General features: G+C 64.0%; 46 protein-coding genes and 2 pseudogenes (1 of these 48 only partly in view). 21 read left to right on the plus strand and 27 right to left on the minus strand.

Translation table 11 applies throughout. The features are described from left to right. From AC1DMS_RS25415 to AC1DMS_RS25440, 6 genes are all read left to right on the plus strand, one after another. On the plus strand, positions 1-99 hold the 3' end of the coding sequence (locus AC1DMS_RS25415) for an amidohydrolase (protein ID WP_015865930.1). It extends 1,251 nt beyond the left edge of the window; only the last 99 of its 1,350 coding nucleotides appear in the window; the start codon falls outside the window, past its left edge; it ends in the stop codon at positions 97-99. Between the two features lie 278 nt (positions 100-377). After that, the gene (locus AC1DMS_RS25420; RefSeq protein ID WP_015865929.1) at positions 378-1,616 is read left to right on the plus strand and encodes a serine hydrolase domain-containing protein; all 1,239 of its coding nucleotides are present in this window, start codon (positions 378-380) and stop codon (positions 1,614-1,616) included. Between the two features lie 51 nt (positions 1,617-1,667). Then, positions 1,668-2,498, plus strand: coding sequence for an alpha/beta fold hydrolase (locus AC1DMS_RS25425; RefSeq protein ID WP_436042075.1), 831 nt, complete (start codon positions 1,668-1,670; stop codon positions 2,496-2,498). Positions 2,499-2,597: 99 nt separating this feature from the next. Next, the gene (locus AC1DMS_RS25430) at positions 2,598-3,575 is read left to right on the plus strand and encodes a LysR family transcriptional regulator (protein WP_015865927.1); all 978 of its coding nucleotides are present in this window, start codon (positions 2,598-2,600) and stop codon (positions 3,573-3,575) included. Positions 3,576-3,805: 230 nt separating this feature from the next. After that, a complete protein-coding gene (locus tag AC1DMS_RS25435) occupies positions 3,806-4,378 on the plus strand; it encodes a carboxymuconolactone decarboxylase family protein (RefSeq protein ID WP_015865926.1) in 573 nt (190 codons plus the stop codon). After that, positions 4,378-5,235, plus strand: coding sequence for an amidohydrolase family protein (locus tag AC1DMS_RS25440; RefSeq protein WP_015865925.1), 858 nt, complete (start codon positions 4,378-4,380; stop codon positions 5,233-5,235). The genes AC1DMS_RS25435 and AC1DMS_RS25440 overlap by 1 nt, the downstream gene beginning before the upstream one ends. Before the next feature lie 32 nt (positions 5,236-5,267). Here the strand turns inward: AC1DMS_RS25440 and AC1DMS_RS25445 are convergent, their stop codons facing one another. Genes AC1DMS_RS25445 through AC1DMS_RS25455 form a run of 3 tightly spaced genes read right to left on the minus strand, consistent with a single transcriptional unit; the run spans position 5,268 to position 8,204 of the window. Further along, positions 5,268-5,873 (minus strand): glutathione S-transferase family protein, encoded by a 606-nt coding sequence (locus tag AC1DMS_RS25445; protein WP_015865924.1) that lies wholly within the window; start codon positions 5,871-5,873, stop codon positions 5,268-5,270. 48 nt (positions 5,874-5,921) lie between these two features. Further along, positions 5,922-6,905, minus strand: coding sequence for a Bug family tripartite tricarboxylate transporter substrate binding protein (locus AC1DMS_RS25450; protein WP_015865923.1), 984 nt, complete (start codon positions 6,903-6,905; stop codon positions 5,922-5,924). Positions 6,906-6,935: 30 nt separating this feature from the next. Next, complete coding sequence (locus tag AC1DMS_RS25455; RefSeq protein WP_015865922.1) at positions 6,936-8,204, minus strand: CaiB/BaiF CoA transferase family protein; 1,269 nt, start codon at positions 8,202-8,204, stop codon at positions 6,936-6,938. 323 nt (positions 8,205-8,527) lie between these two features. On the opposite strand from AC1DMS_RS25455, the gene AC1DMS_RS25460 reads away from it, so the two are divergent. After that, positions 8,528-9,325, plus strand: coding sequence for an enoyl-CoA hydratase/isomerase family protein (locus tag AC1DMS_RS25460; protein ID WP_436045208.1), 798 nt, complete (start codon positions 8,528-8,530; stop codon positions 9,323-9,325). A 374-nt stretch (positions 9,326-9,699) separates the two neighbouring features. Here the strand turns inward: AC1DMS_RS25460 and AC1DMS_RS25465 are convergent, their stop codons facing one another. Further along, entirely contained in the window at positions 9,700-10,356 is a 657-nt protein-coding gene (locus tag AC1DMS_RS25465; protein ID WP_015865920.1) for a TetR/AcrR family transcriptional regulator, read from the minus strand. A 202-nt stretch (positions 10,357-10,558) separates the two neighbouring features. On the opposite strand from AC1DMS_RS25465, the gene AC1DMS_RS25470 reads away from it, so the two are divergent. After that, the gene (locus tag AC1DMS_RS25470) at positions 10,559-10,912 is read left to right on the plus strand and encodes a hypothetical protein (RefSeq protein WP_167313248.1); all 354 of its coding nucleotides are present in this window, start codon (positions 10,559-10,561) and stop codon (positions 10,910-10,912) included. A 44-nt stretch (positions 10,913-10,956) separates the two neighbouring features. Here AC1DMS_RS25470 and AC1DMS_RS25475 read toward each other — a convergent pair whose 3' ends face one another. Genes AC1DMS_RS25475 through AC1DMS_RS25485 form a run of 3 tightly spaced genes read right to left on the minus strand, consistent with a single transcriptional unit; the run spans position 10,957 to position 15,172 of the window. Further along, complete coding sequence (locus tag AC1DMS_RS25475; RefSeq protein ID WP_015865919.1) at positions 10,957-13,041, minus strand: 3-hydroxyacyl-CoA dehydrogenase NAD-binding domain-containing protein; 2,085 nt, start codon at positions 13,039-13,041, stop codon at positions 10,957-10,959. Between the two features lie 5 nt (positions 13,042-13,046). Continuing rightward, on the minus strand, positions 13,047-14,252 hold the full coding sequence (locus AC1DMS_RS25480) for an acetyl-CoA C-acetyltransferase (protein ID WP_015865918.1): 1,206 nt from the start codon (positions 14,250-14,252) through the stop codon (positions 13,047-13,049). Positions 14,253-14,269: 17 nt separating this feature from the next. After that, positions 14,270-15,172 (minus strand): crotonase/enoyl-CoA hydratase family protein, encoded by a 903-nt coding sequence (locus tag AC1DMS_RS25485; protein ID WP_041945796.1) that lies wholly within the window; start codon positions 15,170-15,172, stop codon positions 14,270-14,272. A 504-nt stretch (positions 15,173-15,676) separates the two neighbouring features. Here AC1DMS_RS25485 and AC1DMS_RS25490 point away from each other — a divergent pair. Both AC1DMS_RS25490 and AC1DMS_RS25495 read left to right on the plus strand, forming a co-directional pair. Then, on the plus strand, positions 15,677-17,314 hold the full coding sequence (locus AC1DMS_RS25490) for an AMP-binding protein (protein WP_015865916.1): 1,638 nt from the start codon (positions 15,677-15,679) through the stop codon (positions 17,312-17,314). A gap of 37 nt (positions 17,315-17,351) precedes the next feature. Further along, positions 17,352-18,584, plus strand: a complete 1,233-nt coding sequence (locus AC1DMS_RS25495; RefSeq protein WP_015865915.1) for a branched-chain amino acid ABC transporter substrate-binding protein — start codon at positions 17,352-17,354, stop codon at positions 18,582-18,584. A gap of 132 nt (positions 18,585-18,716) precedes the next feature. On the opposite strand, the gene AC1DMS_RS25500 is transcribed toward AC1DMS_RS25495, so the two are convergent. Together AC1DMS_RS25500 and AC1DMS_RS25505 are read right to left on the minus strand one after the other, a co-directional pair. Next, positions 18,717-19,091 carry an FAD-dependent oxidoreductase gene (locus AC1DMS_RS25500; protein WP_080515788.1) on the minus strand — a complete coding sequence of 125 codons (375 nt, stop codon included), beginning with the start codon at positions 19,089-19,091 and terminating at the stop codon, positions 18,717-18,719. Positions 19,092-19,208: 117 nt separating this feature from the next. Then, on the minus strand, positions 19,209-19,523 hold the full coding sequence (locus AC1DMS_RS25505; protein WP_015865914.1) for a MoaF-related domain-containing protein: 315 nt from the start codon (positions 19,521-19,523) through the stop codon (positions 19,209-19,211). 274 nt (positions 19,524-19,797) lie between these two features. On the opposite strand from AC1DMS_RS25505, the gene AC1DMS_RS25510 reads away from it, so the two are divergent. Further along, positions 19,798-20,715, plus strand: a complete 918-nt coding sequence (locus AC1DMS_RS25510) for a LysR family transcriptional regulator (protein ID WP_015865912.1) — start codon at positions 19,798-19,800, stop codon at positions 20,713-20,715. An 89-nt stretch (positions 20,716-20,804) separates the two neighbouring features. Here AC1DMS_RS25510 and AC1DMS_RS25515 read toward each other — a convergent pair whose 3' ends face one another. Next, a complete protein-coding gene (locus tag AC1DMS_RS25515) occupies positions 20,805-21,155 on the minus strand; it encodes a hypothetical protein (RefSeq protein ID WP_015865911.1) in 351 nt (116 codons plus the stop codon). A gap of 79 nt (positions 21,156-21,234) precedes the next feature. Here AC1DMS_RS25515 and AC1DMS_RS25520 point away from each other — a divergent pair, with 79 nt between their 5' ends. Continuing rightward, positions 21,235-21,522: a hypothetical protein gene (locus AC1DMS_RS25520; protein ID WP_041945794.1), complete on the plus strand. Its 288-nt coding sequence runs from the start codon at positions 21,235-21,237 to the stop codon at positions 21,520-21,522. 6 nt (positions 21,523-21,528) lie between these two features. Here AC1DMS_RS25520 and AC1DMS_RS25525 read toward each other — a convergent pair whose 3' ends face one another. After that, entirely contained in the window at positions 21,529-21,936 is a 408-nt protein-coding gene (locus AC1DMS_RS25525) for a hypothetical protein (protein WP_015865909.1), read from the minus strand. A 31-nt stretch (positions 21,937-21,967) separates the two neighbouring features. Next, positions 21,968-22,444 (minus strand): hypothetical protein, encoded by a 477-nt coding sequence (locus AC1DMS_RS25530; RefSeq protein ID WP_478081921.1) that lies wholly within the window; start codon positions 22,442-22,444, stop codon positions 21,968-21,970. On the opposite strand from AC1DMS_RS25530, the gene AC1DMS_RS25535 reads away from it, so the two are divergent. Together AC1DMS_RS25535 and AC1DMS_RS25540 are read left to right on the plus strand one after the other, a co-directional pair. Then, positions 22,443-22,643, plus strand: a complete 201-nt coding sequence (locus AC1DMS_RS25535; RefSeq protein ID WP_015865907.1) for a hypothetical protein — start codon at positions 22,443-22,445, stop codon at positions 22,641-22,643. The genes AC1DMS_RS25530 and AC1DMS_RS25535 overlap by 2 nt on opposite strands. A gap of 21 nt (positions 22,644-22,664) precedes the next feature. Further along, on the plus strand, positions 22,665-23,105 hold the full coding sequence (locus AC1DMS_RS25540; RefSeq protein ID WP_015865906.1) for a helix-turn-helix domain-containing protein: 441 nt from the start codon (positions 22,665-22,667) through the stop codon (positions 23,103-23,105). Between the two features lie 337 nt (positions 23,106-23,442). Here AC1DMS_RS25540 and AC1DMS_RS25545 read toward each other — a convergent pair whose 3' ends face one another. Then, complete coding sequence (locus AC1DMS_RS25545) at positions 23,443-24,147, minus strand: hypothetical protein (RefSeq protein WP_015865905.1); 705 nt, start codon at positions 24,145-24,147, stop codon at positions 23,443-23,445. Continuing rightward, a complete protein-coding gene (locus AC1DMS_RS25550; RefSeq protein ID WP_015865904.1) occupies positions 24,140-24,742 on the minus strand; it encodes a hypothetical protein in 603 nt (200 codons plus the stop codon). Before AC1DMS_RS25550 ends, AC1DMS_RS25545 begins: the two co-directional genes overlap by 8 nt. Positions 24,743-24,886: 144 nt before the next feature. Between AC1DMS_RS25550 and AC1DMS_RS25555 the strand changes: the two genes are divergently transcribed. From AC1DMS_RS25555 to AC1DMS_RS25565, 3 genes and pseudogenes are all read left to right on the plus strand, one after another. After that, entirely contained in the window at positions 24,887-25,405 is a 519-nt protein-coding gene (locus tag AC1DMS_RS25555; RefSeq protein WP_015865903.1) for a hypothetical protein, read from the plus strand. Continuing rightward, the gene (locus AC1DMS_RS25560) at positions 25,402-25,806 is read left to right on the plus strand and encodes a hypothetical protein (RefSeq protein WP_015865902.1); all 405 of its coding nucleotides are present in this window, start codon (positions 25,402-25,404) and stop codon (positions 25,804-25,806) included. The genes AC1DMS_RS25555 and AC1DMS_RS25560 overlap by 4 nt, the downstream gene beginning before the upstream one ends. 198 nt (positions 25,807-26,004) lie before the next feature. After that, a pseudogene (locus tag AC1DMS_RS25565) lies at positions 26,005-26,250 on the plus strand (pyridine nucleotide-disulfide oxidoreductase); the annotation flags it as partial. Between the two features lie 18 nt (positions 26,251-26,268). On the opposite strand, the gene AC1DMS_RS25570 reads toward AC1DMS_RS25565, so the two are convergent. The 4 genes and pseudogenes from AC1DMS_RS25570 to AC1DMS_RS25585 form a co-directional block, all read right to left on the minus strand. Further along, the gene (locus tag AC1DMS_RS25570; protein WP_015865901.1) at positions 26,269-29,355 is read right to left on the minus strand and encodes a TrlF family AAA-like ATPase; all 3,087 of its coding nucleotides are present in this window, start codon (positions 29,353-29,355) and stop codon (positions 26,269-26,271) included. 190 nt (positions 29,356-29,545) lie between these two features. Next, a complete protein-coding gene (locus tag AC1DMS_RS25575) occupies positions 29,546-29,731 on the minus strand; it encodes a helix-turn-helix domain-containing protein (RefSeq protein ID WP_041945792.1) in 186 nt (61 codons plus the stop codon). 89 nt (positions 29,732-29,820) lie between these two features. Further along, positions 29,821-30,021 (minus strand): annotated as a pseudogene (locus AC1DMS_RS25580) (AAA-type ATPase lid domain-containing protein); the annotation flags it as partial. Beyond that, positions 30,018-30,677 carry a hypothetical protein gene (locus AC1DMS_RS25585; RefSeq protein ID WP_150106892.1) on the minus strand — a complete coding sequence of 220 codons (660 nt, stop codon included), beginning with the start codon at positions 30,675-30,677 and terminating at the stop codon, positions 30,018-30,020. The gene AC1DMS_RS25585 and the pseudogene AC1DMS_RS25580, both read right to left, overlap by 4 nt. Before the next feature lie 764 nt (positions 30,678-31,441). Between AC1DMS_RS25585 and istA the strand changes: the two genes are divergently transcribed. The 4 genes from istA (at position 31,442) to AC1DMS_RS25605 (ending at position 35,566) form a co-directional block, all read left to right on the plus strand. Continuing rightward, positions 31,442-32,983 (plus strand): IS21 family transposase, encoded by a 1,542-nt coding sequence (istA, locus tag AC1DMS_RS25590; RefSeq protein WP_015865898.1) that lies wholly within the window; start codon positions 31,442-31,444, stop codon positions 32,981-32,983. Further along, entirely contained in the window at positions 32,980-33,729 is a 750-nt protein-coding gene (gene istB, locus AC1DMS_RS25595; RefSeq protein ID WP_015865897.1) for an IS21-like element helper ATPase IstB, read from the plus strand. The genes istA and istB overlap by 4 nt, the downstream gene beginning before the upstream one ends. Positions 33,730-34,421: 692 nt before the next feature. Next, a complete protein-coding gene (locus tag AC1DMS_RS25600) occupies positions 34,422-34,913 on the plus strand; it encodes a helix-turn-helix domain-containing protein (protein WP_026284050.1) in 492 nt (163 codons plus the stop codon). After that, positions 34,910-35,566, plus strand: coding sequence for a nucleotidyl transferase AbiEii/AbiGii toxin family protein (locus AC1DMS_RS25605; RefSeq protein WP_015865895.1), 657 nt, complete (start codon positions 34,910-34,912; stop codon positions 35,564-35,566). Before AC1DMS_RS25600 ends, AC1DMS_RS25605 begins: the two co-directional genes overlap by 4 nt. Positions 35,567-35,917: 351 nt before the next feature. Here AC1DMS_RS25605 and AC1DMS_RS25610 read toward each other — a convergent pair whose 3' ends face one another. From AC1DMS_RS25610 to AC1DMS_RS25650, 9 genes are all read right to left on the minus strand, one after another. Then, positions 35,918-36,670 carry an amino acid ABC transporter ATP-binding protein gene (locus AC1DMS_RS25610; RefSeq protein WP_015865894.1) on the minus strand — a complete coding sequence of 251 codons (753 nt, stop codon included), beginning with the start codon at positions 36,668-36,670 and terminating at the stop codon, positions 35,918-35,920. Between the two features lie 2 nt (positions 36,671-36,672). Next, positions 36,673-37,260, minus strand: a complete 588-nt coding sequence (locus AC1DMS_RS25615; RefSeq protein ID WP_015865893.1) for a TAXI family TRAP transporter solute-binding subunit — start codon at positions 37,258-37,260, stop codon at positions 36,673-36,675. Between the two features lie 14 nt (positions 37,261-37,274). Beyond that, positions 37,275-37,955, minus strand: a complete 681-nt coding sequence (locus AC1DMS_RS25620; RefSeq protein WP_015865892.1) for an ABC transporter permease — start codon at positions 37,953-37,955, stop codon at positions 37,275-37,277. A gap of 4 nt (positions 37,956-37,959) precedes the next feature. Then, positions 37,960-38,631, minus strand: a complete 672-nt coding sequence (locus AC1DMS_RS25625; protein ID WP_015865891.1) for an ABC transporter permease subunit — start codon at positions 38,629-38,631, stop codon at positions 37,960-37,962. 15 nt (positions 38,632-38,646) lie between these two features. Next, positions 38,647-39,360, minus strand: a complete 714-nt coding sequence (locus tag AC1DMS_RS25630) for an ABC transporter substrate-binding protein (protein WP_018904959.1) — start codon at positions 39,358-39,360, stop codon at positions 38,647-38,649. 739 nt (positions 39,361-40,099) lie between these two features. Beyond that, positions 40,100-48,292, minus strand: a complete 8,193-nt coding sequence (locus AC1DMS_RS25635; RefSeq protein WP_478181946.1) for a glycoside hydrolase family 94 protein — start codon at positions 48,290-48,292, stop codon at positions 40,100-40,102. A 94-nt stretch (positions 48,293-48,386) separates the two neighbouring features. Then, positions 48,387-48,608, minus strand: a complete 222-nt coding sequence (locus AC1DMS_RS25640) for a hypothetical protein (protein WP_018904957.1) — start codon at positions 48,606-48,608, stop codon at positions 48,387-48,389. A 981-nt stretch (positions 48,609-49,589) separates the two neighbouring features. Further along, the gene (locus tag AC1DMS_RS25645; RefSeq protein ID WP_015865886.1) at positions 49,590-53,273 is read right to left on the minus strand and encodes an autotransporter outer membrane beta-barrel domain-containing protein; all 3,684 of its coding nucleotides are present in this window, start codon (positions 53,271-53,273) and stop codon (positions 49,590-49,592) included. A gap of 507 nt (positions 53,274-53,780) precedes the next feature. Further along, the gene (locus AC1DMS_RS25650) at positions 53,781-54,296 is read right to left on the minus strand and encodes a hypothetical protein (protein ID WP_015865885.1); all 516 of its coding nucleotides are present in this window, start codon (positions 54,294-54,296) and stop codon (positions 53,781-53,783) included. Between the last annotated feature and the right edge of the window lie 156 nt (positions 54,297-54,452).

The raw sequence follows: 54,452 nt of genomic DNA on the forward strand, positions 1-54,452 counted from the left end.
CCCAATCATTCACCGAAGTTCGATTTCAACGAGGACGCGATGGCGGTCGGAGTGCGGTCCTTGTCCGCGTTGGCGATCGACTATTTGAACCGGCACTGAGCTCCGGGCACTTGGGAAAAGTGGCTGTCGCCGATCCGACTCCCAGTGCACGCCAGCGTCGACGCTGTACGGTATTTGGGGCCTGGCTGGAGCGGCATAGCAGGTCTGATCCGCGCGGCACTAGCACTGGTGCACTTGGATTCTTAGTCTCGAAGCTCTTGAGGAGGCGCGTGACCACGCGCACTAAATCAGGAGAAGCACCATGACCGAGGAGAGGTATGCAACCTTCCTGAGCCCATGCGCGCCGAATCAGAAAAACCTATTCCATGGAGACAAAGATGACTATTCGACCTTCGACCGCCACCGCCCGCACCGGGCTGTCCGTGCTTCTGAGTTGTGTGTTGCTGGCGGGTTGCGCGACAGCGCCACAGGCCACGGCCGACCTGCCGTTCGTCGAGGGCACGCCTTCGGCGACGCTCCTGGCCGTTCGCCGCGCCAAGTCGGACCCGGCGGTGAATTATCTGACCTATCAGCACATGGACCAGCTGTTCGGGGTCTCGCGCTTGACTGCGTCACCTCGGCCGACACCGATCGCCGGCCGCGCGCAATGGTCCAGTGGCGACTTCCGTCTATCCACCGGCGGCACGACTGAAAGCTTCGACACCTTTCTCGAGCGGCACCGCATGAACGCGATCGTGGTGCTGCAAGATGGGAAGATCGTCAAGGAGACCTACCGCAACGGCAGCGGGCCGGCGACGCCCTTCATCGGCTACTCGATGTCCAAGTCAGTCATCGCCATGTTGATCGGTATCGCCATCCAGGAAGGACGCATCAAGAGCGTCAACGACCCCATCGTCCAGTACCTGCCGGAACTCAAGGGCACGGGCTACGACCCGGTCACCGTGCGCAACCTGCTGATGATGCGCGCTGGCACCGACTGGAAGGAAATCTACACACCCGGCAGCGAGCTCGACCGGCACCGCGACCAATCGCTCAACGAGGCCAAGGTGTACTACGAGGACTATGCATTCAAGGCCAAGTCGCTGCTCCCGCCAGGCACGCGCTTCAACTATTCGACGCTCGATACCAACCTCGCAGGCTGGCTGCTTGAACGTGCCGTTGGCATGCCGTTGTCGACTTACATGGCGACGCGGCTCTGGCATCCGATGGGGGCCGAGGCCGACGCCTATTGGGTGAACCAGGGGCCGGGTCAGGCGCAGCGTCCGTTCTACGGTGCCGGAATGGCGGCCAGCCTGCGCGACTGGGCTCGCATCGGGCAGGTTGCGCTGGACGATGGTCGGGCACAAGGAGCCCAACTGGTCCCGGCCGCCTGGATGAAGGAATCCACCTCGCGCCTGAACGATCAGCCCGGCTATGGCTACTTCTGGTGGACCATCGGCGACAAGGGTTACGGCGCCCTCGGCGTCAACGGCCAGGCGATCTACGTGCAGCCTGCCACGCGCGTGGTGATCGCGGTCGCTGGCTATTGGAAGGGCGCCACGGACGACACGCTCAGTGACGAACGCACTGCCTTCTTCGAGGCCGTCGCGGCCTCCGTGGCCAAAGGAGGCCGCTGAGTGGTCACGCGACAAGGAACACGGGGCGGGCGCCGAGGATGGCTAGCAGCGTTGAGTCTCATCGCGGTGCTGCCCGCGTGCGCGCTGCGTTCGGGCGAAATTGCGGCGCGCCGACGCGAGTTGGTACGCGATGGAGATGTGCAGTTGGATGTGATCGTCGAGGGCGCCGGGCCGACGATCGTGCTACTGCCTTCGCAGCAACGCGACTCGGAGGACTACGACGAACTTGCGCGCCAGCTCGCCTCGAAGGGATTCAAGGTGCTGCGCCCGCAACCGCGCGGGATGGGCGCGAGCCGCGGTCCCCTGGAGGGGATCACGCTGGACACTTTCGCGGCCGACGTGGCGCTCGTCGTGCGACGCCTGGGCGGCGGGCGCGCGGTGATCGCAGGCCATGCCTATGGCCACTTCGTGGCGCGCGTGGCCGACCTTCGCTATCCGGAGCTGGTTCGCGGCGTGGTGGTGCTCGCATCTGCGGCGCGAACGATTCCGCCGGGCGTGCAGGCGTCGCTGATCATCGCGGGCAATCCTAAGCAATCCCGCGAGGCACGGCTGGCGGCGCTGCGCCACGCCTTCTTCGCGCCTGGCAGTGATCCCACGCCATGGCTGGAGGGCTGGTACCCCGAGCTTCTGCCCGCCTACCGCGACGCGATGACGAGTCCACCCAAGGATCAATGGTGGCCGGTCACTCACGCCCCCATCCTGGACCTGCTGGGCGGCAGCGACCCGTGGCGGCCGCCGTCCAGCCGGGACGAGTTGAAGGCGGCGCTGGGTAGCAAGGTGACGGTAGAGGTCATCGCCGGTGCCAGCCACGCGATGGTGCCGGAGCAGCCGCAGGCGGTGGCGGTGGCCATTGCGCGATGGGCGAACGGGCTTGCGCCTTGAACGCGTGCGCGCACGGTCGATGTCCCGACCCTGCGCCAGGCCGGGTTGCCTGGGGTGCGCCGGCGACGCAGCCGGATAATCCGGCTGCAGGAGACATGCATGCAGACAGCAAAAGCCACAGACATACGACTCGCCCTGGCCAGCGACCTGACGATCTGGCGCTCGTTCCTGGCGATCGCGGAGCTGGGCAGCCTGACCCGCGCCGCGCTCTATCTGGACAGCAACCAGTCGCTGCTGAGTCGGCAGATCAACGCGCTGGAACGCCAGTGCGGCTGCCGCCTCTTCACGCGCACAGGGCGTGGCGTGGAGCTGTCGGAAACCGGCACCCGCATCCTGGAACAGGTGCGAGAGTTGCTGCAGGGCGCGCAGCAGCTCGAGACCGATATTCGCAGCAACCTGCAGCAGCCAGCCGGGCGTGTCACCCTGGGACTGCTGCCCTCCATCTCGTCGGCGCTGGTCGGGCAGTTGTTCTCGCACATGCGTGAGCACCACCCGGCGGTGCAGCTGAAGATCCTGGAAGGCTCCAGTGGCCAGGTCGAAGAATGGCTGACGGATGCGCGCGTGGACTTGGCCATCCTGTACCGGTACGCTACGCTGCCCGAGCACGAGCAGAAGCTGGCGACGGTGGACAGCTACCTCGTCGGCCCAGCGGGCGATGCACTCACGGGCGGCGGTGACATCCCGGTGTCGGCCCTGGCCGGTTTGCCCTACATCCTGCCCAGTGCGCCCAACGGCCTGCGCAACGCGCTCGATGCCGTAGCACGCCAGGACAAGCTGGCCGTCGTGCCGGTGATCGAGGCTGATTCGCTGCCGCTGTTCAAGTCCCTGGCTGAGCAGGAGCACCTGTACTCGGTGCTCCCGCTGCATGCGGTGTGGCACGAGATCGAGGAAGGCCGGCTGCAGGCCGCCAAGATCGCCGATGCGCGCCTGCAACGCAGCATCACCATGGCCATGTCCAAGAGCAAGGGGCCGGCACGCGCGGTGCAGGTGGTGGCCGCGGCTATCTGCACCATCGTCGACGAGTTGGGGCGCCGCGGCATGTGGCATTCCACGGCGCAGGACATCTCCATGGCCTGATGCTGCCAGGCGTGCGGCGCTTCCATGTCCCGGCACGCAAGCCAGCTTTGCACGGCGCCCGCTAGCGGCTGACCGGGGCGCGGCCTAGAGTAGCGCTTCCCGCACCCGGCGGGCCGAACGAACGCCTGCCCGACAGCGTCGACCAAAAGGAGGGCATGAACGTGTTCCTGGAAAAACGCCAGCCGGCCTATCGCGGCGCCTGAGCCGACCCATTTCCCCGAGAAAGACCCATGCCACGCATTTCCCTGCCCACTCCCGACACCATGACGCCCGAGCAACTGGCGGTCCATCAGAAGGTGGTCTCCGGCCCGCGCGGAGAAATCAAGGGCCCACTGCGCGCCGCGCTGCACAATGCCGAGTTGGCCGACCGCTGGCAAGCGTTAGGCGCGCTGCTGCGCTATGGCACCTCGATGACACCGCGCCAGTCGGAATTGGCCATCCTGGTGACCGGGCGGCACTGCCGCTCGCCTTTTGAATGGTTCGCGCACCGGCCCGAAGGTGCCAAGGCCGGGCTGTCGGACGACACGCTGGACGACCTGCTAGCGCAGCGCCAGCCGCGCGGGCTGGACGCCACTGACCAGGTCATCTACCGCTATGCGCTGGAGCTCAACCGCTCGCACTCGGTCAGCGACGCCACCCATGCCGCCGCGGTGCAGTTGCTGGGCGAAAAAGGCGTGGTGGAACTCACGGCCTTGGTGGGTTACTACACCATGGTCGCCATGACGCTCAACGCGCACGAGATCCCGTTCCCGCCCGGCGCGGAACCGGCGTTCAAGCTGCCGCAACAAGAAGAATTGAAGTGATGGGCGAAGCCATCGACACCGAGGGCGGCTGGGACTGCCACGCCCACGTCTTCGGCCCTTATGGCCGCTATCCGCTGGCGGCCGAGCGCGCCTACACTCCGCCCGAAGCGCCCCTGCCCGCGTACCGGGCGCACCTTGCCACGCTGGGCCTGACCCACGGCGTGCTGGGCCTGACCCACGGCGTGCTGGTGCATCCCAGCGCCTATGGCGTGGACCATGGGCTGGTGCTGGACACCCTGGACGCGCAACCGAATCTGCGTGGCGTGCTGGTGGCGCGGCCTCACACCCTGCCTTCGCTCGCCGGACTGCATGAACGCCGCGTGCGCGCCTTGCGCTTCAGCGCGCGCGGTGGCGCGGCCCGCAACTTCGGCGGCAGCGCCAGCTTCGAGGAATTGCAGGCCATGGCCGGCAAAATGGCCGACGCAGGCCTCCACGCCGAGCTGTGGACCGACCGCCATGTGCTGCCGGGCATCGCCGCCCAGATCCGGGCGCTGCCAGTGCCTGTGGTCATCGACCACATGGCCGGCTTCGATGCTGCCGCCGGCGTGGACGAGCCGGGCTTTCGCAGCCTGCTCGATCTGCTGGCCGAAGGCCGGGTGTGGGTGAAGCTGTGCGCCTACCGCAACCTGCTGGCCATACTCGACCGCACGCGCTGGGCGGAGCTACTGGCGCCTTTTCAGCAAGCCCTGCAGCAAGCCAACCCGCGGCAGTTGGTGTGGGGCAGCGACTGGCCCTACCTCAACGTGAAGGAACCGCCGAGCGGCGGCGACTTGCTGCAGCTGCTCCACGAGTCCGTGAGCGATGTGGCCATCGGCCGGGCCATCCTGCAGGACAACCCGGCGCGGCTCTACGCCTGATGGCTGCCCCACCTGCATTCGAGGGTGACGACTTAGCCTTCTGCCACCTCGGTCGCCACGAAAGATGGCCGCTTCGAAAGTTCGGCGAACCAGTGAGTCAGCTGGGGCGCGCGGCTGCGCCATTCCAAGCTTGCGAACCGGTAGTCGGTATAGCCCAGCGCGCAACCGATAGCGACGTGACCAATGGACAGCGGGGCCTTGGCAAGCATCTCCACTTCCTGCTCCAGCAGCATCAGGCTGGCCTTGGTCTTGAGCGCGAAGGCGTCCTGCAGTGCGCCCAATGGCACCTCGCGCTCACGCTCGTTGCGCCAAAGGATCAGCACATCCAGCAGGCCGTTGCCCAGCGCATGCCAGCGCAGCGCCCGCCAGCGTGCGTCGCCTTCGCGCGGAAAAAGGCTACCGCCGGCCAAATGGTCGAGGTACTCGCAGATGACGACCGAATCGAACAACGTGCGGCCGTCGTCCAGCATCAGCGTCGGAATCTTGGACAAAGGGTTGTCCGCCATGAGTTGAGGATTGGGTTTGAGCATGGCCGCCACCGAGCGAACCAGCGTGAGCTGGCCGGCGATGTCCAACTCATGGGCGCAGACCATGACTTTGCGGACGAACGGTGACTTGGGGGACCAATGGAGTTTCATGGTGTGTGTGTATTTTCTGAGCTCATTCGTCTTTGTGATCCATTCGAATTATTCGAGCTGAACCTTGACCGCCTTGACAACCGCAGACCACTTACGGCGGTCCTGGTCGATGACCTTGGCGAATTCTTCAGGGCTGCTGTACAGCGGCTGGATGCCCAGGGGCTTGAGCGAGGCTGCCATGGCCGGCTCGCGCATCACCGTGACCAGACGTCGATTGAGGTAGCGCACGATCTCGGGCGAGGTACCGGCTGGCACCAGCACGCCCAGCCACAGCGACACGTCGTAGTCGGTGAAGCCCGGAGTTTCGGCCATGGCGGGCACTTCGGGCATCGTGTCCAGGCGCTTGCGCGAGGTGACGGCCAGCGGCCGCAGTTTGCCGGCCTTGATGTGATCGACGAAATTGGACGCGGTGTCGAAGGTCATCTCGATACGGCCGGACAGCAGGTCCGGCAGCCCGGCGGCCGTGCCCTTGTAGGGAACATGCAGAAGGTCGACTTTGGCGACCGACATGAACAGTTCGCCTGACAGGTGGCTGCTGGTGCCGTTGCCCGCCGAGCTGAAGCTCAGCGTGCCCGGTTTGCTGCGCGCCAGCGCCACGAGTTCGGCGACGGACTTCGCGCCCACTTGCGGGTTGACCACCAGCAGGTTGGATGTGACGTGAGTCAGCGCGACCGGGCTGAAGCTGGTGGCCGGGTCGTACTTCGGGTTGCGGTAGAGGCTGGGGTTGATGGTGAGCACGCCCATCGTTGAATACAGCAGGGTATGGCCGTCCTTTGGTGCGGCGGCAGCGGCCTCGGCACCGATGCTGCCACCAGCGCCCGCGCGGTTGTCGATTACCACCGGCTGGCCGATGGCCTCGGACAGCTTCTGCGCCATGCCGCGGGCCATCAGGTCGGTGGCTCCGCCCGCCAGGAAGGGCACGATCAGCCGGACCGGCTTGTCCGGGTAGCCGCCGGGGCCGTCACCGGCATGAGCGCTCGTCAGTGCCAGTGAAGCCAGCATCAGGCTGGACAGGAAGGTCTTGCGTTGCATGCCAGTTCTTTTTTTTCTGCGGCGGCAACTTCAGATAACGCCCGCGCTGCGCAAGGCCGCAATGCGCTCATCGTCGTAGCCCAGTTCGCGCAGCACCTCGTGCGAGTGCTCACCCAGCAGCGGCGGCGGGCGGCGGTATTGGATGGGGGCATCGGCAAAGCGCATTGGGCTGGCCACCTGCGGCACGTCCACGCCGGCCGGGTGCGGCAGTTTCATGAGCATGCCGCGGGCCTGCACCTGCGGCTCGTCGAAGACCTCAGACACGCTGTTGATGGCGCCGCTGGGCACGCCGGCCGCGTCCAGCGCTGCGATGACTTCGGCACGCTGGCGTGCACCGAAGGCCTGGCGCAGCAAGGCCGACAGTTCGCCACTGTTTCGCACGCGCTGGGCATTGGTGCGAAAGCGCTCGTCCTGCGCCCATTCGCCGTGGCCCAGTACGTCGGCCAGCTTGGCGAACTGGCCGTCGTTGCCTACCACCAGGATCATGTCGCCGTCGGCGCAGGCGAACACGTCCTGCGGCTGGATGTTCGGATGAGCGTTGCCGTTGCGCTGAGGCGTCTTGCCCGACACCAGGAAATTCATCGCTTGGTTGGCCAACGTGGCCACCTGCACGTCGAGCATGCCGATGTCGATGGTGTCGCCAGTTCCGGTCTGGTTGCGCCGCGCCACCGCCGCCAACACCGACACCGCGGTGTACATGCCGGTCATTAGGTCCACGATGGGCACACCCACCTTCTGCGGCCCGCCGCCAGGGCGGCCGTCCCGCTCGCCGGTGACGCTCATCAGGCCACCCATGGCCTGGATCAGGAAGTCGTAAGCGGGTTGGTCGCGGCGCGGGCCGGTCTGGCCGAAGCCGGTGACCGAGCAATAGATCAGACGCGGGTTGATCTTGCGCAGGCTGGCTTGGTCCAAACCATAGCGCTCCAGTGTGCCGGCCTTGTAGTTCTCCAGCACGATGTCTGCCTGCGCTGCCATGTCGCGCACGATCTGCTGGCCTTCGGACGTGTCGATGCTGACGGTGATGGAACGCTTACCGCGGTTGACCGCCAAGTAGTAGCCGGCTTCGCAGGTGTCCTGGCCGCTGGCGTCCTTCAGGAAGGGCGGCCCCCACGAACGGGTGTCGTCGCCGGCGCCGGGACGCTCGACCTTGATGACCTCGGCGCCCAGGTCGGCCAGGATCTGACCGGCCCAGGGCGCCGCGAGGATGCGGCTGAGGTCCAGCACCCGCAGGTGCGACAACGGACCGCTGCGGTTGGATGTGGAAGGGGCTGTGCTTTCAGCGGCGGAAGCTGCGCTCATGCTGTCTCCAGGCTGCTTGTATCGGGTGGATGCCCGCACCGCGCTCATGAGAGTCGGGGTGCGGTGCGGGCTTGCGACAGACTGTAGGCGGTCAAAGTGGGCCGACCTAGGTGTGCCGGCGGCAATGCAGACATGCTGCTGGGAGCACAACGCAGCGCGCGCATAGCAGCTTTGCCTTCAGACGGCTATCGGGCGGGGGCGGCCGGCGCTAGAGTCATTTGGCCGGCCATATCGACACCCGCACGACGCCCTTGGCATCGCAGGAGGTTGGCGTACGGTAATTTTGCGGCCTCTTTTCCCTCCATATCCATCCGATGCCCACCATGCAAGAATCATTCGCCTCTCTCGCAGAACTCCAGGTACACATCGTGGATCAGCACATCGCCGTGCTGACCCTGAACAGCCCACCGGTCAACGCACTCACCCGACGCCTCAACGATGAATTGATCTGGGCGCTGGACCGTATCTCCGAGCTCGACGAGCTAAGGGCGGTCGTGCTGACCGGTGCGGGCAAGATTTTCTGCGCTGGCGCCGACCTGAAGGGCCGCGCCGAGGTCATCAAGGAGCCAGGCGATCTGCGTGCGCATTCGCGCCGCACCCGCGAGTGCTTCCACGCCATCCGGGAATGCTCCAAGCCGGTGGTGGCCGCCATCAACGGTGCCGCGTTGGGTTCGGGGCTGGCCATGGTGGCGTCCAGTGACGTACTGATCGCCTCCGAACGCGCGAGCCTGGGTCTGCCCGAGGTGGACGTGGGCCTGCTTGGCGGCTGCAGCCACGCGATGCGCTTGTTCGGCCATTCCCGCGTGCGGCGCATGATGCTGACCGGCTGGCGCGTTCCGGCCGACGAGCTGTACCGCACCGGCGTGGTGGAGGTTTGCACGCCCCATGACGAGCTGATGCCCACCGCGCTGGAAATGGCCCGCACCATCGCCGCGAAGAGCCCGGTGTCCACCCGCATGGGCAAGCACGCGCTCAACACGCTGGAAGACATGGGCGCATCCTTGCGCGACGGCTACCGCTACGAACAGGACATGACCGCGCAGATCGGCCAAACTGCCGACGCCAAGGAAGCGCAAGCTGCCTTTCGCGAAAAGCGCGCCCCTGTTTTCATCGGCCGCTGATCCCTTTTGCATACGCCTGTGTCTTGGAACGAGCCGCCGGTTGCCATTACCTTTTTATGACGCGCTTCCATACCGTCCAACCCATGTATAACGCCGCTGCGTTGGAAGTTGGCGCGATACATAGCGCCGCCGCAAGGACTACCCGGGAAGTGCATCGAGAATGCCAGCTACGTGCGTGATGAAGAGGCCATAGCCGCCGATGAGGTTCCGCCACCGTCGAACTTGGATTTTGGCGGTGTCATCATGAATATTCGTGCGTACGAGTGTTCTCAGGGGCCAAGCGGGTGCAGCTCTCCATAGTCGTTGTCATGGGCTGAACTCATCCCGCTGTGACGGGCCGTGGAAGCCTAAAGAAGGCGGTTCGAGCTGAGCGGTCAGGTGGTGGAGGTATCGTCCAACATGATCCGAATCGCTCTCAGCCAGGTGGTCATCTGCTTCTGTCGCTGAGATGGCCTTCCGCTGATGATTCCGGTCACCGCCTGTCCCCGCAAAAAGGCGAGTGTCGATCCCATTACCTCAGCGGCGTCAGGGCGTTCTGCTATGGAGGGAAACAGCATCCGCATCACTCGGTCACTCTCTTTGCGTGCGCCGCGCTCTGCAGCCTGAAGGGCGGTGCGAAGTTCGATGTCCGTACGGGAAATCGCCCACAGTTCCAGTTCGGCGAGATAGGCCGGTTTTGCCATCGTGGTGGCCAGCACCTTCACCGCCCTCTCGAATGGATCTTCAGCAACACCGACTTTGGCAAGCGCCTCGTGGACTGCTGCTTCGTTTCTTCGGACAAGTTCCTGCACCGTCGAAGACAGCAACTCCGCATGAGTTGGAAAGTGATGGAGTAGGGCGCCGCGGCTTACACCTGCGCGTCGCTGGACCGCCAAGGTGGTGGTGCGAGCCGTGCCTTGCTCAATCAGCAGCTCGACAGCAGCGTTCAGGATTCGGGGTTTGATTGCAACTTCTGGAGCTGCCAATGCATTTGCAAGCTGACTACTGACAACCCCGCTGCTTCGCATTCGAATAGGTTTAATTGCTTCCATACGAGTCTCTGAATCAAACCGACGAACGTGGCTTGCCGGAGGGAGTTTACAGGTGCATCGCAGTACGGAAGATGAAAGTACATATCAGCCGAGTCCCGCCTCACAAGGTTCAAGAATGCAAGTTACCTATGACCTGAACACATTGTGAACCGAGGCTCTTGGATTCCGTCGATCTCTGCCCCTACGTGTGCGTGATGGGCGTTTGAAGGACATGATCATCCGCGGCGGTGAGAACATCTACCCAGCAGATCTCGAGGTTCGACTGCTCGAACATTCGGACATCGTCAACGTTACTGTGATTGGAGCAGACCACGATGGAGGGAGATTGTGTGCGCGGCCAGCAGAACTGCTGCGACACGACGTGCTGCATGCCGACGAGACCCCTGTGGCGATGCTCAAGCCCGGAGCGGGCAAGACGCGGGCCAATCGCGCTCGGTCGCTAGAACTGGCTGTTCGCCGGATCCCTGCGCGCAGGCAAACGAGCCGCCGCCGTCATGAGCCTGGTCCACACGGCGCTATGCCGCGCACGGCATCGCCGATTGCACAAGGTTCATGACAATCGCCGTGCGCGGGCCAGCCAATTCGCCGACCGGTGTGCATTCACGGCGTGAATCGCCCACCATGAGCTGCAGCAAGCGCATGGGCTTGCGCCATGAACCTGTCCCGGCCCATTGCTGCGACGTATTGGAGTACGCCACCTGTCCATGCGGGGAATCCGAAGCCCAAGACCGAGCCGACATTGGCGTCATGTGCATGCGTCACCACGCCTTCGGCCTCGCAGCGCAACGCCTCGACAGCCTGACGCATTAGTAGGCGCTCGCTCAATGCAGCGAGCGTCCACGACGTTTCGGGGCGCTCAAACGCTTTCAAGCCCGGCCAGAGTGTCTTAGGTGCGTCCTCGGTATAGTCGTAGTAACCGCCCCCAAGAACGCGTCCCTTGCGACCGTGTTGCCTGCATAGCGCAATCATGAAGCGCTCGCCCACGTCCAACGCATCACTGGCGTTCTGCTCCATAATTTTCGCCAGCGTGACCAGCGAAATCTCGTCCGCCACGGTCAGCGGACCCACCGGCATGCCGGCGTCACGGCCGGCCAGTTCCACCACCGTCGCCGGAATGCCCTCGGCCAGCATCTGCGCACCTTCAGCCATGTAGGAGCCGACGGTTCGGCTGGTAAAGAAGCCGCGGGCGTCACGCACCACGATTGGTGTCTTGCCGATCTGCAGCACGAAGTCGTAGGCCCTGGCTAACGTCTCGGCACTGGTCTTCTCGGCAACGACGATCTCCACGAGCTCCATCCTGTCGGCAGGTGAAAAGAAGTGCAGGCCGATGAAGCGCTCGGGCATGCTGACCGCTTCGGCTAGCCCGGTGATGGGCAGGGTCGACGTGTTGCTCGCGAAGACGCCGTCTGGACGCAGGCACGGCTCGGCTTCGCCGGTCGCGCGGCCTTTGAGCGCGCGATCCTCGAACACCGTCTCGATAATGAGGTCGCTGCCGTCCAACGCCGACACCTCGGCGGCGGGCTCGATGCGCTCCAGAATCGCAGCCTGCTGAGACGGCGTCATGCGCCCCGCATGCACACGCTGATCGGTCAGACGGCGGACACGCTCCTTGCCGGCCTCGGCAAATTCGATGCTCACATCCTTCAACACCACGTTCAGACTGTGCGCTGCACAGACCTGCGCGATCCCGGCCCCCATCATGCCCGCCCCCAGGATGCTTACCTTGCCCGCTTGCCACGGCGCGACACCCTGTGGGCGTGACCGCCCCCGCCTGACGGCATTGCGGTCGAAGAAGAGTTGGATCAGGTTGCGCGTGACAGGGTGTGTCAGCAGGCCGACGAGCGCTCGCGTTTCCAGCCGCAGCGCGGTGTCCACATCCAATTGCGCCCCTTCCACCATGCAACTCAAGGCCGCTTCAGCGGCTGGGTATCTCCCCCTCGTCTTTTGGAAAAGCATCGCCGGCGCCAGCATCTGCAGCGGTGCCAGCTTCGGACAGCCCGGCGCGCCGCCGGGGATGCGGTGTCCCTTGACCTCCCAAGGCTGCTGCGCCTGTGGATGGGCCTCGATCCACGCCAATGCAGCCTCGCGCAGCGCTGCGGCGGCGCCGAGACCGGACGGCACCACGGCGTGTACGAGACCAGCATCTCGTGCTGCGCTCGGACTCATCACTCGGCTCTCCAGGATGTACGGCATGGCGGACTCGAGCCCTAGCAGACGCACGAGTTTGGTCACGCCTCCCCCCGCGGGAATCAGGCCGAGGCCAACCTCCGGAAAGCCGAGTTGCACTCTGGCATCGTCGACAACCACGCGGTGGTGCGCGCACAGTGCGAGCTCGAAGCCGCCGCCCAGTGCGCTGCCGGCAATGCACGCCACCACCGGACAGCCCAAGGTTTCCAGTCGGCGCAGCAGCTTCTTGCCCGCCTCGGTGCGCGCAAACACCTGCGCGGGATCGGCGGGCCACTGCGCAAGCACGTCCTTCAAGTTGGCGCCGGCAAAGAACGTGTCCTTGGCGGAAGCGAGGATGACACCGCGTGGCCGGCTGCCCCCTTCGCTCATGCGATCGAGCGCGGCTTGCATGTCGGTCCGCCAAGCATCGTTGAAAGTATTGACAGAGGCATCGAGATCGTCGAAGGTCAGTGTGACAACGCCAGTGCCGGTGTCGAGGTCGTACTGAAGAGTCTTCATGGAGTTCAGATCCGTTCGAAGATGGAGGCGATGCCCATGCCGGCGCCGACGCACAGCGTGACCAGTCCATAGCGCAGCTGGCGCCGTTCCAGCTCATCTAACAGTGTGGTGACGAGGATCGCGCCGGTAGCGCCCAGCGGGTGCCCCAATGCGATCGCACCACCGTTGACGTTGACCTTCTCGTGCGGCACCTTCATGTGCTTCATGAAATGCAGGGGTACGCTCGCAAACGCCTCGTTGACTTCGAACAGGTCGATCTGGTCGACCGTGAGGCCGGCGCGCTGCAGCGCTTTGCGCGCGGCTGGCACCGGACCGGTCAACATGAGGGTCGGTTCACTGCCGGTGAGCGCAACTGCCACGACGCGCGCGCGCGGCGTCCATCCCAGCGCAGCGCCCACACGCTCATTGCCGACCAACACCGCAGCGGCGCCATCCACGACGCCCGAACTGTTCCCTGGGGTGTGTACGTGCCGGACGCGGTCGAGCTGCGGATAGCGGCGCAGCGCGACGGCGTCGAAGCCCATATGGCCGGCCTGCTCGAACGAAGGCTTGAGCGCCGCCAAGCCAGCCATCGTGCTGTCAGGCCGCACGAATTCATCGTGGTCCAGGATCATCAAGCCGTTGCCATCGCGAATGGGTACGACGCTGCGTGCGAAGCGTCCTTCGGCCAGCGCCCTTGCGGCGCGTTGCTGCGAAGCAAGTGCATAGGCATCCACGTCCTCACGGGTGAATCCCTCAGTCGATGCAATAAGGTCGGCGGAGATACCTTGCGGCACAAAAGCGTTGTCGATGCTCGTGCGCGGGTCCAGCGCCCACGCTGTTCCATCGCTGCCCATGGGCACCCGACTCATGCTTTCGATGCCTCCCGCGACGATCAAGTCATCCCATCCCGAGCGCACGCGCTGCGCGGCTTGGTTGATGGCATCCAGGCCGGAAGCGCAGAAGCGGTTGATCTGGATGCCACTGGCGTTCCAGTCCCAGCCCGCCGCAAGCGCCGCGATCTTCGGCAGACAGCCCCCCTGGTCTCCTACGGGTGTCACGATGCCCATGACCACATCGTCCACGCGAGCCGTGTCCAGGCTGGTGCGCTGCTGCAAGGCCCGCAGCAATCCGACAGCTAGTGTGATCGGCTTGACCTCGTGCAGCGAGCCGTCGGTCTTGCCCTTGCCGCGCGGAGTGCGAACGGCGTCGTAAACAAAGGCCTCATTCATAGGAAGTGCGGCTGAAGCTATTCGCCACGCCGGGCTTCGATGTCACGAATCAAGGCACGCGCCTCGTCGCCTTCCGGGATGGGCTTGCCGCTGTCGCGCCACTGGATTGCAGCCTTGAAGCCCGCCTCCTGCGCATAACGGCGGAACCATAGGCCCTCGGGGTTGTGGCGCGTGACGCCGTCGAACACAGTCGCGAACATCTGTGTCTGCTCTAGGCCCATCGTCAACATTGCCTGATTCACTACCATCTTGTGCATGGCCAGATGGCTGCGCGGCACGCCGGCGATGCGCAAGGCCAACTGCATCGTGCGCTCCTCGAGTTCGACGGGCGGAGCCACGAGATTGGCCAGGCCCCAATCCGCGGCCGTGCGGCCGTCGAGCACATCGCCGGTGAACATCAACTGCTTGGCCCGCGCCGGCCCGAGTCGGTAGGTCCACATGGCGGTGGTGGGACAGCCCCACACCCGCGTGGGCATGTAGCCGATGCGCGCGTCCTCGGCCATGACCAGCAGATCGCAGCACAGGGCGATGTCGCTGCCGCCGGCCACTGCCGCGCCGTGCACCTTGGCAATCGTGGGTTTGGGGCTGCGCCACAGACTCATGAAGTCCTCGGTGTAGCGCTTCATGCAGGCGTAGTCCACCATCGGATCCCACGGGTACCGCTCCTGCTGGCAGGGATGATCGGCCTGCTGCTCGGCAGTGTCTACGAGGTCGTAGCCACCGCAGAAGCCCTTGCCGGTTCCCTCGACGACGATGACATGCACCTCGTCGTTCGCATTGGCCCATTCGACCGCCGCTCGGATTTCACCGGGCATCGCATGACTGATGGCGTTGAACCGCTCTGGGCGGCTAAGAAGCAGACGGGCGACACGCGGGGATTGCGCGTCCTGTTCGATGGTCAGGGTGGAAAAGGTGGGCACGGGATTCCTGTCTCTGGGATGGTTCATTTCAGCATCAGGCCACTGCGCCTCCGTCGGAGAGCAACTACGCAGTCAGCTATGACTGTTTTTAACAGTCACTTGTGACTGTTATCGTCTCTTTTGTGACATGTCGATGTGGTGGTACTTCATAAACTGCCCCACGATGACAGTTCAATCACTCCTCCCAGTGACGGCATTGCCCAAAGGCCGATTCCGATACCGCAGTGCCAGCGGTCCCAATCGAGACTATGGGCGGTCGCACGTGCCGAGGCAGGGGTGGCGCGATGCTGAAGGCCGAGCGCAAGGCCCGCAAGTACGGCGATGGGGCGGTGCATTCAATGTTTTCATCCATCGATGCGTGCCCCGCCCAGGCGGCTATCGCGACCATGACCTGGAATTCCTGCGCAGCTTGGCGCTGTCCAGCGTCCTGCGCAGTCCTGTGAAACGGCAGCAACTGATCACGCAATGGGTCCACGCGGCCCGGATTCTTCTGGAGACAATGCCATGAGCCACGACTTTCCCGACCCGACACTGTCGCACCTGCCTGCTGACACTTCGGTACCTCTGCTCCTAATGACCACCGGCGATGCCTTGCGGGACGCGGCACGACGCCATCCGGAGCGCATCGCCTTGGTCGAAGTCATGCCGCCGGGCCTGCCGTCGCTCACAGGCGCGAGCGACACGGCGCGCCGCTGGACGTATGCGGAACTGCTTGCTCAGGCCGAACAATGCGCGCACTGGTTGCTTACGCGCTTCACTCCTGGCGAGCGCGTCTGTCTCTGGGCGCCCAACGTGCCTGAGTGGGTCATCCTGCAATACGGCGTGGCACTGGCAGGTCTGGTGCTCGTTACTGCCAACCCGGCGCTGCGCAGCGCCGAACTGCGCTACGCGTTGCGCCAGTCCCGCTGCACCGGGCTGCTGTACACGGCTGAATTCCGCGGCACCGACATGGCCGCAGTCGCGCGTGAGGTGGCAGGAGAAGTGCGCGAGACCTTCTGTCTGCTGAATTGGCAGACCGAGGTCCGCACGCACTCAGCCCGAGGCGAGCTACCGCATGTGCAAGCGCTGGATCCGGCCCAGATCCAGTACACCTCTGGCACCACCGGCAACCCCAAAGGAGCACTGCTGCATCACGCGGGCCTGGTTACAAGTGCCAGGCTGACATGCAACCGGGCCGGCATCGAGGCCAGCGTCGTAATCAGCCCCATGCCGCTGTTCCACACCGCAGGTGCAGTACTCAGTTCCCTGGGCTGTGTGACAACCGGATCGACCTACGTGCTGCCGCTGCTGTTTGAGCCTGAAACGCTCATGCGGGCGATCGCATTAGAGCGCTGCGACGTGTTCTATGGTGTTCCGACCATGCAGATCGCGATGCTTGATCACCCCAAGCGCGACCAGTACGACCTCAGCACTCTGCGTGTTGCCATCTCCGGCGGCGCCCCCGTTCCGCCCGAGCTGCTGCACCGCATCGAAACCGGCTTTCATTGCGATCTGCTGACGCTCTACGGACAGACCGAATGCAGCCCGACGATCAGCATGGTCGGCCCCAACGACAACCAGGAGGACAAAGCAACGACAGTGGGCCAACCTCTGCCACAAGTCGAAATTCGCATCGCGGATCCCGCCTCGGGAAAAACCCAATCCGTCGGAGCTGAAGGGGAAATCGAAGTGCGCGGCCCTCAGTGCATGCTTGGCTATTTCGAGATGCCAGAGGAAACTGCCCAGACAATGCGGCCCGATGGCTGGTTGCGCACTGGCGATCTCGGCACCCTGGACCGGCGCGGCTATCTACGGGTCACAGGCCGACTCAAGGACATGATCATTCGCGGTGGCGAGAACATCTATCCCGCCGAGGTCGAGGCGCGTCTGATGGAGCATGCCACCGTTGCCATGGCTGTGGTATTCGGCATCCCTGACGCCAGATGGGGCGAGGTGGTGGGCGCGGCCGTGCAGATCCGAGCGGGTATGCCGCTGCCGGCGGCCGAGGCGCTGCGCGCGCACTGCCTCTCAATGCTTGCGCCTCAAAAGCTGCCGACTGTCTGGTTCAGTTGCGACGCCTTTCCGCTGACGGCGTCGGGGAAGGTGCAGAAATTCCGCCTGCGGGAACTCGCCGAGACGAATCAGCTGACTCAAATGGTTTAGCCCAGACCAGATCAACTTTCTTGACAGGAGACATCCCATGAAGCTTGCCATCAAAATTGCTACGGCAATCGCCGCCTTAGCCTATGCCACTGCTGCCTCCGCGCAGAGGGGAGAAACCGTCAAGATCGCCTGGATCGACCCCCTGTCAGGTCTGATGGCACCCTCGGGCTCGAACGCGGTCAAGACCTTCCAGTTCTTTGCCGACAAGTTCAGCGGCTCGAACAACCCGGCTGGTGTGAGGTTCGAGGTAGTGCCGTTCGACAGCAAGCTCAGCCCCGCCGAGAGCCTCAATGCGCTCAAGAGTGCCTCAGACAAGGGTATTCGCTACATCACAGCCGGGGGCGGCTCAGCGGCGGTCGCTGCGTTGATAGATGGCGTGAACAAGCACAACGCTCGTAATCCGGGCAAGGAGGTTCTGCTCCTTAACTATGCCGCAGTCGATCCGGATCTCACCGACAGCAAATGCAGCTACTGGCATTTCCGCTTCGACGCCAACACCGCCATGAAGATGGAGGCGCTAACCACTTTCCTGAAGGACGACAAGGACATCAGGAAGGTCTACCTGTTCAACCAGAACTACGCGCACGGCCACCAGATGGTGCGCCTCGCGAAGGAAAACCTGGCGCGCAAGCGGCCCGATGTTGAGATCGTCGGTGAAGACCTGCACCCCTTGGCGCAGGTACGGGACTTCGCACCCTACATTGCCAAGATCAAGGCCTCGGGTGCAGATACGGTGATTTCCGGCAATTGGGGCTCGGACCTAGCGCTGCTGATCAAGGCCGCCAACGAGAGCGGCTTCGACGGCAAGTTCTATACCCTTTACGCCGGCATGACGGGCACCCCTGCCGCTTTGGGAGAGGGCGGCGGCGGCCGTGTGTTTCAGATCGCCAACAACCATTACAACATGGGCGGCGACATAGGCAAGTGGACAGCCGAGTTCAAGGAACGGTTCAAGGAGGATCTGTATTTTTCCCAGGTCAGCCACGTGTTCATGAGCCTGGGCGAAACCATGGCCAAAACCCGATCCACGGATCCTGTAAAAGTCGCCGCAGCGATGGAGGGCCTGCGCTTCAAGGGTTTCAACGGAGAGGTCGAGATGCGCAAGACCGATCATCAAATGCAGCAGTCGCTGTTTATGACGGTCTGGCAGAAAGCCGACGACAAATATCCTTACAGTGTCGAGAACACTGGAATGACGTTGGCACCGGCCCGAGCGTTTCCGGCCTACATCGCGAGCACACCGACTAGTTGCCAGATGAAGCGGCCCTGATGCCAGCGACGGGGCCGGTGCAACGCTTGGGCGTAAGCATAGATAGGAATCGCGTGCCGTGGTCACGCAGCTACGGGCGTAAACGATGTCAATTGGAACCGGCGTGCCGGTCGATCTTTTGCCAACCATCGGTCATCTTCCCGTTTTTGGACGAGACAAACGCCGAGGCGAGATGAGCACCCAGAATCGATCGATGAACCTGTTCGATTTTTTCGACGACCGACGCCCCACAAAACGGTAGCGATTGCTGTGGTACGGCATCAGATCGATAGCCGGAGCACGATCTAGAACCAAGTCAGAAATTACCTGGGCTGAGCCGCATGCCATCGTCCAACCCATTGCACCGTGGCCGCAGTTGAGCCAGAGATTTCGATGCTTCGCCGATCCAAGAAAGGGCAGATTGTCCGGACTCATCGGGCGCCTGCCGACCCATTTGGAAGGCGCGCCACACGCGGAAGAGGAGAAGGTCGGAGAAGGTCGTCCAATACCCGTGGCGCGCGCAGCAATGTGATGTCGGGAAAATCGTTCATATGGATCGAGAGATTGCGAGCGGCAGACGTATGACTGGTTCGACCAACTTGTCGCCGCTACCGCTCGGCTGCGTGCGAAGCCTCGTCGAGGTAGCTAAATTCTTTGTACCGTGCCCTGAAGCACCACGCGTTGGCCGCCGGGAAGCACCAGGACTGTGTTGACCGAGCCTGCGTCGTAGTTGACAACCTGCGCCACGACCAGACCGTCGGCCTCGGTCCATGACAACAGATGCTGTTCGGGGTGCAGCGGTACGCGGTCGACGACTTCCTTTCCCTCACGGCCCTTGTTCTCGCCGGCTACGCAGCGCCAGCGCAACGCATCATCGTCGTCGACATCCACTTCGTAGACGACGCCCCCTGGGTACTCGAAACGGAAACGGCCCAGATGCGGGGCTGCAGGTGCGGTCATTATTTTTCTCCTATTAAGAGGCAAGATTGGAAGGCCCGGCGATCCATGCTGGTGCCTTTGCGGGGCGTGCAAGGCAACTACGTCAACCTCGGCGAGAGGCTCACTGGCACCGCAGTCAGAAGGCAGGAAGGACCGTTTGTCGCCGCGGGCGCCACGAGAATCAGAGTCGGTCAAACCTTCTTCCACCCTGTGAAGTCCCGAGTGTTCACGAAGAGCCTTTCTTGAACAATCAGCTAATATTGATCGGTCTTCAACCTGTGCTTGATAATCCAACATGCCGCTGACCCGATTTACGTTGCGCCAGTTGGAGGCTTTCACGTCGGTCGCCGAGATGCGCAGTTTCAGCACAGCGGCAGGCCAAATGGGACTGACAGTTCAAGCTGTGAGCCAGCTGGTTGCAGAGCTCGAGGCGACTGTGGGTTTCAGGCTGTTGGAGCGCACCACGAGGCGCGTGGAACTCAGCAGCGCGGGGCGGGACTATCTCGCCTCGGCCAAGACCGTGCTGCGCCACGTGGGAGACGCAGAGATGGCGGCCAACGATGTCCGGAACCGCGCGTCTGGGCTGGTACGGGTGGGCGCTCCGCTGGTGCTCGCTTCCATGGCACTGCCGCAGGCAATCTCCCGATATTCCCGTGATCGGCCGAAGGTTGTCGTTCGCATTCGGGACGTGGCTGTGGATCGTCTGGTGGACGCCGTCTCTTCCGGTGACGTCGACATCGCCGTCGGTCCTGATCGCGCACTTGGCGGCGCCGTGGCGGCTCAGACGCTGTTTGACAGTCCCTGGGTGCTTTGGTGCGCACCGTCGCACCCCTTGGCATCGCGCAAGCGCGTTCGCTGGGCCGATCTGCGCAATGTTCCTCTGGTCGTTACGGGAAGAGATCACGAATTGGGCGTGGAACGCATGCGGCTGAACGCACCTGACGAAGAGCGTGTAACACCAGTCGAAATTGTCGATAACACCACCACGGCATTTGGTATTTCGGCGCAGGGCTTTGCCGCCACACTGGCCCCCGACTACGTCGGCGTGCTGGCGACAGCATTCGGACTGGTCATGCTGCGTGTGGTCGAACCAGAGACAGTGCGCAAGGTATGTCTGTATCGGCCTCTTGGAAGGTCGCTCTCGCCGGCGGCGCAGGACTTCGCAGATTTTTTGGCGATGGAGTTGAAGCAGCAGAACGTTGCCAGCTCCTAGAACCCCCGTGTGCGGCGGATCCTTTTTTTTGAAGGAGACTTAGCTCCTGCCCAGGCAAAGACAACGGACAAGCGTGATCGCTATCCGTGTTAGCCGCTGTCGCTGCTCACGCCCAACTCCAATCCGCCGCCTCGCAACGCAGCTTGCAGCGATGCGCTTTCCTCAGCAGAAAATCCATCGAAGTAGATCTGCAGCGTCTCCCCGCAGCTGAGAAACAGATCCTTGTCCGGCGCGGCCCAAAGCTGGATCCCATGTCCGGCCGCCGCTGCAAGGAAAGCGAAGGCTTCTTCTGGCGACATCAGGATGATTTCCTCGCCTTGATTGCTCCAGCCCGTGATCTTGGCGCTGATGGGATGCTCGAACCTCCATCCCAATATTTGCAGGACCTCAAGCAGCTGTGCGCAGCTCTCCGGCGGGAGACGGGCAATCTCTTTGGTCATGGCCAGAAATCGTAGCTGCTACGGCGCGACGCGCGAAAGTTGACCGCATCGTGAACGATTTCCAGCAGGTTGACGAACGTTGACATTCCTGTCGGCCGCGCCCGCTTACAACATCTTCTCGACAACAGGGGAGATCAAGATGAGTCAGATGGCGGTCATGGTGAGCGAGTCGGAGCCCGGCGAATTCCGCTTCTCGCTCTTGGGTTCGGTCAGCGGTCCGACCGGGCTGTTGAGCTTTCGGCCGTTCGTCTCCGACCAGACAGCGCACTCCAGCGAGATGGAAGCCTGGATTGCCGGCGCGTGCGCGGTCGCAGACTACCTTGTGCGTCCAGTCACGCGCCCAAATGAGCCGGCGCAAATTGATTGAGCGTCCTCACACAGGACGTACCGCGAAATAGGCTTCGTCGGTATCGCCCAGATCGCGAAAGCCCGCCGTTCTGGCCACGTCGAAAGCTTTGATCCAGCGCTTGGCCAGCGCGATCTCGTCTTTGGTGAGATCGCTCTCGCCCGACTCGCTCGCGTTCTGGAACGCGCGCAGCGCCGGCACCAGCTCATGGCCCAGTTGCCGGTCGAGCTCACGCCGGAAGCGCTGCTCCGCCACCTTGACCGCCTCGGCCGCCGAATGCGGATAGTCCGCGAGCCGCACCAGGTAGGCGACGCGCGGTTCCGGTTCCACCTCTTCGAACCGGAATGGCACGTCGTCATCGCTGGCCTCCTGCGGCGCGACATTAACCGGTGCCGCAGGCACCGGCCGCGGGAAGAAGAGTTCAGCTTGGTCCATGGTCATCTCCTTGAGCAAGTTCGGCAACGCGTTACGCACTTCCACCGAGCCCGGAACCACCGCGGCGCGATGGCCAGCGCTGCAGCGCCTTGGCGATCATTTCGCCGTGGCGCTGCGCCTCCAGCCGAGCCGCCTTCGCATCGGGCGGGGCGGGCCGCGGCACCGGCCGGCAGAACCAGCGCTGCGGGTAGGTGTCCGTCTTGATGTTCTTGAGCGCCCGTCCGCGCGGATTGATCTCGGTGCCTTCGATGAAGAAGCCGCCGCGTACCTCGAGCATGGACGCGCGGTTGAGCAACGGGATCACATAGCTCTCCTGGTCGTCGGCCAGCAGCATGGCGATCATCAGGCTGCGGCCCGGGCGCGGGTCATGGATGCGCGGCACGTAGAGCAGCTCTCCGATGCGGCGCGTGTGCTTCACCGCCTCCTTGGTGGACAGCGCCTGGCCCTCGAACCGGTATCTAAACACTTCGCAGTACACCTGTATGAATATACAGTAGTATGGCGGCATGGAAGACGACATTCCGACCGATCTGTGGATCTACTACTGTGCGCAGCAGCTCAAGCGCCATTGGCGGACGGTGGATCCTGAGCAGCTAGAGGAGCTGGCCACCGACCTGGCTTGCGAGGCGCATCTGCGCACGCTGTCGCCGAGGGCGGCGGCACTCAAATGGCTCGAGCCGGTGATGACGCCAGGAGAGGCCAGGTAGCTGGAACGGCACAATGCGCCGATGCCAAACATAGCCTCGATCCTCAAAGCCGAAATCTCCCGCGTCGCTCGCAAAGAAGTGCGCGTCGAGATCGAAACCCTCAAGAAAGCATCAGTCGCGCATCGCGCCTCGATTGCCGAACTGCGTCGCCAGGTGAGCGCGCTTGAGAAGGAGCTGCGTCGTGTCGCGAAGGGCGCGGCGCGGTTCGAGGCGGCGCCTGGTTCAGACGCTGAAGCGGCAACGGGCACGAAGCGCCGCTTCAGTGCAACCAGGTTGGCTGCGCATCGGGCCAAGCTCGGGCTGTCCGCGGCGATCTATGGACGGCTGGTAGGCGTCTCCGGGCAGACGATTTACCACTGGGAACAAGGCAAGGCACGACCGCGGACAACGCAGCTCGAAAGCCTTGCGGCAGTAAGGGACCTGGGTGCACGCGAAGTTCTGGAACGGCTAGCCACGCGTTAGCGCGGGAAGACACGAAGAGTCAGATGTCTGATTCGAAGCTACGCGCTTCAGTTGCTACTCAGCGGATTCGCATCCACTGGCAGCACATTAGGGTCGTTCGCACTTATCGACGTTGCTGGCAGGACCGATTGGGCATGTTGTACTCGTGCCAGCGGTTGTACTGTCCAGGTCTGCGGCGTGGATCGGCGTCCCAGAACTTGAAAAGAGTGTCGGTTCCAAGCGCGACGTGGTTCAGCGCGAGCCGGGATCGCCCTCTGCAAGCTCAGCCAGGGGCGTTGACCAGTCAGCGCCTCGAGCGGCGGGCCCGCGAGATTGGAAGTCTTCATTTTGAATCGAGCTAGCCGAAGACGGCGCGGCCGAGCTTGTACAGCACGACCACTGTTGCACTGCCGGCGATGACTACCGGCCACACCAGCGACATTGATGACTTCGAGTTTGCCAAGGCGAACCGGCGCGCGCTCCAAATCATCGATTTCAGCCGCCTCGTGTCGATATAGATGTTCACCTGTTGCTGATTCACGTACACGCCCCCGCCGCCCGGCAGCCACTCAGCCGTCATAGTCATCATGTGATTACCTTGGTTGATCGCAGGCATGGGTCCCGTGAAGGTCACCTTCTCGGGTCCACGGCCCAGCTGTTGGGCCAAGGTGTGCGGAACGAGTTGCGCGTACGCGGCAGAGAGTTGCGGGTGAACGTCCGCCGGAAAAGCCCCGCTCTGGAACCACTTGGTGACGTCGGTCATGTAAACATCGCCAAAGAGTTTCTTGTACCGCGACACGACGCTTTCTGTGAAGAGTCTTGTCGCTTGCTCGACCTCATCAGACCATCGATACCGCCAGCTCATGTAGCCGAGTACCACCAGCGCAGCAACCCAGACTTTCCAGGTCGATAGCTGCACCACGGCTCCGGGCGTTCCTGCTTGGCTCTTGACCGAGAAGAGCCGTTCGAGCACATCAGGTAGTGACACATCGAACCAGGCGACGCCGATGATGATGGCGCTGGTGACAACGAGGTTGCGGCGGATCTTGTCATCGTCATCCATTTTCTGCACCTTCCCCGGCCTTCAACTCGTTGGTCTGCTTCATTGAACGCTCTTCTGCCTGAGTCAGTCCGGGCAACTGCACCGCCTGCACGAGTACATCCCCCGCTCGCATGATCTCTTGATGGCGAGCTTCCATGGTTGGCGTGTGCCCGGTTCCATGGTTTCTCATACCCCCAACATCCTGCCGGACAGAAGGCGCAAGGAAGTAGGCGATCGAAAAGGCATTTCTCGCCTCAGGCTCGAGGTACAAGCAGTTTTCGTCCCACCATCGTTGGCATTCTTCCACCACCGAATTGACGTCGCCGTTCCATAGAACGCCGACCAGCTTTCTCCACAGCGTGAACGCCTCTTGATGTGCCTGCAACCTCTTATCGATCGCGGCCACGCGAAGCTGGTTGTGCGACTTCAAGGACTCCAACAACTGGGCGTTCTGGTGCTTGATGTCTTCGACGATGCGCGTGAGTTCTGGCAAGTCTTCGCGATCCGCTGCGTTTCCGCCCTTCTTCGTTCCATATCCTGTGCCGAAGCTGCGTAGGACGAGGTACGCCATGCCGATGAGGTTCAGCACGATGAGGGTGATTGCGGTAGCGACCATGTTCGAGATTCTCCTGATGCGGCATTGTCCGAGAGCCTTTTGCAGTCACCGTTCCTCGCACTGTCGCAACCCCCGAGTACACCATTTTGTTACGAGTTGCTGCACAATCCATCTCAACAAGACTCACGCAGCAGATCATCGAAAATGAAAGACCATCTCCTGCGAAATTTTTTGAGCTTCTCCGGCGCGTCGGTAGTGATCGGCGTCCTCGGATTTGTGTCTGCTGCAACGGGAATGTTTGTAGACGTGAACTCAAGTATTTCCGTCAAATGGCTTCTCTTTTTGCTGCTTGTACTCGGCACGATAATTGTCATCTTACTTAAGGTGATATTTGACATCTCAAGTCAAAACACCATCCCTGACAATTTTGAGAAGCCTTTCAAATCAATCGCTTCGGAAGAAATATTTCTTATTCACCGAAACGAAAACTTCGCGACAAGCATCGTGGTGGGCGGCTATATCGAATCCGACGAGATCGAGAGGCTCGCGTACATAGCCGTGGTCCATCACGTTCAGGCCAAGTACATCCAAATCAAGGTTGTGAAGGACATGGGTCTGCTTACGAAATTGCCAAGTACGACTGAAGAACTCCGCAATCTAACCTTCCGATCCGTGATACCAACCGACGCAATCCCTCTTCTCACCGGAACACTCACGTCATGACCCGATACTTAGGACAAGTTGTCAAGGTGCTCGATCCTTTCACGGTGGTAGTCAACATAGGCACAGATCAAGGCGTAAAGCCAGACAGCAAGTTTTTAATAGTTGGGCTTGCGGATTTGATAGTCGACCCGACTACAGGAAAAGAACTCGAGCGGCTCGAAATTGTTCGAGGCAAAGTCGGGGTGCAGCATGCCCAGCCTTCGATTGCGACATTGCGGTCGATCGAATGGGATAGATCACCAGACAGTCGAGAAATCAAGAAGGTAACGGGCCGTGGCGCAGGCGGGTTGAGTAACATTTTTGGAAATCAAGACACCGTCACGGAACTGATCACTCCAGGCGACGAAAAATTGCGCCCACTGAGTGAGATCCAAGTTGGCGATCATGTTCTTCGCGCTTAGGTTATATATGGGCGGATGCCGCACGCCGGCCCTCCCATGACGGTAGGCCTAGGGGCCAACTCCCTGCTGCGATCCTCGCGCGAGTCAGAGCTGAATAGCGTTCTTCAAGAGCCCGGCGCTCTTCGCGCGTAAAAACACGCGGTGCTGTCGATCAGGTGGTAGCACCCAGGGCTGCAGCCGTGCGGCCGCATCTCGGCCACCGCTCGCGAATTCGACGCTGTGATCTGGTGCACAGGCTTTCGCGCGGCCTTGGACCATCTCATATCGCTCGACGCTGTCGGGGACGGAAAGGTCCCGGTCGCAGGAACTCGCTCGCGCGACGTGCCCGGCCTGTGGCTGGTGGGTTATGGAGAATGGACCGGCCCGGCCTCGGCAACGCTCATCGGAGTCATGCGCGCGGCCAGAAGCACCGCGGTCGAGATCGGCGGTTTTTTGGGAGTTTGAACAGGCAGCTGCGCGCGCTCAGTGGTACTTGATGCGGCGATTGTTGAACGCCGGCATCGTGCCTTCCAGAACATTGACGACGTGCCCGTTGATGGCTGGGTTCTCGATGGAGCCGGCGAGATAGGAGATCTTCGATGCATTCTTCCGATCGAATACCGACCAGATAACCTGCTCCGCATCACAGACGACCGCGAGATTCGGATTGTGGGTGACCATAATGATCTGCCGACGTTTCTTAGCCTCGGTCAAGACTGGGACCAGTAAGCTCACCACAGTCTCGTTGTCTAGATTCTCCTCAGGCTGATCCAGAATGATCGGATTGCGCCCCTTATCGACCAGCAAATAGAAGATGAGAAGTAGCGCGCCGCGTTGACCAGGTGACAGTTGCTCGATTTGTGCATCTTGGAAAAGCAACGAGTAACGCGGCTCAAGGAATGAAAGCCCGAAGAGCAAATCGTAAACATCGCTTGCCAGCTTGTCTTTTCTCAACACAGGGCCGATGCCGACGGTATCCTTGTTACCGCCGGACGCAGCCACGACAATCTTTCCGTGCAGCGCTTCAACGAAGCTGAGCACGTCTGCTCGCGTGTTGAAGTCGTACTCTTCGGCCAGTTTTCGTACGGTGCCGTAGCTCTCGTCTTCGCCCCGAAATTCCTTTGAGTTCTGTTTAATTAGGTCGAAGAGAGACGTCGCAACTCCGTCTGCTGAGCCACCCAGTGTCGCTTGGAACTGGAGCTTGTACTCGTCGCGGATCAGGCTGTTGCTATGGATCAAGTCTTGAACGGGTTTGAAGAGAGACTCGCGCGCCTTCCGCTGAGCATCCAGAATGTCAAAAATCTCTCCAGCCAACGTCGCGCGATGTTCCCTGTGCGTTTGCAGAAGGTCGGGCAGGCTATCAATCTGCGCGATACGCGTTTGCAACCCCTTCAATGTCTCTGGCGCATCAGGTGTACCAGTCAGCTCTGCGAGTTTGGCCTCCCAGTCGACCAAGGATTTCAGGTTTTGCTGGTACAGAAGCTGCGGCGCATTGAGTTTTGCGTTGAGCGCTGTCTGCTCCGCAAGCAAATTGGCTCGCTGAGTGACGACATCGCCAGCCGACGCCACAGTTTTTGCTTGCTCGTCAGGAATCGAAACCGAAATCTTGTCGAGTGGCTGGTGATTCAGTTCAATCGTCACGAGGTCAGACGCCTGCAAACCGAGAGTGGTGAGATCCGTCGCCGTGTCTTCGAGAAATTGCGTACGAGAGCGGTCGAGTAGGCGCAAGCGCTCGCGCACGTTCTGGATTGCCTTGAGCTTGCCGGCAAGTGCCAGGGCGGTGGCGGCATTCGAGGCCGCGGATTTCTCGAGGTTTTGCATCTGGTTCGAGATGGCCTCCAGCGAGGCCGCCGCTTGCTGCTGCTCGAGCGACAACTCGACGGCAGGTTTTTCCATCACCGCTGGCTTGATCTTGATGTGCTCCTCAATCTGGCGATTCTTGATGGCCAGTTGCTCTTGGATCGCACTTCGAACCTCAGGTTGAAGCTGCGTCTCGTAGCCCGCAATTTCCTGGTTCACTCTTCGCAGGTCTTTTCTGAATTCGTTGAGCTGATGTCGAAAGCTGCTCTCCTGCTCCTCGATAAGCTGGTCAAAGTCGAGTGCACCAAGGCGGATTGAAGCATCTGTGTGGGAGAAGATGACTGCTCGCAGTTCGTTTTCGAAGGCATTGGAACGACCAGTGACATGCGCGTTGCACAATTCTTCGAAATGACCTTGGGGAATGTATCGGACGAGTTCCACCTTTTCCTCCGGTGGATCGTCGTTAAGGTTTCGATCCTCCGTGCTGCCATCGAGCCATGACAGCGTTGCGGTGAAGTGCTTTGCAGGGTCCCCAGACTTCCCCCTGAATCTCTCCTTCTTCAAGAAGGAGAAATGAGCTTTCTGTCGCGAGTTGCCAAGCAGCGCGATCACGTCAGCGAGCGCGCTTTTCCCGCTGCCCTTGTTTCCGATGATCGCCACCAGATCAGGGTTCAGCGGCAGATTGGTGCCAGCAAGCCACGCTCCACCTGTTGTGGATCCCGGGATCTTAGTGATTGAGACGCTGTCGATGAAGAACGTCTTGTTTTTGGAAATTTCGGTCTTCTTTTCCGGGCGCTCGCCGATGTAGGAACGTTTTGCCGGCTCCATGATGGCCTGAAGAAGACCATGAAACGAAGGGTCAGCCTTGATCCAGGTCGCCTTTCCGGACGGGTAATCCCCATAGCCACGTCTGTCGTTGTCCCCCTTCACGCCCACGAAGCAGTGGGCGTCACTTCCAGAGACGACAAGCCTGGGAACGTTGCATAGGGCGTTCTGAAAGCTCTTGATGAACTTCGAATTGCCGGGCGTGACCTCACCGACGAAAGCGCCGCGGAGGTCGATGTTCCGAGACTCGAAGATAGGCGAAGTCTTGAACAGGCCTAGGAAATACGCATAGTGCTCATGCCATTTGACCTCGGCGAGACCGTCACTTGTATCCCATGGCATGAACCCGATCGCATGCCCGTGTGGCACCTTCTCGATTGCGTTCTTGTAGCTGTCACAGTTGATCTCCGCAATCTTGGAGCCGGCCAAGAGCGCCTTTTCATCGTCGGCATCGACTTCAACTTTCTTGAAACCATGGATCTTCAGCTTGTCGTCCGACGCGGCGCGCCCTAGCAGCACAAGGGATGCATCCGACAGCGGCCGACCCACGACTTCGACGAGCAGCGCCGCTTTGAAATCGTGCAGAACCTGATCTGCAACGGCATCAGAGAAAAGAACGTGAGCATTGAGGCGGCCCGGCATCGGAGCTACTAGCCGCAGTTCGATTCCCGGAAAGATGGTCTTCGTGAGTTTGGGAGCCCCTGGTTCTTTGAGCCGTCGTCGCAGTGCAAACCAGCCGTCAAAGGTCCAGTAATCCATCAACGCGAAGACCGTTGGTTCTGCGGCATTGAACGCAGCGATCATTTCGTCGATGAGCAAGCGGTTCTCATCCGAGTTGGGGTCGGCATTGAACCTCTTTCCTCGCCAATGAAACGAGGCGGGCGTATGGACATGCAGATCCCACTGCCGCCACTCGGAGCCTCGCTCAAATTTTTCTTGATTCATTACCTCATGCCTGCTCGTTGTTTTTCGTTCTAGGTGGCTACATGGGACTCGGACTGCCAGACGATCTCCATCGCACCGGCAGCTTGACGAGTCTCAACCCGCGTACTCCCATCAACTCCCAAAGTCGATGGCAATCTAAAGTTCTGGTGCAGATTGTTTCGGGCTCGAGCCTCTCACTGTGCTCAAGTCGTCAGCGTTCTGCCCCAGGCTGACTCAATTCGAATTCAACCGTCTTCATCTTGAGTCGTTTCATCTTTTCCCAGAGTGTCTTGCGGCTGGTGCCGAGGAGATCGGCAGTCTCGGAGATGCTCCCGCCTGTGCGCTCCAGTGCCCGTTGAATGTGCAGCCGTTCCGCCTCCTCGATCCTGGTTTGCAAGGGTGCGAAGGCGCCGCCAAGTTCACCAGACCGCTCTTCAGCGCTCGAGCCCGTGCCTCCGATCGGGAGATCGATAATTCCTTCATCGCCAGCGCGACCGCTTGCTCGAGGTAACAACGCAGTTGCTTGGCATTGCCCTTCCAGGTTCGGCCGAGCACATCGCGCATGAACGGGTCTGAGACGGCGCTGGGCCTTCGGTGTTCCCGCCTAAGCTGCGCGAGAGTTCGCTCGGTCTGCCAACGAATGTCTTCGGGCCGTTCTCGTCGCGGCGGGAGCCACAGATTGATCATCGCTGCCTTAGAGCACCGCGATACCAGCTCGAAAAGGGTCCGTCGAGAGGAGTGCTTTTTGACATCCCAACCCACTGAAAATCCCTTCCACGCAGAAGTTTGGATTTTGCTGGCAAGGCTAGTTGCATTTGATCGTGGACTCCTACCCACTGCTCATATCGTTCGTCAATAAGCTCGATGACCGCCTCAATCACGGGAGGGATTTCCGGGTTTTTGAGCAGATAGTTTTGCATCATGAAATAACAGGCGTGCGCCGCTCTTCGAAGCCCGATCGAAGGTGGCTTTGCCTCGGCCTTAGCCAGCAGCACCACGACCGCTGTCAGCGCTTCGAAAGTTCCCACCTCGGCAAGAGCCTTCGCAACCTTGCCGTCGAGGTAATACAGCCGTTTAATAAACTGGCGGTGTGGCCGGCCCGGGACGGCCCTCGACTCGAAAATCAATTGCCGAATGTCGTCAGACATGGCCCAAAGCAGATCGTCAGCCTCGGCGACTGTGAGCGCACGTCCTTTGAGTAGGGGCCAAATGACCGAATCAAAAAAGAAGGCCGTTCCGGGGAAGGCCTCTTCAGCCAGGTCGACGGGGTAGCTTTTTCCAACGATCCTGCTGGGGACTCGCGAGCCATCCTGGTACCGACAATATTTGCTGGGACGAAGCATTCCGTCTTCGCGAGGGCGGACGAGGTCTGGCTGCAGCCGTCGCTCGAGGGCGTCGGAGGACGGAAGGCCGCTCTTTATCAGGGTCCCTCCAAGCCAAAACTGTGTGCGCACCTGATCCACCGGATCGCGGCAAGGACGCCCAACACGTGTCCGCTCAGGATTAGAGGCCATCCCGGAAGCGTACAGAAATTCCGGATTTTTAGCGAGGTGGACTCCAAACGAACTCCGGCGAACACTACGAGACCTCGCCGCACTAGAAAAGAACTCATGACGCCTTCCGCCCTGGACTCGTCTTCATTCGAGGCACTTCACATGGAACTAAGGGAAGCACTCGAGGCGAAGCATGGTCCTCTGCTGGGCGGGCGAGCACTGGTGACGTCTATGGGTCACAACACCTCGGCGGGCCTGCGGCAAGCCCAGAAACGTGGGCAGGTGCCGGTTGCATTGTTCAACTTGCCCAATCGACGGGGGTATTTCGCCCTCACGAGTGATGTCGCGGCATGGCTCGCAAGAGCACGCCTCACCGGCGCCCCTGCGTCCAAGAAAGGACAGCCTATAGAGACGAGTTAAAAAACATCCGTCCTAAACGCAAAAGCCCGAGGCGGCAACCACGGGCTTAAGCGTCCGGCCGAGCCAGACAAGGTGAAACATGTATGGCAGGAGTATCGGTCGGCGAATTCCGCGAGTCAAGTACCCGCGGATGCTGAGGGCTAAGCTCGTCTCGCCACCTGCCTCCGGTGGCCTAATCGCCGGAGGAAAGCCCAATGAGGCTTGACATTCGTCTGCAGCGCGAAGTCGCGCGCTTGCACTTTTACGACACGTCTCAGTCGAACCGTGCCATCGCAAAGAGCGTCGGCATATCTCCTGGCGCCGTCGCCAGCGTACGGACCTTGCTGAAAGCGCAAACACTCGGTTGGAACGCGCTGAAAGAGCTCGACGACGAGCAATGGTGTCGCGCCATCGGTTCAGCCGACCGATCAGTACAGCGCCAGAAGGCCACCCCGGATTGGAGTTGGATCCACGAGGAGATGGGGCGCCCTGATGCCACGAGGCATCAACTGTGGCAGGAATGGAAAGAGACTTGCCCGGATGGAATCGAGTACTCACAGTTCACCGAGAAATACAGAGAGTGGATCAAGGCGCAACACATCGTGTTGCGGCGCACGCACCGCCCCGGAGAGGAGCTCTTCGTCGATTTTGCGGGGCGGACGGTTGAAATCCGAGATCGTGCGGGTGGACCTTCGAAGTTTGCCCAGATCTTTGTCGCCGTACTCGGCTGTTCCAACTTCACCTACGTGCAAGCCACAGCGAGTCAGACCACGGCCGACTGGCTGCTCTGCCACATCAACTGCTTCGAGGCGATGGGTGGGGTGCCCAAGTGGGTCGTGTGCGACAACCTTAAGGCCGCAGTCGTGCGGCGTACCCGGGATGACATCACCCTAAATCCGGCCTATCGCGAGATGCTTCGCCACTACGACTGTGTGGCGAAGCCTGCGGGACCCCGCAAACCGAAACACAAAGCGAAGGCCGAGGTCGGTGTCCAGATCGCGCAACGAATCATTCTCTTCAAGCTGCGCAATCGCGTGTTCTTCAATTTAGAAGAACTCAACAGTGACCTCCGGCACCTCACTGTTTCGCTCAATGATCACCCTTTCAAGAAGATGTCGGGTTGCCGCCGCGAGCGGTTTGAATCAACTGATAGGCCCGCGTTAAAACCGCTGCCAGAGCAGCCGTTCGAAATTTGCGAGTGGCGCTACGCTGTGCGTGTTGGTGAGGATCATCACTTCGAACACGCTCGCTGTTTCTACTCGGTTCCATTTGCTTACGCCCGAGATCGTGTCGACCTGCGCATCACTTCTACCGTGATCGAGGCATTTTCCAAGGGGCGCCGCATTGCAATGCACGCGCTCCTCCAGACGGACGGTGAAGTCAGCACGGTACAAGATCATCGCCCGATTGTTCACATGCACGTCCTCGAAGGTGAGCCCAAAGCCTTGAGTTCATGGGCCGAGTCTGTCGGGCCAAACGCCGCCAAGATGATTCGCTACCACTTGCAGGAACGCAGCGACGCAACCAATGGGATCAAAGCCGCTCGCCGGATGCGCGACTTGGCACGGACGTACGGCGAAGAGCGCTTTGAAGCGGTTTGCGCGTATGCGCTTCCGCTAAATATCACCGCATTGCGCAGCATCACCTCAATCCTGTCGAATCAGGCGGATCTGCGGGTCCGGCCTCTGCCGGCTGCCACACCTCGCCCTGAACACGTCAACCTTCGCGGCCCACATTACTTTGGAGACGAATCATGAGCACGACAGAACAGACGACTTCCCGGTTGCGCGAGCTTCGCCTGACGACAATGGCGGAGACATATGAGCTTCAGGCGGAGCAATCCAAGCTTCATCAGCTAACGTTTGACGAGCGATTTGGACTATTGGTAGAAGCAGAAATAGCGGCGCGGGAAAGTCGGAAGCTGAACCGCCTTGTACGTGGGGCTTCGCTGCCAGAGAACGCAGCGTTCGAGGAGTTGGACAATCGCCCGACTCGTGGAATGGACAAGGCACTTCTGTCTTCGCTCTCTAGTTGCGGCTGGATCCGCCATCAGCAAAATCTGATCATCGTCGGAGCAACTGGTGTCGGAAAGACTTGGCTGGCGTGCGCGTTTGGTCATCAAGCCTGTCGCCTGAAGATCCCAGCGGCCTTCTATCGAGCCAGCGATCTGTTTTCCTCTATCGGCGAGGCAACCCATGATGGCTCGTTGCCCAAGCTCCGACTGGCGCTCTCCAAGCCGAGTTTGCTCATCCTTGATGATTTCGGGATCGGTGAAATGTCTTCAACCGCGGCTCAGGTGTTGTTGGATGTCGTTGATCGTCGGATGCGGACCGGTTCCCTGCTAATCACTTCGCAGTACCCAACAGACAAGTGGCATTCGTTCTTCCCTGATCCCACCATCGCTGATGCCGTCCTCGATCGTGTGGTCCATCAGGCGCACCGCATACAGCTAAAAGGTGAGTCGATGCGCAAGTTGCGGGGGCGCAAGCTGCTAGAAGGTTGAGGACGCAACCTAATACGTCATGCTTGACCAACCCAGAACAGAGACGGTAATTAGTTAAGGCTGAAATCGGTGACCGACTCCGACGGAAACCGACGACCTCGTCGTATCGGAATCGGTGACCACGTCGAACCGGAATCGGTGACCACGTCGAACCGGAATCGGTGACCACGTCGAACCGGAATCGGTGATCACGTCGGATCGGAATCGGTGACCACGTCGGATCGGAATCGGTGACCACCTCGGATCGGAATCAGTGACCACCTCGGATCGGAATCAGTGTCCACGTCGGACCGGAATACGCACTGGGCCAAGTTGCTGGCGACCGGGAGCTCCGTGCCTTGGGACGACGCGAAGAAATATCTGGCTGCTCGAGGGCGAGGCGAGAAACCCGTAAAGCCGACCGCGCGAAAGCTCGAGTAGCAAGGCATGAGGTCCATGAGATCCTCGGCCGCGCTGGACTTGCGCCGTCTCGCCATCGATTCCCCTCCTCCGAAACCGCCGATCAGCGGATTTGGTAAACATTCAGCAACAAAGCTGAAAGGCATTTGCCAGTGAATCGAAGGGAGTTCCCCCATCAGTGCATTTCCAAATGCGCGTCAGGAGGCGGGGAAGACATGGCCCTTGTTCTTGCAAGTGGGGATGGCAGGCGTAATATGTCTAATATTTTAGACAACATCTGGCTGTGCTCTGCCATGAACCTCATCGACATCGGCCATGCCGTACGAGCCCGACGTGCCGAACTGGGCTTGTCCCAAGCGCAGTTGGCGCACCTGAGCGGCCTGTCCCGGCAAACCCTGGTTGGCTTGGAAACCGGCGTCCTGGGCGATCTGGGTGTCAATCGCGTGGGACAGGTGATGGCAGTGCTGGGGCTGGACAGTCTCAAGCCGGATACGCTGGCGCGGCGCAAGAAGCGTGGCCTGTGGATGGCGGCCAAGACGGCCAGTGTCAGCTATGCGAGTGAAATGGCGCCCGAGGCGCTCGAGCAAGCCCTGGCGAGCGGCGACGTGCCGCCTCCATTCGCCCCGCACCTGACTCATTTGCTTGACGAAGCGCCTGTGCCGATCATCGTGATGGCAGTGGAGGAGACGGCCTCGCGCGCGCACCTGCCGCCGCGGCAGATCTGGCGCAACGTGGCGAAGTTGGCCGAATCCTTGTCCGTGCACCGGCGGGCGCTGTGGGCATGAAGCCCGAGGCATTGCCCGGCGGTCCCTGGGAAAAGCTGTTCCCGCGGGCACTGGCGCTGATCGACGAGATCAGCCGATACGGTGGGATCGCCGATCCGTTCTGGACCTTCGGCGGCGGGACTGTGCTGATGTTCCGCTACCACCATAGGTTGAGCAAAGACATAGACATCTTCGTGCCCGATCCGCAGTACCTCGGCTTTGTCACGCCTCGGTTGAGCGACACGGCGGCGGACCTGACGCAGGACTACACCGAGCAGCCTGGCACCTTTGTCAAGCTGCAATTCGAGGAAGGCGAAATCGACTTCGTGGCCGCTCCCAACCTGCTGGCCGAGGCTTGGGAAACCTGGGACATCGGTGGCCGCTCCGTGAAGGTGGAGACGGCCGCCGAGATCATTGCCAAGAAGATGTACCACCGTGGCGACCGGGCCACGGCGCGCGATCTGTTCGACCTTGCGCTCGTGATCGAGCGCGAGCCGTCCCAGCTCCGAGCGGCAACGCCGTTCCTGCTGCGCCACCGGGAGGCATTCCTGTCTCAGATTCGGCAGCCGCATGCCGGCTTGCGCGCTGCGTTCGACGCCATCGCCACGCTGGACTACACGCCGGGCTTCGACCATTGCGTGACCGTCGTTGGGGAGTTCCTGGTCAGCATGTAGTTTCGGACAGTGCGAGATCGACCTTCGCGCAGGCCATTGCTGGGTTTGAAGTGGTAGCACACGACTCTCTGTCGCTTTGTGCTGAATGGGTCTGGTGTCCTGGCCGAGCGAGCCAATACCTTCTTCAAGGTCCCTTCGGGGCTGATTCTTTTTATGCCTTCGATCGAAGGCCGGGACTTGGTTCAGTCATCCGGCCGATGCGCGGGCGCCGCGGCGCAGGGCCTTCGCATCGCGCGCGGCATGTCGATGCGCAGGGGCCGTCGCCGCTGCGCTGTTCGCGACCGGGCTGGACCGCGGCCTGGCACGCGTGTGCGCCGAGTGAGCGCACGAATTTGCGGCAAGGACCTCGGGTCAGAAGACCTTGCTGAGGAATCGCTGGATGCGCGGGTCCGCGCAGTTGCCGAAGAACTCGCCGGGCGGCGCGGCCTGCACGATGCGCCCGCCGTCCATGAACGCGACCTTGTCGGCGACCGCCCGCGCGAAGCCCATTTCGTGGGTGATGCAGATCATCGTCATGCCGTCCCGCGCCAGCAGGATCATGGTTTCGAGCACTTCCTTGACCATCTCCGGATCGAGTGCCGACGTGGCCTCGTCGAACAGCATGACGGAAGGATTCAGGCAGAGGGCCCGCGCGATGGCGACGCGCTGCTGCTGTCCGCCCGAGAGCTGGGCCGGATAGGCCGATGCCTTCTCGGCGAGCCGGACCTTGTCGAGGTACGCGAGTGCGGTCTGCCGGGCCTCCTGCCGTGAGCGGTGCCGGACCCAGCGCTGTGCCAGGGTGCAGTTCTCGAGCACGGTGAGGTGCGGAAACAGGTTGAACTGCTGGAACACCATGCCGATGTTGGCGCGTACCAGATCGGCATGGCGCATGCGCGGCGAGACCGCGACGCCGTTGACCGTCACGGTGCCGCTTCCGTAGCCCTCGAGTCCGCTGATGCACCGCGCGAGCGTCGACTTGCCCGAACCCGAGGGGCCGCACACGACCACGCGCTCGCCGGCGGCGACGCTCAGATGGACGTCGCTGAGCACCTGGTGCGCGTGGAAATGCTTGGACAGCCCCGCGACCGAGACCATCGGGTCGAGAGAGCAGATGGCTGTGCCCATGCTCAGGCTCCCCGCCGATAGAGCAGGGCGGCAGGGCTGTCGCGCCAGGCGCTCAGTTCCCCGGTGCTCACGCGGGTGCGCCCATAGACCATCCAGGCATCGTCGACCGTGCCGATGAACTGCTTCACATAGAGGCGCTCGGGGTGCTTTTCCGCGGCCGAGGCATAGCCGAGGCCGACCGCGTACTTTCCGTCCAGCACGCCCTGCGTGACCTCGGCGACGGTCTCCACGAATTCGATCTGCGGCCACTGGCGGCGGTCGATGTACGGCAGGGTGGGGCGCATGACCGCGAGGGACGTGGGTTGCGCGGCATCGTGGCGCTGGAGGATCGCCAGATCCTGACTCGGCGAGATGAAGGTGTCGATCAGGTGGAGGCCGACGAAGCACTTCGCGACCGTCGAGGCGGCCGCGGGATGCACCGCGCACTGGATCATGAAATCGGCCTCGCCCCGAAGCACGGCACCGGCGCCGCGCTCGAAATCGGGGACCAGGTCCAGGATCGCGGTGTCGCGAAGGCCGTGAAAGTCGAGGTAGCGGCGCGCCACGAATTCGTGGTTGCTGCCTGCCGGGCCCAGGGTGAGGAATTTCATGCGTTTGCTTGGGTTCAGTGGGGACGATGCAACGAGGCCTCGAGCGCGCGCACGCCGCGCAGCAGGACGTAGTTGATGGCGAGATAGACGAGGCCCGCGCCGAGAAAGATCTCGTAAGGCGCGTAGGTCTCGGCGGTGAGCAGGCGGGCGCTGCCCGTGAGCTCGAGCAGGGTGACGGTGCTGGCGAGCGAGGTCGCCTTGCAGGTCAGGATGATCTCGTTGCCGAAGGCCGGCAGCGCCGCGCGCACCGCGAGCGGCAGGTCGATCAGGCCGAAGGCCTGGGCGCGGCCGAGCCCCAGGACGCGGGCGGCCTCGCGCGTCCCCCGCGGGATCGCGGCCAGTGCGGCGCCCAGTGTCTTGCCCGTGTAGGCGGCCGAGTTCAGTCCCAGGGCGATCACCACGCACCAGTAGGGATCGCGCAGCACGGGCCAGAGCACGGAATGCCGGATCAGGTCGAACTGGCCGGCCCCGTAGTAGAGCAGGAACAGCTGGACCAGCGCGGGGGTCCCGCGAAAGAAGAGCACGTAGGCATGGGCCGCCGCGCGCAGACCGGCGGCCCGCGCGTTCCGGCCGAGGGCAACGGGGATCGACAGGGCCGTGCCCAGGAGGATGACCCAGGCCGTGAGTGCGAGCGTGAGCCCGGCGCCCTCGACCAGCGCGGGCAGCACGGACCACAGAAGGGTGATGTCGAACATGGGATCAGGCGGCCAGCGGGCGGGCGGCTCGGCGCTCCGCCCACTCGAGGCACAGCGTGGCGAAGCCGGTCAGCGCAAGATAGATGCAGGCGGCGGCGAGGTACATCGTGAACGGCTCGCGCGTCGCGCCGGAGGCCTCCGCGGCCTTGCGCATGAGTTCGTCGCACCCGACGATGGAGACGATCGAGGTCTGCTTGAGCAGAACGATCGACTGGTTGCCGAACGGGGCGAGGGCGAAGCGGGCCGCCTGCGGCAGCACGACGGTCCACAGCGCCTGGGCGCGCGACAGTCCGAGCGTCCTCGCGGCCTCCCGCTGGGTTTTCGGGACCGCCAGCAGCGCGCCCCGCGCGATCTCGGCGGCATAGGCGCCGAACGAGAGCGCCAGCGCGGCCACGCCGGCGAGGAAGGTATCGATCTCGACATAGCGGCCGGTGAGCGCGGCGAGCGTGAGCGAGCCGCCAAAGAAGACGGCGAAGACGATCAGCAGGTCGGGAATGCCCCGGACCACCGCGGCGTAGCCGTTGCCGGCGGCCCGCAGAACGCGGTGGCCCGAGAGCTGCAGGCCGCAGACGGCGGCGCCGAACAGCGTGCCGAGCAGCAACGCGGCGGCCGCGAGCTGCAGCGTCGCGAGCGCGCCCAGGAGCAGCTGCCCGCCAAAACCATGGAGGATGTTCATCGGGGGTCGCGGCGCCTACATCAGCTTGAACGGGAAGTACTTCGCCGTGATGCGGTCGTAGGTGCCGTCGGCCCGGATCGCTTCCAGCGCGGCGTTGATCCTCGCCAGGGTCTGCCCATCGTCCTTGCGCACGGCGATGCCGTTGCCTTCGCCGAGGATGCCGCCCTTGAGCTCCGGGCCGACGAACGCGAAGTCCTTGGCCTCGGGCGTCTTCAGGAAGCCGACATGGTAGGTGACCATGTTGCCGAGGATGTACTCGACGCGGCCGGCGACGAGATCGAGTTCGGCGGCCTGCGGCGTGTCGTAGAACTTGAGATTCGCGGCCTGGTAGTTCTGCGCGAGGTAGGCCGCCTGGACCGAGCCGCGCTGTACCCCGATGCTCTTGCCTTTCAGTGCCGCGGGGCTGACGTCCGGCGGCATTCCCTTGCGCGCGACGAAGCGCGAAATCGTGTCCTTGTACTTGGCCGAGAAGGCCACGCGCTCGCGGCGTTGCGGCGTGATCGCCATGCTCGCCACGATCATGTCGTACTTGCGGGCGACGAGGCCCGGAATGATGCCATCCCAGTCCTGCGCGACGATCTCGCACTTGGCCTTCATCTTCTCGCACAGTGCACGTGCGATGTCGACGTCCCAGCCCTGCAGCATCCCCTGCGAGTCCTTGAAGCTCCAGGGCGGGTACGCGCCTTCGGTCGCGATGCGGTAGCTGCCCTCGGCGTTGGCTGCGGCCATGCAGAGGCATGACAAGAGCGCCAGGCAGAGGGGCCGGCGAAGCAAGCCGGGAAGCGAAGCGTGGAAGCGCATGGACATTGTCTCCGAGACGAATCGTTGTGATGCGCGAATCGTCGGGGAGGTTCGTGGCGTGCGCAATGCTTGCATCGGACGCAATTGCCCGTTCGAAGGACCGCCCTGCGGGCGCAGAGGGGCCAGCGCACCGGGGGGCGCGCACATTGCATCGCGGGCAATTCGCTCGGTGCCCGCGAACGTGCCTGGCGGCGCGCCTGGACATGGCGCGGTCGCGTCGCGGTGCAAGCATCGCGCCGCCGCCGGCGAGCCCGTTCCACTCGCCAATCCATGACATGAAGCAGCGCCGGCGCGAAGTCGCGTGCGACGTGTCTCGCCTGTGCAGCGGGCCTACGGCGTGTCCGACCAGCCGCCGCTGCGTTTTTGTCCTTTCTTGCCGTCGTCCCGCGTGGGCTTCCCCTTGAATGTGGTCGAGCGTGCTGCCACGGTGGATGGGCCGCCGCCGACTTGAGCGGCCGACGCGGTCGTTCCCGTCTTGGACGACCTACGCAAGATTGCGCCCCGCTCGTTTTCAGAACAGGGGCCTGCGAGTGACTGGCGCAGCTGCATGGCGTGTCATCGCACGCGCAGAACCCTGCCGTGTGGAGCGTCCCTTCGCAGGCTCGCAAGGCGAAGAGGCCCGCCTGTCGCATGGTCAGGAAGTCCCTGCGAACGCGCGACATGCAGGCTACGCCAAGACCCGCACGATCGCACCGGGGGGCAGTGAATGCCAATCGAGCCATTCGCCGACGGCCGCATGGTGCGTGGGCGTTGCGGCGGCATCGGGCGCTCCCCATTGCAGCGTCAGGCGCCGATGCCCGAGCCGCAGCGCAATCTCGAAGCCCGGCCAGTGCGCGGGCACGCGCGGCGTCAGCGAAAGCATGCGGCCCTTCACGCGCAGGCCCAGCAGCGTTTCGACCGCGGCGCGGTGCAGCCATGCGGCCGAGCCGGTGTACCAGCTCCAGCCGCCGCGCCCGACATACGGCGCGGCGCCGTAGATGTCGCCGGCCATCACGTAGGGCTCCAGTTCGTAGGCGGGCCCGCGCCCGGGATGGATCGCGCGGTGCGCCGGGCTCAGGCCCTCGAAGCTCTGCCATGCCGCTTCGTGGTCGCCCTGCAGTGCCTGCGCCATCAGTGCCCACACGGCGCCGTGCGAATACTGGCCACCGTTCTCGCGCACGCCGGGCGGGTAAGCCTGGATGTAGCCGGGATGGTTGGCCGAACGGGCAAAGGGCGGCGTCAACAGGCGCAGCAGGCCGGCCGGTTCGTCGCGCAGATGCTCCTTCACGGCGGCCATCGCCGGGCCGGTGTGGGCATCGTCCGATGCGCCCGAGAGCACCGACCACGCTTGCGCGATCAGGTCGATGCGGCACTCGTCGCTGGCCGACGAACCGAGCGGCGCACCGTTGTCGAAGAAGGCGCGGCGGAACCAGGCGCCGTCCCAGCCGGCATCGTGCAGCGCAGCGATCCAGCCGCGCCGCGCCTCGTTCCAGCGCGCGGCCCGGCCGTGCTCGCCGCGCGCCTGCGCAATCGGCGCGAAATGCTCGACCACGCTGCACAGGAACCATGCAAGCCAGACCGATTCGCCGCGGCCTTCGTGGCCGACGCGGTTCATGCCGTCGTTCCAGTCGCCGGTGCCCATCAGCGGCAGGCCGTGCACGCCGGTCGCCAGGCTGCGGTCGATGGCCAGCGCGCCGTGCTCGAACACGGTGGCCGTGCGGCCGCTGTGCTGCGGCGCGTAGTAGGCGTCTTCGGCGCCCTCGGGAATTGCGGGGCCTTCGATGAACCCCACCGCATGGTCGAGCAGCGCTGCATCGCCGGTCACTTCGACATAGTGCGCCGTCGCAAAGGGCAGCCACAGCAGGTCGTCCGAAAAATGCGTGCGCACGCCGGCGCCGCCAGGCATGTGCCACCAGTGCTGCACGTCGCCTTCGGGAAACTGCCGCGCCGCATTGGCCAGGATCTGCTCGCGCAGCCGCGCGGGATCGGTGAGCGCGAAGGCCATCGCATCTTGCAGCTGATCGCGAAAGCCGAAGGCGCCCCCGGCCTGGTAGAAGCCGGCCTTCGACCAGAGCCGGCAGGCCAGCGTCTGGTAGATGAGCCAGCGGTTGGCCATGGCGTCGAACAGCGGATCGGGCGTGCGCACCTGCAGGCGGCCCAGCAGCTCGTCCCAGAAGCCGCGCACCTGCGCCAGGGCTTCGGGCACGTCGCGCTGGCGCCAGCGGCGGGCCAGAGCGAGTGCCGCATCGGCGTTGTCGGCGTGGCCCAGCACGAAGCTGAAGCTGGCGCTCTCGCCGGCGCCGACGACCAGCTCGCCGCCGATGGCCGCGCAGGCGTCGAGCCCGCCGCCGGCGCGCCGCGCCAGCGTGTCCGGCACTTCGACGATGCCGCGCCCGGCGAAGAACTCGTTGCGGTCGCAGGTCCATTGGGTGGCGCCCGGCAAACCCGCCAGCAGCAGGAAAGCCGTGCTGCCGCCGAAGCCCGCGCTCGATTCACGCTGCTGGCCGAACACCGCGGGCTGGTCTTCGGGCTTCCAGCAATGAACGGTCCGCCGTTCGCCGCGCGCGGCGCCGAGCTGCCACTCGGCCATGCCGAGCGCGCGCAGGCGCCGCGGGCCGGCGCCCTGGTTGTGCACGCGCACGTGCACCAGCTTGACGGCGTCGTCCCGGTCCGCGAAGAAGGTGGTCTCGAGTGCGAGTTCCTGTTGCCGGCATTCGAAGACCGTGTAGCCCTGGCCATGCCGCACGCGGTGGCGCACCTCGCCGCCATCCCCTGCACCCTGGCCCGCCGGCGTGAGCGGCAGCAGCGCGCCCGAGGCCAGGTCCTGCAGCAGGTAGTGTTCGAAGGCCGGGTCCTGCACCGGGTCGTTCGACCACGGCGTGAGCTGGTGCATGCGGCTGTTGCCGGCCCAGGTGAAGCCGGTGCCCCATTCGGACACCTGGAAGCCGAAGCCGGCGTTGGCGATCACGTTGATCCACGGGCGCGGCGTGCGGGTTCCGGCGCCGACCTCGAAGCGGAACTCGCCGCTCTCGGCATCGAAGCTTCCCACGGGCGCTTCCGCGGAAGGCGCCGCCGCGGGCCGTGCCAGCAGGGCGGCACGCGACGCTGCGGCCGGGGTCTCGGCGTCCGCGCCGGTGTCGACCCGCGCCTCGTGCAGCGCCGCCACCTGCGTTTCGAGCGAGCGCCCATCGGCGGTGAACACCACGCGTGCCAGCTTCGAAAGCGCGGCCTTCTCCGAAGGCGCCACCTCGTGGTCGCGCAGCAGGTGGAAGCCCGCCGTGTCGTTGCGCGGAAAGCTGTTCTGGGTCTGGTGCGCAACGCGCAGGCGCAGGGTTTCGATCTCGCGCTGCAGCGGCATCAGGTAGGAGTTCGGCTCGCTGTTGAGCACCACCAGGTCGCAGGCCACCCCGCCAAAGCCCCACCACGGCTGTGCGCGCAGCAATGCGTTGATGAGCCCCATGCCGCTCATCGAATGGATCGCGACCAGCACGATGGGCTTGTCGCCCGAGATGCCGAAGCGCCAGATCTGCCGCAGGTCGACGAGGCCGCGGTCCTTCATCCCGCGCGGCGTGGTGTAGGTGAGGATGGTGGTCAGGTCCTGCAGCGCGAAGGTCTGCGCGGGCGCGATGCTCAGGTCGCGCAGCCGCACCTGCGCCAGCGTGGCCGCCATGCGCGTGGCGCGCTCCACATGCATCGGCTCCAGGTAGCGGTCGATCCTGGGCATCAGCGCCTCGATGCTTTCGTCGGCGGCGGTCGCGAAGCTCAGGCGCGCTGTGGCCCCTGGTGCGATCGACAGGCGCACGCGCAGGCAGGCGATGGGATCGAGGCCGTTCACCGGCGTACCGTCGGCCGCCAGCGGCTGCGCATCGAGCGCGGGGTTCGCGAGCGAGCGGTTGCGCCCGATGAAGGCGCGCCGGTCGGTCATGCAGTCGATGGAAAGCACATGGGCATCGACCGAGGCGAGGAAGTGCGCTGCCGCCACCATCGGGTCGCCATGCAGGCGCGGCTTGCGTGTCAGCAGCAGCGCGCGCCACGCGGGCTCCCAGCGCGATTCGACGAACAGGTTGGCGAAGGCCGGATGCGCCTCGTCCGCCTTGGGGTACGACAGCACCGGCTCGAAGCAGGAGACGAGCTCGAGCGTGCGGGTCTCTCTGCCGGCGTTGTGCAGCGTGATGTTGCGCAGCTCGGTGTCGTCCTCGGGGCTGATCAGCACCGTGGTGCGCACCTGCAAACCGTCGCCAGATGCATCGAACTGCACCTGCTCGGCGAGAAAGCGGCTGCGGTAGGTCCAGCCGGTGCCGGGCGCGGGCAGGGCGGTGAGCGAGACGAGTTCGTGCTTTTTTCCATCCTTCTCAATATCGCGCAGGTAGAAGAAAGTGCCGTGGCCGTCGCGCAGCGGGTCGTCGCGCCAGCGGGTCACGTTGAACGCGTGCCAGCGGCTCACGCCTGCGCCGTTGGCGCGCAGGGCCACCGTGTAGCGCCCGTTCGACAGCAGGTGCGTGGGCTGGAAGCCGGACACCTTCGGGTCCACCGAGCGGGGCTGGAACAGCGGCGCCAGTTCGGCCAGGCTGGGTTCGGGCGGCGTGCGCGGATCGGCGCTGCCGATGATCTGCCGCGGCGTGCGTTCGTGCAGCAGCGACTCGTGTGCCTGCACCAGCGCGGCGCTGCCGAACCAGCGGCGCGGTGCCTCTGCGCGCAGCACATGGCACAGCGCCACCAGCGACATGCCCTGGTGGTGCGCCATGAAGTTGCGCACCACGGTGAAGTCCTGGCCCTCGGCCTGGCGCGAGATGGTGAAATCCACCGCGTCGTGAAAGCCGAACTCGCCGCGCGCGCCAAGCGATTCGAGCAGTTCCAGGTTGGCCACCGCCGCGGCCGGTGCCAGCACGGCGGCCATGGCGCTCGCATAGGGCGACACCACGCGGTCGGCGGGCGGCGTGCGGCGCAGCGCGAGGCGCGGCACGCCGAAGGGCGAGTACTGGTAGGCCAGCGAATGGTCCTGCGCGAAGTAGGCCGATTCGGAAACGCCCCACGGCATGTTCAGCGAGCGGCCGAAGGCCTGCTGCTCGGCGATGGCTGCGCTGTTGGCCACCTGCAGCAGGCCGTCGTCCGGTTCTGGCATCACGAGCGTGGGCATCAGGTACTCGAACATCGAGCCGGACCACGACTTGAGCCCGGGCTGGAAACCCACCAGCATGAATGGCCGGCCCAGCGCCATCCAGTGGCGGCGGGGTACGTCCCCCTTCGCAATCGCCAGGAAGCTCAAGAGGCGCGACTCGGAGGCCAGCAGGTCGTAGTAGCTCGCGTCGAGCACGTTCTCCTCGACGCGCAGGCCGATGTGGAACAGGTGCCGCTTGGGGTCGTAGAGGCCGCTGAAATCCATGCCGGCATGCAGCGCATCGCAGCGCTGTGCCAGCGCCTCCAGCGCGGGTTCCTCATGGCCCTGGCAGCCCTCGGCAGCAAAGGCGCGGCAGGCCTGCGCCACGGCCACGAGGTGGCCCGCGAGGTTGCCGCTGTCCACGCTGGACACGTAGGCCGGCGGCAGCAGCTGCAGCGTCTGCGTGTCGTACCAGTTGAAGAGATGGCCCTGGTGCTTCTGCATGCGGTCGACGGTGTCGAGCGTGGCCGTGATGCGCGTGAGCAGCACTGCGGTGTCGATCCAGCCGAACTCGCGCGCGCAGCAGCCGGCCAGCAGGTACATGCCGATGTTGGTCGGCGAGGTGCGGTGGGCGATGGTCGGCTGCGGCTCGAGCTGCAGGTTGTCGGGCGGCAGGTGGTTGTCTTCCGGGCCGACCACGTGCTCGAAGAAACGCCAGGTGTCGTGCGCCAGTTTCTCGAGGTAGCTGCGTTGTTCGGCGCGCAGCGGATCGGGCACCTGCGCATCGACCCGGCTGCTCCACCAGGCTGCGAACGGCGCCAGTGCCCAGGCCACGAACATCAGCGGCCCGGCCACCGGATAGGCGCTCCAGCGCGCCGCCACCACGGCCAGCGCCAGGCACAGCAGGCTGCTGAGGGCCGCGTTGCGCAGGAAGGGCGGCAGCTGCTGGCTGGCCTGGGCCTGGGCCTGCGCTGTCGTGGTCCATTGGAGCAGGTGCCTGCGGCTGACCGTCAGCCGCCACGTCGCCAGGAACATCGCATCGAGCAGCAGGCGCGTCTGCGCCGCCAACTGCACGAACTGCCAGGCTGCGCCCGCCGTGGCCCGCAGCAACTCGACCGCGCCGACGTCGAGGAAGTGACGCAGCTCGATGGCGCGGCGCGTCGGCACCAGCCCGGCCAAGGCACCGAGCAGCGGCCCGAGCGTGAGCGCCGAAGCGACCGCGGCCAGCGCCCATCCGAGCGGCATGGCCTGCGTGAAGACCACGAGCACCAGCAGCGCGAAGGAGGCGGGCACCACCAGCGAGCGGCGCAGGTTGTCGCCCATCTTCCAGAGCCCGAGCGCGTCGATGCCGAAGTGCCTGGCGCGCCACAGCAGCGGCAGCAGCTGCCAGTCGCCGCGCACCCAGCGGTGCACGCGCGATGCGGCCACGCCCGCGTGGTGCGGGTGGTCCTCGATCAGCACCACGTCGCTCACCATCGCGCAGCGCGCGACCGTGCCTTCGAGCAGGTCATGGCTCAGCACCGCGCCGTCGGGCAGGCGCCTGTCGAGCGCGGCGTGCACCGCGCGCACGTTCAGCAGGCCCTTGCCGGTGAAGGAGCCGCTGCCGAACACGTCCTGGTAGATGTCGGACGCGCCGCTGCCGTAGGGATCGAGCCCGCACTGCCCGGCAAACATCCAGTGGAAGAACGAGCGCTCGCTGCGCATCGGGAACGGCGTCACGATGCGCGGCTGGAGGATGCCGAAGCCTGCCACCATGCGCCGACTCTCCGCATCGATCTCGGGCGCATTGAGCGGGTGGGCGGCAATCGACACCAGCTCGCGCAGCGCGCCCGGCGGCAGGCCCGTGTCGCTGTCGAGCGTCAGCACATAGGGCGTGGGTCCCGGGGCCAGCTGCTGGCCCGACGCCAGCGGCAGAAAGCCGCTGGCGTCGCCGGCGGCCAGCAGGCGCAGCAGCATTTCGAGCTTGCCGCGCTTGCGCTCCCAGCCCATCCAGCGTTCCTCGGTACCGCTCCAGCTGCGCGGCCGGTGCAGCAGCAGGAAGCGCGAGGCCGCGCCGGCGGGCGCCGGGTATTTCGCATTGAGCGCGGCAATGCGCGCAATGGCATCGTCGAGCAGCGGCGCGTCCTCCGGCAGCGAGGCTTGGGGCGCGTCGGCCCAGTCGGTCAGCAGCGCGAACTGGGCGTGCGCCTCGCGATTGGCGAGCCAGTGCAGTTCGAGCCGATGGGCGAGCTGCGCGGTGTTCGCGGGCGAGCCCAGCAGCGTGGGAATGACGACCAGCGTGCGATGCCGCTCGGGAATGCCGGCCGCGAAGTCGAGGCGCGGCAGCGCCTGCACCCGCACCGACTCGGCCATGATGCGCTGCACCAGCGCGATCAACGCCTCCGAGAGCGGCCATGCGAGCAGCGCCATCGCTGCGAGCGTGGTCCAGCCGCGAGGCTGCGGCAGGCCGTGCGCCACGGCTGCCAGCAGCCACGCGGTGCCCAGGACGATGAAGAGCACATAGGCCGGCAGGCGCCAGCCGTGGCGGCTGCGGCGCGGCCGGACCCCTGCCGGACCGCCGGCACGGCCCATCGCTGCGTCGGATTGCAGTGCCGCGAGCAGCGCGCCACGCCCCTGCCCGAACAGGTAGCAGCCGGCGGTGCCGTCGGCGCGATCCCTGCCGGCGCTTGCGTCGTCGGCCGGCGCAGCGGCCGCGAGCCGCACCACGGCCTGCGCCACCTCGCGCTCGGAGCGGCCGCTGTCGCGCGCGATCCGCTCCATCGCATGCGTGATCTGCTGGCGCGTAAGCTCGCTTTCGCCTGCGAAGCTCGGCAGCTCGCGCAGCACGCGCAGCGAACGGCTCACGGGTTCGATCAGGTCGCTCCACTCGACCTGGCCGATCATGCGCAGCGTGGTGATGATGTTGCCGACCGTGAGGTTGGCCGCGGCCTGCGCGTTCTGCGCCTCGCCGATCAGCGCCGGCCCGTTGGGGCAGTGCTGTTCGGTCCAGCGCACCAGCGCCGGCACGTTCTCGCCATGCTCCACCGGCAGGCGCTGCCAGAGCTGCGTGAGGTAGGCGTCCTGCAGGTTGTGGCTTTGCAATGCGCGGTACAGCGTGCCGAGGTCTTGCGTCGACAGGTGCGGCGCTGCGTCCCACACCGCATGTGCTATTTCGCATGCCACCTTGTTCTCCGCGATGCTCTCGGCCAGGCGGCGCAGGTTTTCGAGCAGCACCACGCGCATCGTGGTGGGCAGCGCCCACAGCTCGCCGAGCGTGAGCTCGTCGATGTCCTGGTAGGCGTTGAGAAAGGCGGTGAACAGCGTCTTGTCGAGCACGCTGTCGGTGTGGGCCACGTAGGCCCACGCCATGCCGTAGACGCGCGGCAGGCCCGCGAGCGGCGGCGTGGCGAGCTTGGGCAGGCGCGCGTAGTAGCTGCGCGGCACGCCGTCGTGGATCTGCTGGAGCTGCGCTTCCACCAGATGGAAGTTGTCGAGCAGCCATTCGGCCGCGGGAGATACATAGCGCCCGCTCTGCGAGATCAGCGCGATGTAGTCGAAGGCGTTGCGCAGCGATTCGAGGTTCTCGTCTACGCGCGGAAAAAAGGGCGTTCCCTCGCGTGCGTGGTGCGGGTCCAGTTCGATCGCCTGGGCGCGGGCCAGGCTGTGGCCGTGCTGTTCGAAGCGCTGGGCTCCGAAGAATTCGGCGCGGATCGGCGGTGCCACCGACTCATGGGGAGCAAGGAGCAGCGTGCGCGCGTAGCTGCTGAGATCTGCGAGCCGACCCACGACAAAGGCGGCGCTCATCGCGCCGCCTTTGTCCGGAATTCGAAGGGGGTGCCGCCTGTTCGCCCCCTCTCGGGCGAATTTGCAGCCCGGGTCGGTTCAGGCGCGGCCACCCTCAAGCAAGGGCGAGCAGCCCCATACCAACGAAGGCAACCGCAACGCAGGCCATCGTGACGACCCGGCCTGCAAGGAGTGCGCGCACCCGCTGCATGTGGCTTCGCACCGGAAACCATCGCCCGTGGGCGCGTGCGCAATGGCGCATGTGGGAGGCCAGGGCTTCGACATCGCGCCCGATGAAATCGATCTGAGAATGAGTGAGAGACTGCGGTAGCGACATGGCGACGGCTCCTGTGTTACGACTTCGAGCTGCCGCGCGATTGCGAGAGGACTGTGAACGTCTCCCGACCGTACGCTCTTTAATGACCTTACGGGGCTCTGTTTTGATGATGTGCCGTAGGACGGGGGCTCCATGTTCGATTCAACGCCGCCGTGAGCGATCTTTGTCGCCTGCGATCGGAGTGGGGCGAACGACGCAAGGGGCGTCTTCTTGCGCGCCAACAGACCGTTTGCATCCGGCTGCGCTGCAACAAGATGGACCTGGTGGCCAACCGCTCCAGGCTCTCCTGCGACGGGGTCATTGGGCTGTCCTGGTCGTCGCTCCATCAGGACGCGCGAGGCGACCTCCCAAGGGATCGCCGGCTGTGGCCGTGCGTATGCGTCTGGCGAAGGAGTTCGATGCGGGGGAAGTGTCCGGTGAGTGCAGCAGGCCGACCGTCGCGGATGATAGGAAAGATCGAGGCCGCACCTGACGGCGCTCGCTGGCGGAGGGCTCGTGCAGGTTTCCTTCCCTGCTGCGCTCGCGCGCGGAGACACCGTGCCATGGACAAATAGGCGTGGCATTTTGCAGGCTCCTTGGATGTTCGGCATGCCGACGCCCACGCTCTTGTGTGCACCTGCGCCTGTGATCGCGGCTCCAGCAGCTCAAGCGCTGAAAAGTATGGGATCCATTCTCGATCTGCAGGCGTTCTTGCGCTGTACTTCGAGCGCCGAGACCAGGATCCATTTCATCGGATCGAGTTGAAGCGCCTCGGCCACCTCGCCCGCGTTCATCGGCGAAGGCGACCTCCCGCAGTGCACCGCACGCCGGGCGTGTTCTGAGAGGCCGATGCTGCGCGGCCACACGTGCATGCCCTTCTGCTCGAGCGCCAGATTCTCAGGCCCGCGGTGGCGGGGTTTTTCGAGGCCGCCGGGGCGAACTTCGACGCTTCTCTCCGGCTGGCTGTTGCTTCGTTCCTGGCAAGTGGCACCCCTCGGAATCTCAGAACGCCCAGTTCAGGTTGACCTTGAATCCATGATCGCTGAGCCCGTCCCCGAACTGGCCTGAATACGAGGCGCTCAGCGCCAGGTTCGGACGCAGCTGCGTCTCGACGCCGGCTTCCAGCACGGCGACGTTCTTCGCCAGCGGCACGCCGGCGATGGTGAACGGCAGGCTGCCGCCGAACAAATGGGTGCTTGTCGGCACTGTGTCGCCGAACGCATGGCGCCAGCCCAGCATGCCGCGCAGCTTCATGCTTTCGCTCGCCTGCATGCTCGCGCGCACGCCCAGGGTCGAGAAGGTCGCATCGATGCTGCCGCCATGGCCGTAGAGCGCGGCGAAGCCGCCGTGCTCCATGAAGGCGTCGCTCTTGAGCGTCACATGGGCGAGCCCGGCAAAGGGCTCGAGCGTGGCGCTGCCCATCGCGAGGCGATGGCCGACTTCCCCGAACACCTGCGTCGTCGTGCTGTCGTACTTGCCCGTCAAGGTGTCGTTGAAGCCCGCAAACGCGGCGGAACGGCTCGTGTCCGTCTTGCTCCAGCTGTGGCTCGCGCCCAGGCGCAGCGCCGTGGCACCCCACTGCGTGCCGCCGTAGACGCCCAGGTGATAGCTGTCGGTCTTGCTGCTGCTGTTGCTTGTGCTGGTGTCTGCGCTCGCGCGGCTGTAGCCACCGAGCGCACCCACGCGCCAACCGGCGCCGATGCCGGTGTCCGCACCGACGAAGAACCCGCCGATGTCGCGCTTGAGCTTGGCCGCATTGCCGTCGCTGTCGATGCGGCCCCAGGAGCCGAACACCTGGCCCCAGCTGGATCGCGCCTGGCCGTCCTCGGGCGTGCAGGCCGTGCCGGCCTGTTGCGGTGTTGGCGCCGCACTGCCGGGTGCGCACGCCGCGCTGCGCAGTCGATCGATCGCGGCCTCGCGCACGAAGCGGCTGTCTTCCAGCGCCGCGGTCTTGGAGGAGGCATGGATGTCCGCCGACAGCTGGTTCAGCGCGTCGCGTGCCGCGAAGTCGTTGGGGAGCCACGCCACGGCGGTGGACAGCGGGTTGGCGCCCGGCAGGCTCTCCAATGCGCCGCCGACGGCCACCTGGTTGGGCGTGGTGGCGGGCTCGGTGAAGCTGCGTGTCTTCTGGGCCAGCAGGTAGACATGGTTCGCGTCGTAGCTGTCGGTCACGCGGACGAAAGCGCTCTCGGTGTCGCCCGTCAGGTTGTAGGTGCCGATGACGCCGCCGTCCGCGCTCAGCACCGTGTAGCGCGTGCCGATGCCGAAACTGCCGTTGCCCGTGCGGACCACCTGCAGGCGCGCGCCGCTTGCGATGCTCGCGCTGCCGCTCACGCGCAGCAGGTCCGAAGCCGTGGAGGCCGGATCGACTTCGACCTGGTAGGTCGAGCCCGCCTGCTGCGCGAAGTTGCCGTTGACGCTGAGCGTGCCGATGGAGTTGCCCGGTGCGACCGTGCCGGCGACCGTGGTGCCGCCGACCGAGCCCGAGCCCTGGAGCCGGCCCGCCGCCAGCACATTCATGCTGCCGCCGAGCGCGCCGTTGACCGCCAGCGTGCCGGCTTCGACGGTGGTCGCTCCGGCAAAGGCCGCGCTGTTGCCGGTGAGGTTGGTCATGCCCGTACCGATCTGGCGAATAACGCCGCTTCCGGAGATGTCGCCGCCAAGATCGAGCCGGTTCGCGCGGTTGAAGACGAACGTGCCATCGTTCACCACATTGCCCGCAACGGAGCCCGACGTACCGCCGCTACCAAGCTGCAGCGTGCTTGCGCCGTTGATCGTCGTGCCGCCGGTGTAGGTGTTGGTACCCGTCAGCACCTGCGTGCCGGCCGCAAGCACGAAGCTGCCGCTGCCTGCAATGGCGCCGCTGAAGGTGTCCTGTGCGGCGGTCAGCGTGAGGGTCTTGCCGCCGAGCGTGACGGCGCCGCTGCCCGAGAGGCGCCGCACGCTGGTGCCCGCCGCGCTCACGCCGGCAATGTCGAAAGTGCCGTTGGCGATGACCTGGCTCGAATCGGCGAGGGAGCCGGCGCCGGCAAGCGCGAGCGTGCCCGCGGAAATGGTGGTGCTGCCGGTAAAGCTGTTCGCGCCCGAGAGCGTGAGCGTGCCCGCGCCGGTCTTGGTGAGGCCGCCGGCGCCCGTGATGCCACTCGAGAGCGCGAGGTTGGCATCCGCCTGGAAGGTGCCGCCACCCGCGCCAAGGCTCACGGCCCGCGCCGAGGCAAAGTCCGCGCTGGTGCGCAGAGTGCCGCCGTCGAAGCTCAGCGCGCCGGCCGCATCGCCCAGGTTGGCGTCGCTCGACACTGACAGCACGCCGCCGTTCAGGAAGGTTCCGCCCGTGTAGCTGTTGGCGCCGCTGAGCGTCATCGCGCCGCCGTTCACGGTCAGCGTGTTGCCGGCCATGGTGCTGTCGATCTGCGCGGTGCCCGAGTTCATGGTGACGCTGTTCATGCCGCTGATGGCATAGGCTGCGCCGTGGGTGAAGCTGTTGGTGCCGAGGTTGAAGTTCAGCGCGTCGACGCCGTCGCCGGTGAGATTGCCGGCGATCGAGCCGCCCGCGATGTTGAGGGTGTCGGTGCCGCCGCCGAGCAGCACGGCGCCGGTGAGGGTGCCGGCGGTGGTGATGATGGCGTTGCCGCCGACCTCGTCAATGCCGTCGCGGACTAAGTCGCCGTCGCGCAGGGCGACGCCGGAAGCGCTGCCGTCGACGACCGCGCCTGCGCCGATGTTGACGGTGCCACCGGCCTTGGCAGCGGTGTGGATTGCCGCGCCAAAGCCGCTGCTGCCGATGAGGGTGCCGCCGGTCACCTCGACCGCATAGGTGCCGTTGGTGTTCGAAGCGAGGATGGCGTCGCCGTTGATTCCCTTGGACTCGACTCGGCCGCCAGTCATCTGCACCTGAGCCAGCCCCACACTGCCGTGGCGCGCCCAAAGCCCGATTCCTCCTCTGGACAGAACAGATCCGCCATTCATGGTGATGCTCGACGCCCCCGAGTTGTTGAGGCCCGACATGGTCGTGTAGACACCGGTATTGATTGTGTCAACCGTGCCCCCGTTGATCACGACGGCCGCAATGACGTTGCTATTGACGCCGGACGCGGTCGCACTCAGCCCAACACCCGAGCCCGTGTTCAGCACCGTGCCGCCGTTCATCGTCACGAGGGCGTCCGTTCTGTTGGTTCCACCCCCTTGCACCAGCACAGTAGCGGCCGACCCCGTGCTGGTGAGCGTTCCGCCATTGATGGTCACGGCCGCATGCCCGTCGGTCCCGTTGTGATCCACCGACACAGCCGAGCCGGTGGTGGTGATCGAGCCGATATTGGCCACGTTGACGTGGAGGGTCGCACCCACCGGGCCGACCGGCGAAGAAAGCGATACGCCCTTTCCCGAAATCACCATGTTCGGGTTGTCGAGGTTGAGCGTGAGCCCATTGCTGAGGGTGTAGGTGATGCCGCTGAGATAGCTGGTGCCCGAGCAGGTGAGCGTGTCTTGCCCGGCTGCTTCAACGCCGCACTCATTGGCAGCACGCGCCATCTGCGGCGATGCCGCGAACAACGCCACCGCAAGGGCAATGGCCGAAACCGGAAAAGCGGCGACGCTCGCCGATGGCGCGCGGCGCGGTGCGGCTGCGGGGCGTTCGTTCTTGATGGAGACGAGACGCTTGAGCCCCGCTTTGCCGTCGCACGATGTCATCTGAAAACTCCTTGGTACAGAAGCTCAGATCATCACGTGTTGAAACTTTTCTTACAAACAGACACGTATGTGGAAAATACTAACCTGTGCGAATTTCTGCCCGGTATGTGGGCTCATCGAGACAGCCTCACGGTCATGCGCACCAGTTCTGATCGTTTTTGATGTTTTTTCCTCGGTCCGTCCTGCGCGAACCTCCTGGTCTCCCAGGGCGCGCGGTCGAAACCGCGCCGCGCCCGTCCGCTGCAAGCGACATCAGCAACGGCCCCCGGCGACACGAAGAACCGGTCATTCCTGCGGGGTAAGTTCGGATGCGGTGGCCGCCTGACCTATCAGCCCCGCGCGGCGCTTGAAGCGAAACCGGTAGTTGTCGCCGCGGATCGTGGCGACGTGGCTTGCCCCACTCGGCCACCGATCGGTTGCTGGTCACCCGCATCGAGCCGCGCTCGTTACACGGCTTGCCAACTGGAAGAGCAGGTGCACCGTTCGCCTCGAAGGATCAGCCGCTGCTCAGACTGGCGGCACGTCCGAGGCTTCATCGGTGCCGACGGGGCGAAACACGGCCGAGTTCGGCAAGGCGCTAGGCATTTCCACGCGGATCGGAATGGCGCGGCGCGTTGGCCAGCGCTGCAGGGCCTTGGCGATCATTTCCCCGTGGCGCCGCGCCTCCAGGCGGGCGCCCTTGGGGTCGATCGGCGCGGGCCGCGCGACCGGCCGGCAGAACCAGCGCTGAGGGTAGATGTCGGCCTGGATGTTCTTGAGCGCCCGTCCGCGCGGATTGATTTCGGTGCCTTCGATGAAGAAGCCGCCCCGGACCTCGAGCATGCATGCGCGGTTGAGCAGCGGGATCACGTAGCTCTGCTGGTCGTCCGCGAGCAGCATCGCAATCATCAAGCTGCGGCCGGGCCGAGGGTCATGGATCCGCGGCATGTAGACCAGCTCTCCCACGCGGCGCGTGAGCTTCACCGCCTCCTTGCTGGAAAGCGCCTGACCTTCGAACAGGTATCTAAATACTTCGCAGTACACCTGTATGAATATAAGGGGTATCCTCTTAGCTCCAGAAGGTCTGAGTGACTGGATGAATATACAGTTATCCTATCCTTTTCGGCGCTGTTTTGCACCCGCCTGAATCACCTGCTGATAGGTCACCGGTGGGGTGACCACGGCCTGCTGCAAGAGTCG

It is taken from the genome of Variovorax sp. 05T418, assembly GCF_056396385.1.

Excerpts from the sequence above, each read along its gene's own strand:
- AC1DMS_RS25420 (WP_015865929.1), top strand. The coding sequence starts at position 378 with ATGACTATTCGACCTTCGACCGCCACCGCCCGCACCGGGCTGTCCGTG.
- AC1DMS_RS25430 (WP_015865927.1), top strand. The coding sequence starts at position 2,598 with ATGCAGACAGCAAAAGCCACAGACATACGACTCGCCCTGGCCAGCGAC.
- AC1DMS_RS25435 (WP_015865926.1), top strand. The coding sequence starts at position 3,806 with ATGCCACGCATTTCCCTGCCCACTCCCGACACCATGACGCCCGAGCAA.
- AC1DMS_RS25440 (WP_015865925.1), top strand. The coding sequence starts at position 4,378 with ATGGGCGAAGCCATCGACACCGAGGGCGGCTGGGACTGCCACGCCCAC.
- AC1DMS_RS25445 (WP_015865924.1), bottom strand. The coding sequence starts at position 5,873 with ATGAAACTCCATTGGTCCCCCAAGTCACCGTTCGTCCGCAAAGTCATG.
- AC1DMS_RS25450 (WP_015865923.1), bottom strand. The coding sequence starts at position 6,905 with ATGCAACGCAAGACCTTCCTGTCCAGCCTGATGCTGGCTTCACTGGCA.
- AC1DMS_RS25455 (WP_015865922.1), bottom strand. The coding sequence starts at position 8,204 with ATGAGCGCAGCTTCCGCCGCTGAAAGCACAGCCCCTTCCACATCCAAC.
- AC1DMS_RS25460 (WP_436045208.1), top strand. The coding sequence starts at position 8,528 with ATGCAAGAATCATTCGCCTCTCTCGCAGAACTCCAGGTACACATCGTG.
- AC1DMS_RS25465 (WP_015865920.1), bottom strand. The coding sequence starts at position 10,356 with ATGGAAGCAATTAAACCTATTCGAATGCGAAGCAGCGGGGTTGTCAGT.
- AC1DMS_RS25475 (WP_015865919.1), bottom strand. The coding sequence starts at position 13,041 with ATGAAGACTCTTCAGTACGACCTCGACACCGGCACTGGCGTTGTCACA.
- AC1DMS_RS25480 (WP_015865918.1), bottom strand. The coding sequence starts at position 14,252 with ATGAATGAGGCCTTTGTTTACGACGCCGTTCGCACTCCGCGCGGCAAG.
- AC1DMS_RS25490 (WP_015865916.1), top strand. The coding sequence starts at position 15,677 with ATGAGCCACGACTTTCCCGACCCGACACTGTCGCACCTGCCTGCTGAC.
- AC1DMS_RS25495 (WP_015865915.1), top strand. The coding sequence starts at position 17,352 with ATGAAGCTTGCCATCAAAATTGCTACGGCAATCGCCGCCTTAGCCTAT.
- AC1DMS_RS25505 (WP_015865914.1), bottom strand. The coding sequence starts at position 19,523 with ATGACCGCACCTGCAGCCCCGCATCTGGGCCGTTTCCGTTTCGAGTAC.
- AC1DMS_RS25510 (WP_015865912.1), top strand. The coding sequence starts at position 19,798 with ATGCCGCTGACCCGATTTACGTTGCGCCAGTTGGAGGCTTTCACGTCG.
- AC1DMS_RS25515 (WP_015865911.1), bottom strand. The coding sequence starts at position 21,155 with ATGACCAAAGAGATTGCCCGTCTCCCGCCGGAGAGCTGCGCACAGCTG.
- AC1DMS_RS25525 (WP_015865909.1), bottom strand. The coding sequence starts at position 21,936 with ATGGACCAAGCTGAACTCTTCTTCCCGCGGCCGGTGCCTGCGGCACCG.
- AC1DMS_RS25535 (WP_015865907.1), top strand. The coding sequence starts at position 22,443 with ATGGAAGACGACATTCCGACCGATCTGTGGATCTACTACTGTGCGCAG.
- AC1DMS_RS25530 (WP_478081921.1), bottom strand. The coding sequence starts at position 22,444 with ATGCCGCCATACTACTGTATATTCATACAGGTGTACTGCGAAGTGTTT.
- AC1DMS_RS25540 (WP_015865906.1), top strand. The coding sequence starts at position 22,665 with ATGCCAAACATAGCCTCGATCCTCAAAGCCGAAATCTCCCGCGTCGCT.
- AC1DMS_RS25545 (WP_015865905.1), bottom strand. The coding sequence starts at position 24,147 with ATGGATGACGATGACAAGATCCGCCGCAACCTCGTTGTCACCAGCGCC.
- AC1DMS_RS25550 (WP_015865904.1), bottom strand. The coding sequence starts at position 24,742 with ATGGTCGCTACCGCAATCACCCTCATCGTGCTGAACCTCATCGGCATG.
- AC1DMS_RS25555 (WP_015865903.1), top strand. The coding sequence starts at position 24,887 with ATGAAAGACCATCTCCTGCGAAATTTTTTGAGCTTCTCCGGCGCGTCG.
- AC1DMS_RS25560 (WP_015865902.1), top strand. The coding sequence starts at position 25,402 with ATGACCCGATACTTAGGACAAGTTGTCAAGGTGCTCGATCCTTTCACG.
- AC1DMS_RS25570 (WP_015865901.1), bottom strand. The coding sequence starts at position 29,355 with ATGAATCAAGAAAAATTTGAGCGAGGCTCCGAGTGGCGGCAGTGGGAT.
- AC1DMS_RS25585 (WP_150106892.1), bottom strand. The coding sequence starts at position 30,677 with ATGCTTCGTCCCAGCAAATATTGTCGGTACCAGGATGGCTCGCGAGTC.
- istA (WP_015865898.1), top strand. The coding sequence starts at position 31,442 with ATGAGGCTTGACATTCGTCTGCAGCGCGAAGTCGCGCGCTTGCACTTT.
- istB (WP_015865897.1), top strand. The coding sequence starts at position 32,980 with ATGAGCACGACAGAACAGACGACTTCCCGGTTGCGCGAGCTTCGCCTG.
- AC1DMS_RS25600 (WP_026284050.1), top strand. The coding sequence starts at position 34,422 with ATGAACCTCATCGACATCGGCCATGCCGTACGAGCCCGACGTGCCGAA.
- AC1DMS_RS25605 (WP_015865895.1), top strand. The coding sequence starts at position 34,910 with ATGAAGCCCGAGGCATTGCCCGGCGGTCCCTGGGAAAAGCTGTTCCCG.
- AC1DMS_RS25610 (WP_015865894.1), bottom strand. The coding sequence starts at position 36,670 with ATGGGCACAGCCATCTGCTCTCTCGACCCGATGGTCTCGGTCGCGGGG.
- AC1DMS_RS25615 (WP_015865893.1), bottom strand. The coding sequence starts at position 37,260 with ATGAAATTCCTCACCCTGGGCCCGGCAGGCAGCAACCACGAATTCGTG.
- AC1DMS_RS25620 (WP_015865892.1), bottom strand. The coding sequence starts at position 37,955 with ATGTTCGACATCACCCTTCTGTGGTCCGTGCTGCCCGCGCTGGTCGAG.
- AC1DMS_RS25625 (WP_015865891.1), bottom strand. The coding sequence starts at position 38,631 with ATGAACATCCTCCATGGTTTTGGCGGGCAGCTGCTCCTGGGCGCGCTC.
- AC1DMS_RS25630 (WP_018904959.1), bottom strand. The coding sequence starts at position 39,360 with ATGGCCGCAGCCAACGCCGAGGGCAGCTACCGCATCGCGACCGAAGGC.
- AC1DMS_RS25635 (WP_478181946.1), bottom strand. The coding sequence starts at position 48,292 with ATGAGCGCCGCCTTTGTCGTGGGTCGGCTCGCAGATCTCAGCAGCTAC.
- AC1DMS_RS25640 (WP_018904957.1), bottom strand. The coding sequence starts at position 48,608 with ATGTCGCTACCGCAGTCTCTCACTCATTCTCAGATCGATTTCATCGGG.
- AC1DMS_RS25645 (WP_015865886.1), bottom strand. The coding sequence starts at position 53,273 with ATGACATCGTGCGACGGCAAAGCGGGGCTCAAGCGTCTCGTCTCCATC.